Source organism: Enterovibrio paralichthyis (assembly GCF_019209835.1).
Lineage (GTDB): Bacteria > Pseudomonadota > Gammaproteobacteria > Enterobacterales > Vibrionaceae > Enterovibrio > Enterovibrio paralichthyis.
This window is the reverse complement of sequence record NZ_JAHUTS010000015.1, coordinates 57,672-114,553: the sequence shown is the minus strand read 5'-3', so window position 1 is coordinate 114,553 and position 56,882 is coordinate 57,672. Positions and strand designations below refer to the sequence as shown.

General features: G+C 51.7%; 55 protein-coding genes, 1 riboswitch and 1 other annotated feature (2 of these 57 cut by a window edge). Of the genes, 26 read left to right on the top strand and 29 right to left on the bottom strand.

What is annotated here, in order from left to right; all coding sequences use genetic code 11:
• Together KU854_RS16885 and KU854_RS16880 are read left to right on the top strand one after the other, a co-directional pair.
• A protein-coding gene (locus tag KU854_RS16885; protein ID WP_054778785.1) for a YcgL domain-containing protein crosses the window boundary here: on the top strand, positions 1 to 265 show its 3' portion. It extends 11 nt beyond the left edge of the window; 265 of the gene's 276 nt are visible here — the last part of the coding sequence; its start codon lies beyond the left edge, outside the window; its stop codon occupies positions 263 to 265.
• Positions 266 to 274: 9 nt separating this feature from the next.
• Positions 275 to 1,252 (top strand): lytic murein transglycosylase, encoded by a 978-nt coding sequence (locus KU854_RS16880; protein WP_218359595.1) that lies wholly within the window; start codon positions 275 to 277, stop codon positions 1,250 to 1,252.
• A gap of 127 nt (positions 1,253 to 1,379) precedes the next feature.
• On the opposite strand, the gene KU854_RS16875 is transcribed toward KU854_RS16880, so the two are convergent.
• Positions 1,380 to 1,778 (bottom strand): H-NS family histone-like protein, encoded by a 399-nt coding sequence (locus KU854_RS16875; RefSeq protein ID WP_054778786.1) that lies wholly within the window; start codon positions 1,776 to 1,778, stop codon positions 1,380 to 1,382.
• Positions 1,779 to 2,120: 342 nt separating this feature from the next.
• Positions 2,121 to 2,302: riboswitch (Lysine riboswitch) on the top strand.
• Between the two features lie 90 nt (positions 2,303 to 2,392).
• Between KU854_RS16875 and KU854_RS16870 the strand changes: the two genes are divergently transcribed.
• Together KU854_RS16870 and KU854_RS16865 are read left to right on the top strand one after the other, a co-directional pair.
• Entirely contained in the window at positions 2,393 to 3,973 is a 1,581-nt protein-coding gene (locus KU854_RS16870) for a Na+/H+ antiporter NhaC family protein (RefSeq protein ID WP_218359594.1), read from the top strand.
• Between the two features lie 130 nt (positions 3,974 to 4,103).
• Positions 4,104 to 4,682 carry a thymidine kinase gene (locus tag KU854_RS16865; protein WP_218359593.1) on the top strand — a complete coding sequence of 193 codons (579 nt, stop codon included), beginning with the start codon at positions 4,104 to 4,106 and terminating at the stop codon, positions 4,680 to 4,682.
• A gap of 69 nt (positions 4,683 to 4,751) precedes the next feature.
• On the opposite strand, the gene KU854_RS16860 is transcribed toward KU854_RS16865, so the two are convergent.
• From KU854_RS16860 to KU854_RS16840, 5 genes are read right to left on the bottom strand one after another with little or no spacing between them, the layout of a single operon-like run.
• A complete protein-coding gene (locus KU854_RS16860) occupies positions 4,752 to 6,518 on the bottom strand; it encodes a bifunctional molybdopterin-guanine dinucleotide biosynthesis adaptor protein MobB/molybdopterin molybdotransferase MoeA (protein WP_218359592.1) in 1,767 nt (588 codons plus the stop codon).
• A complete protein-coding gene (mobA, locus tag KU854_RS16855) occupies positions 6,515 to 7,099 on the bottom strand; it encodes a molybdenum cofactor guanylyltransferase MobA (protein ID WP_218359591.1) in 585 nt (194 codons plus the stop codon). Before mobA ends, KU854_RS16860 begins: the two co-directional genes overlap by 4 nt.
• Entirely contained in the window at positions 7,083 to 7,784 is a 702-nt protein-coding gene (locus tag KU854_RS16850) for an energy-coupling factor ABC transporter ATP-binding protein (protein ID WP_218359590.1), read from the bottom strand. Before KU854_RS16850 ends, mobA begins: the two co-directional genes overlap by 17 nt.
• 8 nt (positions 7,785 to 7,792) lie before the next feature.
• The gene (locus tag KU854_RS16845; protein WP_218359589.1) at positions 7,793 to 8,494 is read right to left on the bottom strand and encodes an ABC transporter permease; all 702 of its coding nucleotides are present in this window, start codon (positions 8,492 to 8,494) and stop codon (positions 7,793 to 7,795) included.
• Positions 8,494 to 9,300: an ABC transporter substrate-binding protein gene (locus KU854_RS16840; RefSeq protein ID WP_218359588.1), complete on the bottom strand. Its 807-nt coding sequence runs from the start codon at positions 9,298 to 9,300 to the stop codon at positions 8,494 to 8,496. The genes KU854_RS16845 and KU854_RS16840 overlap by 1 nt, the downstream gene beginning before the upstream one ends.
• Before the next feature lie 286 nt (positions 9,301 to 9,586).
• Between KU854_RS16840 and KU854_RS16835 the strand changes: the two genes are divergently transcribed.
• Together KU854_RS16835 and KU854_RS16830 are read left to right on the top strand one after the other, a co-directional pair.
• On the top strand, positions 9,587 to 10,966 hold the full coding sequence (locus KU854_RS16835; RefSeq protein WP_218359587.1) for a sigma-54-dependent transcriptional regulator: 1,380 nt from the start codon (positions 9,587 to 9,589) through the stop codon (positions 10,964 to 10,966).
• Positions 10,967 to 10,984: 18 nt separating this feature from the next.
• Positions 10,985 to 13,027, top strand: coding sequence for a sensor histidine kinase (locus KU854_RS16830; protein WP_218359586.1), 2,043 nt, complete (start codon positions 10,985 to 10,987; stop codon positions 13,025 to 13,027).
• Between the two features lie 15 nt (positions 13,028 to 13,042).
• On the opposite strand, the gene KU854_RS16825 is transcribed toward KU854_RS16830, so the two are convergent.
• Together KU854_RS16825 and KU854_RS16820 are read right to left on the bottom strand one after the other, a co-directional pair.
• Entirely contained in the window at positions 13,043 to 13,942 is a 900-nt protein-coding gene (locus KU854_RS16825; RefSeq protein ID WP_218359585.1) for a substrate-binding domain-containing protein, read from the bottom strand.
• Entirely contained in the window at positions 13,939 to 14,766 is an 828-nt protein-coding gene (locus KU854_RS16820) for a formate dehydrogenase accessory sulfurtransferase FdhD (protein ID WP_054778790.1), read from the bottom strand. Before KU854_RS16820 ends, KU854_RS16825 begins: the two co-directional genes overlap by 4 nt.
• 250 nt (positions 14,767 to 15,016) lie before the next feature.
• Here KU854_RS16820 and KU854_RS16815 point away from each other — a divergent pair, with 250 nt between their 5' ends.
• From KU854_RS16815 to KU854_RS16780, 8 genes are all read left to right on the top strand, one after another.
• A complete protein-coding gene (locus KU854_RS16815; protein WP_218359584.1) occupies positions 15,017 to 15,469 on the top strand; it encodes a DUF3305 domain-containing protein in 453 nt (150 codons plus the stop codon).
• Positions 15,459 to 16,013, top strand: a complete 555-nt coding sequence (locus KU854_RS16810) for a DUF3306 domain-containing protein (protein ID WP_218359583.1) — start codon at positions 15,459 to 15,461, stop codon at positions 16,011 to 16,013. Before KU854_RS16815 ends, KU854_RS16810 begins: the two co-directional genes overlap by 11 nt.
• 292 nt (positions 16,014 to 16,305) lie before the next feature.
• Entirely contained in the window at positions 16,306 to 17,994 is a 1,689-nt protein-coding gene (locus tag KU854_RS16805) for a 4Fe-4S binding protein (RefSeq protein ID WP_218359582.1), read from the top strand.
• Between the two features lie 9 nt (positions 17,995 to 18,003).
• Positions 18,004 to 18,618 (top strand): TorD/DmsD family molecular chaperone, encoded by a 615-nt coding sequence (locus tag KU854_RS16800; RefSeq protein ID WP_218359581.1) that lies wholly within the window; start codon positions 18,004 to 18,006, stop codon positions 18,616 to 18,618.
• A gap of 41 nt (positions 18,619 to 18,659) precedes the next feature.
• Positions 18,660 to 18,875: a twin-arginine translocation signal domain-containing protein gene (locus KU854_RS16795; protein WP_054778793.1), complete on the top strand. Its 216-nt coding sequence runs from the start codon at positions 18,660 to 18,662 to the stop codon at positions 18,873 to 18,875.
• 24 nt (positions 18,876 to 18,899) lie between these two features.
• The gene (locus KU854_RS16790; RefSeq protein WP_218359580.1) at positions 18,900 to 21,755 is read left to right on the top strand and encodes a formate dehydrogenase subunit alpha; all 2,856 of its coding nucleotides are present in this window, start codon (positions 18,900 to 18,902) and stop codon (positions 21,753 to 21,755) included.
• 15 nt (positions 21,756 to 21,770) lie between these two features.
• The gene (fdh3B, locus tag KU854_RS16785; RefSeq protein ID WP_218359579.1) at positions 21,771 to 22,376 is read left to right on the top strand and encodes a formate dehydrogenase FDH3 subunit beta; all 606 of its coding nucleotides are present in this window, start codon (positions 21,771 to 21,773) and stop codon (positions 22,374 to 22,376) included.
• Between the two features lie 63 nt (positions 22,377 to 22,439).
• On the top strand, positions 22,440 to 23,438 hold the full coding sequence (locus KU854_RS16780) for a formate dehydrogenase subunit gamma (protein ID WP_218359578.1): 999 nt from the start codon (positions 22,440 to 22,442) through the stop codon (positions 23,436 to 23,438).
• Positions 23,439 to 23,585: 147 nt separating this feature from the next.
• Here KU854_RS16780 and arsJ read toward each other — a convergent pair whose 3' ends face one another.
• From arsJ to KU854_RS16700, 16 genes are all read right to left on the bottom strand, one after another.
• Positions 23,586 to 24,809 (bottom strand): organoarsenical effux MFS transporter ArsJ, encoded by a 1,224-nt coding sequence (arsJ, locus tag KU854_RS16775; protein WP_218359577.1) that lies wholly within the window; start codon positions 24,807 to 24,809, stop codon positions 23,586 to 23,588.
• A 26-nt stretch (positions 24,810 to 24,835) separates the two neighbouring features.
• Entirely contained in the window at positions 24,836 to 25,348 is a 513-nt protein-coding gene (locus KU854_RS16770) for a cyclin-dependent kinase inhibitor 3 family protein (RefSeq protein ID WP_218359576.1), read from the bottom strand.
• Positions 25,349 to 25,359: 11 nt separating this feature from the next.
• On the bottom strand, positions 25,360 to 26,361 hold the full coding sequence (locus KU854_RS16765) for an ArsJ-associated glyceraldehyde-3-phosphate dehydrogenase (protein WP_218359575.1): 1,002 nt from the start codon (positions 26,359 to 26,361) through the stop codon (positions 25,360 to 25,362).
• A 12-nt stretch (positions 26,362 to 26,373) separates the two neighbouring features.
• Positions 26,374 to 26,715, bottom strand: a complete 342-nt coding sequence (locus tag KU854_RS16760; RefSeq protein ID WP_218359574.1) for a metalloregulator ArsR/SmtB family transcription factor — start codon at positions 26,713 to 26,715, stop codon at positions 26,374 to 26,376.
• A gap of 185 nt (positions 26,716 to 26,900) precedes the next feature.
• Positions 26,901 to 27,602 (bottom strand): pseudaminic acid cytidylyltransferase, encoded by a 702-nt coding sequence (gene pseF / locus KU854_RS16755; protein WP_218359573.1) that lies wholly within the window; start codon positions 27,600 to 27,602, stop codon positions 26,901 to 26,903.
• A 380-nt stretch (positions 27,603 to 27,982) separates the two neighbouring features.
• On the bottom strand, positions 27,983 to 28,615 hold the full coding sequence (hisIE, locus tag KU854_RS16750) for a bifunctional phosphoribosyl-AMP cyclohydrolase/phosphoribosyl-ATP diphosphatase HisIE (RefSeq protein WP_218359572.1): 633 nt from the start codon (positions 28,613 to 28,615) through the stop codon (positions 27,983 to 27,985).
• Positions 28,612 to 29,385 carry an imidazole glycerol phosphate synthase subunit HisF gene (gene hisF / locus KU854_RS16745; RefSeq protein WP_054778799.1) on the bottom strand — a complete coding sequence of 258 codons (774 nt, stop codon included), beginning with the start codon at positions 29,383 to 29,385 and terminating at the stop codon, positions 28,612 to 28,614. Before hisF ends, hisIE begins: the two co-directional genes overlap by 4 nt.
• Positions 29,367 to 30,104 (bottom strand): 1-(5-phosphoribosyl)-5-[(5-phosphoribosylamino)methylideneamino]imidazole-4-carboxamide isomerase, encoded by a 738-nt coding sequence (gene hisA, locus KU854_RS16740; protein WP_002542149.1) that lies wholly within the window; start codon positions 30,102 to 30,104, stop codon positions 29,367 to 29,369. The genes hisF and hisA overlap by 19 nt, the downstream gene beginning before the upstream one ends.
• Before the next feature lie 6 nt (positions 30,105 to 30,110).
• Positions 30,111 to 30,713: an imidazole glycerol phosphate synthase subunit HisH gene (hisH, locus tag KU854_RS16735; protein WP_218359571.1), complete on the bottom strand. Its 603-nt coding sequence runs from the start codon at positions 30,711 to 30,713 to the stop codon at positions 30,111 to 30,113.
• The gene (gene hisB / locus KU854_RS16730) at positions 30,713 to 31,780 is read right to left on the bottom strand and encodes a bifunctional histidinol-phosphatase/imidazoleglycerol-phosphate dehydratase HisB (protein WP_218359570.1); all 1,068 of its coding nucleotides are present in this window, start codon (positions 31,778 to 31,780) and stop codon (positions 30,713 to 30,715) included. Before hisB ends, hisH begins: the two co-directional genes overlap by 1 nt.
• A gap of 25 nt (positions 31,781 to 31,805) precedes the next feature.
• Positions 31,806 to 32,846, bottom strand: a complete 1,041-nt coding sequence (hisC, locus tag KU854_RS16725) for a histidinol-phosphate transaminase (protein WP_218359609.1) — start codon at positions 32,844 to 32,846, stop codon at positions 31,806 to 31,808.
• Between the two features lie 20 nt (positions 32,847 to 32,866).
• A complete protein-coding gene (gene hisD, locus KU854_RS16720) occupies positions 32,867 to 34,162 on the bottom strand; it encodes a histidinol dehydrogenase (RefSeq protein WP_218359569.1) in 1,296 nt (431 codons plus the stop codon).
• 3 nt (positions 34,163 to 34,165) lie between these two features.
• Positions 34,166 to 35,062 (bottom strand): ATP phosphoribosyltransferase, encoded by an 897-nt coding sequence (gene hisG / locus KU854_RS16715; protein WP_218359568.1) that lies wholly within the window; start codon positions 35,060 to 35,062, stop codon positions 34,166 to 34,168.
• Between the two features lie 67 nt (positions 35,063 to 35,129).
• Positions 35,130 to 35,267: a sequence feature (His leader region), on the bottom strand.
• Positions 35,268 to 35,595: 328 nt separating this feature from the next.
• Positions 35,596 to 35,781 (bottom strand): hypothetical protein, encoded by a 186-nt coding sequence (locus KU854_RS16710; protein ID WP_054778802.1) that lies wholly within the window; start codon positions 35,779 to 35,781, stop codon positions 35,596 to 35,598.
• 86 nt (positions 35,782 to 35,867) lie between these two features.
• Complete coding sequence (locus tag KU854_RS16705; protein WP_218359567.1) at positions 35,868 to 36,344, bottom strand: YchJ family metal-binding protein; 477 nt, start codon at positions 36,342 to 36,344, stop codon at positions 35,868 to 35,870.
• Between the two features lie 120 nt (positions 36,345 to 36,464).
• Entirely contained in the window at positions 36,465 to 37,877 is a 1,413-nt protein-coding gene (locus tag KU854_RS16700) for a glutamine synthetase family protein (RefSeq protein WP_218359566.1), read from the bottom strand.
• Positions 37,878 to 38,190: 313 nt separating this feature from the next.
• Between KU854_RS16700 and KU854_RS16695 the strand changes: the two genes are divergently transcribed.
• The 8 genes from KU854_RS16695 to KU854_RS16660 all read left to right on the top strand — a co-directional run bounded on the left by KU854_RS16695 (position 38,191) and on the right by KU854_RS16660 (position 47,322).
• A complete protein-coding gene (locus KU854_RS16695) occupies positions 38,191 to 38,964 on the top strand; it encodes a gamma-glutamyl-gamma-aminobutyrate hydrolase family protein (RefSeq protein ID WP_218359565.1) in 774 nt (257 codons plus the stop codon).
• Positions 38,957 to 40,303 carry a glutamine synthetase family protein gene (locus KU854_RS16690; RefSeq protein WP_218359564.1) on the top strand — a complete coding sequence of 449 codons (1,347 nt, stop codon included), beginning with the start codon at positions 38,957 to 38,959 and terminating at the stop codon, positions 40,301 to 40,303. Before KU854_RS16695 ends, KU854_RS16690 begins: the two co-directional genes overlap by 8 nt.
• A 69-nt stretch (positions 40,304 to 40,372) precedes the next feature.
• A complete protein-coding gene (locus KU854_RS16685) occupies positions 40,373 to 41,761 on the top strand; it encodes an aspartate aminotransferase family protein (RefSeq protein WP_218359563.1) in 1,389 nt (462 codons plus the stop codon).
• Positions 41,762 to 41,889: 128 nt separating this feature from the next.
• The gene (locus KU854_RS16680; protein ID WP_054778804.1) at positions 41,890 to 42,990 is read left to right on the top strand and encodes a polyamine ABC transporter substrate-binding protein; all 1,101 of its coding nucleotides are present in this window, start codon (positions 41,890 to 41,892) and stop codon (positions 42,988 to 42,990) included.
• Between the two features lie 73 nt (positions 42,991 to 43,063).
• A complete protein-coding gene (gene potA, locus KU854_RS16675; RefSeq protein ID WP_218359562.1) occupies positions 43,064 to 44,197 on the top strand; it encodes a polyamine ABC transporter ATP-binding protein in 1,134 nt (377 codons plus the stop codon).
• Positions 44,194 to 45,147, top strand: a complete 954-nt coding sequence (locus KU854_RS16670) for an ABC transporter permease subunit (RefSeq protein ID WP_255555612.1) — start codon at positions 44,194 to 44,196, stop codon at positions 45,145 to 45,147. The genes potA and KU854_RS16670 overlap by 4 nt, the downstream gene beginning before the upstream one ends.
• Positions 45,144 to 45,986 (top strand): ABC transporter permease subunit, encoded by an 843-nt coding sequence (locus tag KU854_RS16665; RefSeq protein ID WP_218359561.1) that lies wholly within the window; start codon positions 45,144 to 45,146, stop codon positions 45,984 to 45,986. Before KU854_RS16670 ends, KU854_RS16665 begins: the two co-directional genes overlap by 4 nt.
• A gap of 10 nt (positions 45,987 to 45,996) precedes the next feature.
• Positions 45,997 to 47,322: an NAD(P)/FAD-dependent oxidoreductase gene (locus KU854_RS16660; protein WP_218359560.1), complete on the top strand. Its 1,326-nt coding sequence runs from the start codon at positions 45,997 to 45,999 to the stop codon at positions 47,320 to 47,322.
• Between the two features lie 36 nt (positions 47,323 to 47,358).
• On the opposite strand, the gene KU854_RS16655 is transcribed toward KU854_RS16660, so the two are convergent.
• Entirely contained in the window at positions 47,359 to 47,907 is a 549-nt protein-coding gene (locus KU854_RS16655; protein ID WP_218359607.1) for a cupin domain-containing protein, read from the bottom strand.
• A gap of 326 nt (positions 47,908 to 48,233) precedes the next feature.
• Here KU854_RS16655 and KU854_RS16650 point away from each other — a divergent pair, with 326 nt between their 5' ends.
• Entirely contained in the window at positions 48,234 to 49,538 is a 1,305-nt protein-coding gene (locus tag KU854_RS16650) for an NAD(P)/FAD-dependent oxidoreductase (RefSeq protein ID WP_218359559.1), read from the top strand.
• Positions 49,539 to 49,704: 166 nt separating this feature from the next.
• A complete protein-coding gene (locus tag KU854_RS16645; RefSeq protein ID WP_218359558.1) occupies positions 49,705 to 50,925 on the top strand; it encodes a bifunctional alpha/beta hydrolase/OsmC family protein in 1,221 nt (406 codons plus the stop codon).
• Between the two features lie 69 nt (positions 50,926 to 50,994).
• Here KU854_RS16645 and KU854_RS16640 read toward each other — a convergent pair whose 3' ends face one another.
• The gene (locus KU854_RS16640) at positions 50,995 to 52,491 is read right to left on the bottom strand and encodes an aldehyde dehydrogenase (protein WP_218359557.1); all 1,497 of its coding nucleotides are present in this window, start codon (positions 52,489 to 52,491) and stop codon (positions 50,995 to 50,997) included.
• Between the two features lie 201 nt (positions 52,492 to 52,692).
• Here KU854_RS16640 and aptA point away from each other — a divergent pair, with 201 nt between their 5' ends.
• Positions 52,693 to 54,030 (top strand): omega-aminotransferase AptA, encoded by a 1,338-nt coding sequence (aptA, locus tag KU854_RS16635; protein WP_218359556.1) that lies wholly within the window; start codon positions 52,693 to 52,695, stop codon positions 54,028 to 54,030.
• Between the two features lie 73 nt (positions 54,031 to 54,103).
• Here the strand turns inward: aptA and KU854_RS16630 are convergent, their stop codons facing one another.
• From KU854_RS16630 to KU854_RS16620, 3 genes are all read right to left on the bottom strand, one after another.
• Positions 54,104 to 54,712, bottom strand: coding sequence for an EAL and HDOD domain-containing protein (locus tag KU854_RS16630; protein WP_218359555.1), 609 nt, complete (start codon positions 54,710 to 54,712; stop codon positions 54,104 to 54,106).
• Between the two features lie 165 nt (positions 54,713 to 54,877).
• Positions 54,878 to 55,600, bottom strand: a complete 723-nt coding sequence (lpxH, locus tag KU854_RS16625; protein ID WP_218359554.1) for a UDP-2,3-diacylglucosamine diphosphatase — start codon at positions 55,598 to 55,600, stop codon at positions 54,878 to 54,880.
• Between the two features lie 41 nt (positions 55,601 to 55,641).
• The gene (locus tag KU854_RS16620; RefSeq protein ID WP_054778809.1) at positions 55,642 to 56,139 is read right to left on the bottom strand and encodes a peptidylprolyl isomerase; all 498 of its coding nucleotides are present in this window, start codon (positions 56,137 to 56,139) and stop codon (positions 55,642 to 55,644) included.
• A gap of 194 nt (positions 56,140 to 56,333) precedes the next feature.
• Here KU854_RS16620 and cysS point away from each other — a divergent pair, with 194 nt between their 5' ends.
• A protein-coding gene (gene cysS / locus KU854_RS16615) for a cysteine--tRNA ligase (RefSeq protein WP_218359553.1) crosses the window boundary here: on the top strand, positions 56,334 to 56,882 show its 5' end (the start). 837 nt of this gene lie beyond the right edge of the window; the window shows 549 of its 1,386 coding nt (coding positions 1-549); its start codon is at positions 56,334 to 56,336; its stop codon lies beyond the right edge, outside the window.

Below are 56,882 nucleotides of genomic sequence, written 5' to 3'. Positions count from 1 at the left end.
AATTTATAAAAGCAGCAAAAAGGAATCGACCTATCTTTACATTAATCGTAAAGATGACTTCAGCGAGGTGCCTGAGAAATTGTTACAAACTTTCGGGAACCCTCAGTTTGTCATGATGGTCAATCTAGACAAACGTGAAAAATTGGCGATTGCAGATATCAAGAAAGTGCGTGAAAACCTCACTAATGATGGTTTTTATCTGCAACTGCCTCCGCCGCCGGATGCGGTGTTGCAACATATTCGTCAAAAAAATACCAAGTTATAAAGGAGCGCTATGCGTAAAGGATTAATTGGGAGCCTGATAGGGGTTGCATTGTCTCTGGCGGCGCCCGCCATGGCTGAGAAGCCTAGCTTTGAGTCCTATATAGAAGGGCTAAAAAAGGAAGGCAGTGAGAAGGGCTATTCGCCAGAGCTGCTGGATGTGGCCTTTTCCGACATTACTTACCGTGAGCGCGCAGTGAAAGCTGACAGAAACCAACCGGAAAAACGCCTGACACTGGATGAATATATTCCCCGTGCGGTACCGGATTGGAAAGTGGCTAAAGCGCGTCGTTTATATGAAGAAAACTACGCGGATTTAAAACGTATTGGTGAAGCCTATGGTGTTCAGCCTCGTTTTCTGGTCGCCCTTTGGGGGGTTGAAAGTAATTTCGGCGCGCTTATGGGGAACTTTAATGTTGTTGAGGCTTTGACCACTCTGGCTTATGACGGCCGTAGGGAAGCCTTTTTCCGCAATGAAGTCTTTTCAGCATTAACTATTTTGCAGCAAGGCCATATCTCACCAAAAGATATGAAGGGGTCATGGGCAGGCGCCATGGGCCAGTGTCAGTTTATGCCAAGCTCTTTTATCTCGTTTGCTGCCGATGGCGATCTTGATGGTAAAAAAGATATTTGGAATACCAAGGCTGATGTTTTTGCCTCTTCTGCCAATTATTTAAAAAATGCCGGCTGGGATGATGAATACACTTGGGGCAGACAGGTTTCTGTTCCAAAAGGATTCAATAAAGATTTGTCAGGGCTTGGTCAGGAAAAGGCAAAATCATTAGCAGAGTGGCAGGCATTAGGTGTGCGTCGATTGAATAATACACCGCTACCGGATGTGGATATTCAAGCTTGGCTTATTCAACCTGATGATGAATTTGGTCGAAGCTACCTGGTGTATGGTAATTATCAAAGCCTGATGAAATGGAACCGTTCGCATTACTTTGCGTTAGCCGTAAGCCATTTGGCCGATCGCATTAAGTTTGGTTAGAAAAGGTGAAGCCCTGAAGGCTGAATCAAAAACGGTATCCGCTCTCAATGCTGAGAAGTTTGGGGCGATTTTAAATAAATAAAAAAGGAGCGAAAGCTCCTTTTTTGTTTTTATCATTTAGACAGGATTAGATAAGGAAATCTTCGATTTTCTTGCCTGAGTCCAGTGCATCTTTGATAACTTTTGGTGTGCGGCCCTGACCAGTCCAAGTTTTTTCTGAACCGTCTACATCGATGTATTTGTATTTAGCAGGGCGAGCTGCACGCTTAGATTTAGGCTTAGTGCCACCCAGCGTTGCCAGTAATTCTTCTGGATCGATACCGTCATTGATTAGCATTTCACGGTATTTCTCAAGCTTTTCTTCGCGCTCTTTTTCTGCTGCACGAGCTTCTGCTTCAGATTCTTCACGCTCTGTAACTACAGCTTGTAGTTTTTCCAGCGCTTCTTGTAGTTGTTCCAGAGTAAGTTCACGCGCAACGGCACGCAGGCTGCGCAGGTTTAACAGTACTTTCAGTGCATCAGACATTATGCCAGTCCTATTCTCTTGTTTGTAATAATTAATAGCCGTATAAAGAATAGCAAGAACAATTAATTCTTTGCAATATTTTATCCGTTTTAATCTTGAGTATTAGATATCGAAATTAAATAAAGTGCAAATATAAAATAATCAGACCCATTTTAGTTGGATTCAATTACCTATTTCTGTGTGATCTGTACAATAAATCCGTCATCGATGTTTGAGTTACTATGCTGGGAATTGGTTAACAATGCGTCATGTAATGATTGTGTGACGGGTTCTTGAGTGGTTTGTAAAAGTTTGTTGTTTTGTATTGCAAACCAACAAATGTCACATAAAATACGCTGGCATTATGCACGTAGAGGTGCGCGGTTTATGAGTATTTCGTCTTAGGGTGATACCAATGAGGACGAAGGAAAGGAAATAGCGCCGAAGCAGAAGTTCGCTTATCAGGCTATTCTGCTGGGGTTGTGTCCGAATAGGTACAACACTGCCATAGTATTGGGATTTAACTATGGAGCGCTACTGTAGGATTAAATTAATGTGTTTACCATTGCCTTAGCTCAAATCTGGTTTTCCATTTCTGCAGTAGATCTCCAACCGTATAGGTTGATATAGAGATCATGAACTTAGTCGATTTTTCCACATCTTCTTTATCTGTGCTGCCCGCCGTTTTGGCGCTGGGTTTGGCCATTATCACACGCCGCGTTCTGCTCTCGCTGGGTCTGGGTATTCTCTCAGGCGCACTCTTGCTTAACGACTTCTCGCTGACATCGACAACCTCTTATTTAAGCAATCTGGTGTTCGGCCTTTTTGTTGATGATGGCAGCATTAACACCTGGAATATGAGCATTGTGGCATTCCTGATGCTACTCGGTGCGATCACTGCGCTACTGACCCTTTCTGGTGGTACGCGTGCGTTTGCTGAATGGGCGCAAAGCCGCGTGAAAAGCAAACGTGGTGCAAAATTGCTGGCGGCATTCCTGGGCGTATTCATTTTTGTTGATGACTATTTCAATAGCCTGGCTGTGGGTGCAATTAGCCGCCCTGTGACCGACCGTTTCCATGTTTCCCGTGCAAAGCTTGCGTATATCCTGGACTCAACCGCAGCGCCTATGTGTGTGATCATGCCGGCTTCGAGCTGGGGCGCGTACATCATTACTGTTATTGGTGGCATTCTTGTCAGTCACGGTGTGACGGAATACAGCCCGCTGAGTGCATTTGCACACATGATCCCAATGAACTTCTACGCGGTTTTCGCACTGGCGATGGTATTTGCTGTTGCGTGGTTCCAGATGGATGTGGGTCCAATGCGCCGCTTTGAATATGAAGCATCAACCGGCAGCCGTCTGGGCGATGATGAGAACCATGTTCAGGCGATTGATGATGAACTGGGTATCGTAGAAAGCGAAAAAGGCCGTGTGTCTGATCTGATCATTCCTATCGTGGTGCTGGTTGTTGCGACCATGTCCTGGATGGTGTTTTCCGGTGCGCAAGTGCTCGAAGCCGACGGTAAAGCCTTCTCTGTTCTTGGTGCATTTGAAAATACCGATGTAGGCATGTCATTGCTGTATGGTGGTGCAATGGGTCTGCTGTCTGCATTGATCACTGTATTCAAACAAGGCTTGCCGGTTGCCGATGTTGCGCGTACCACCTGGGTGGGTGCGAAATCGATGTTCGGTGCCATCTTGATCCTGTTTTTTGCATGGACGATTGGCAACGTGATAGGTGATATGGCGACCGGTAAATTCCTGTCGACCCTGATCCAGGGCAACCTGTCGCCTCAGCTGCTGCCGGTTCTGTTGTTCCTGATCTCTGCTGCGATGGCGTTCTCTACCGGTACTTCCTGGGGCACGTTTGGCATTATGCTGCCAATCGCAGGCGATCTGGCTGGCGCAACAGACATCGCTATGATGTTGCCAATGTTGTCTGCAGTGCTGGCTGGTGCGGTATTCGGTGACCACTGTTCACCTATTTCTGACACCACTATCTTGTCATCTACCGGTGCCCGTTGTGGCCACATTGACCACGTTTCAACCCAGTTGCCGTACGCGCTGGCGACTGCTGCCGTTGCTGCTGTAGGTTACCTGGTTCTGGGCTTTACCGATTCGCTGAGCATTTCACTGCTGGCGGGTGGCAGTGCCTTTGTGGTGGTGTGTGCTTTGTTTGGTTGGCTTTCACGCCGCCCGGGTAAACTTGCGTAATCTGCCAGCTCTTTGATTTTCAGAGCCTCCCCTAGTGGGAGGCTTTTTTCTTCTTATTCGCAGCGCATGTCGCTTTTACCGTCGCCTGTTTTTCGGTAGCATGCTGCGGTCTTATTTTCGGGAGAACCTAATGGCTCAGCTGTATTTCTATTACTCTGCAATGAATGCAGGTAAGTCGACCACGCTTTTGCAGTCATCGTTTAACTATCAGGAACGCGGCATGAATCCGCTGATTTTCACGGCTGCAATTGATGACCGTTACGGTACCGGCAAAGTCAGCTCCCGAATCGGCTTGCAGGCAGATGCGCAATTGTACGGGCCAGAAGATAATATCTATGCGGCAGTGTGTGATATCACCACCAACACCAAAGTGGATTGTCTGCTGATTGATGAATGCCAGTTCCTGACCAAAGAGCAGGTTTACCAAATTACCGAAGTCGTCGATAAGCTGCACATCCCGGTACTCTGTTACGGATTACGTACAGATTTTCGTGGTGAACTGTTTGAAGGCGCACAATATTTGTTAGCCTGGGCTGACAAATTGGTTGAGCTGAAAACCATTTGTCACTGTGGCCGTAAAGCGAATATGGTTATCCGGACTGATGCCGATGGCAATGCGATTGCAGATGGTGCTCAGGTAGTGATTGGCGGTAATGACCGCTATGAATCTGTTTGCCGTATGCATTACAAAGAGGCGTTGGGTAAGTAACCCCACTCGCAAGAAATAAAAAATGCCGCTGAATTTTTCAGCGGCATTTTTGTTTCTGTTGTTGAGATTTTAAAGTCTCGAAGCCAGAGGGATAATGGTTACCCGGTCGCCGGTTTCAGCGTTTTCCACTTCCGGTGACACTTCAATCAGGCAATTGGCTTCATACATGGAGCGTAAAATGCCTGAACCCTGAGAGCCTGTGGAGCGCACTTCCAGTTGACCATTTGCCCCGATGGAATAAATCCCACGGGTATATTCGGTTCGGCCCAGGCGGGAGCGTATTTTTTCCTGTGTGATGGCTGAAATACGCTGCGGTTGCCAGAACTTATCACCCTGCATTTTCCGGATAGCCGGTTCCACAAATTGCAGAAATGTCACCATTACCGCTACCGGATTTCCCGGCAACCCAAAGAAGGGGGTGTCGCCTAATTTACCAAATGCCAAAGGCCTGCCTGGGCGCATATTCACGCGCCAGAAGTTAATGTCACCAAGGTTAGCCAAAACCGTTTTAATGTAATCAGCATCGCCCACGGAAACACCACCGGAAGACATCACCATATCGGCATTTTCCATGGCGTTGGTCAGGGTGTCCGTCAGCGACTGCTCGCTGTCCTCGATAATACCGAGATCCAAAACTTCACAGCCAAGTTGTTCCAATAAGCTGCGAAGCGTAAAGCGGTTGGCATCGTAGATGCAGTTTTCTTTTGCTTCAGTCCCCGGTGCCTGCACTTCGTCACCGGTTGAAAATAGCGCCACTTTGATGGGTTTGAAGCAACACGCTTTGTCCATGCCAAGGGATGCCATCATGCCGACAGAGGCAGCGTTCATGCGGCTGCCTGCAGAAAAGACAGTCGCGCCGTATTTCAGATCTTCACCTGCCTGACGCACATTCTGACCCGCGCGCACTGCCCCTTTGCTGGTATCGAAGCGGACGAGATCACCGTCCACGGTCGCCTGTTCACGCATAATGACGGTATCAGCGTCCTGCGGCACTGGCGCACCGGTCATGATGCGGACGCATTCACCTTGGTTCAGTGTTTCTCTGTAATGGTGTCCCGCGAAAACTTCACCGACAATCCGGTAACGGTCGCGGCCAATGTCGTCGCTGCGGATAGCGTACCCGTCCATGGCCGAATTGGTACTTGAAGGCACATTGACAGGCGCGACCACATCTTCTGCCAATACCTGTCCGTGCAATGCCTCCAGTGGCAACCACGCTTTCGCGGTGGGTTCATTCAGGGCTGTCAGGATTTTTTCCCGGCCAGCATCCACGGAAAGCATCGTCGGAGAAAGGGAATCGCAGGTGGCTGTCTGAGCTTTGTGGCCTTCCATCCAGCGCAGGATGAAATCACGGATAGCGGTAATGTTGTTGATATCGAGTCGTGGCAGGGCAGTAGCAGGCTGTGAGTCACAGGCGACGGCAACGATGTTGCTGTCGTCCGGGAACAACCAAGGCTTACCCAGCGTTTCACGGTGCAGTTCAATTTTCGGGAAGCGCTCGTGTTTAAAGCCTTCCACCAATACCAAGTCCGCACGGGTCTGGTCGAGACGGTTAAGTAATTGGTTCAGGCTGTATTCACCATCAGCTGTTTCGGTCATCAGGGCATGGCGGCGTCGCGAGCTGATAAGCATCTGCTCCGCACCGGCTTTTCGCAGCCTGAAGCTGTCTTTGCCCGGTTTGTCGACATCAAAGTCGTGGTGGGCATGCTTGACCATGGCAATGCGGATGCCTGATTCCACAAGCAGGGGGATCAGCTGTTCAAGCAAGGTTGTTTTTCCAGTGCCACTGAATGCGGCAAAACCTAAAACCGGCAGTGAGCAGTTGGAAAAACTCATGAAAGCGCTCCGTACTTTTGCAATTCATCAGGCGTATTGAGGTTCACGAATGCATCGTGCTCTTCACTGAAATCGACAAACACGGTATTGCAGATGTCGTATAGCAGCACGATTTTGCGATCGCCGTTATTGAGGAAATTCTCCAGGCGTTCAAACACGTCGCGTTTATACATAGTGACAACCGGTTGGACAGATTCCCCGTCGTGAGCGACCACAATTTCTGTCCCGGCATCGATTGCGGCGTACATTTTTTCCAGCAGGTTATGTGGGAGGTTAGGGCAGTCGCAAGGAACGAAGCCATACCATTCGGCGTTCAGTTGTGCCATGGCGGCGTGAATGCCACCCAGCGGGCCTGGGAAGTTTTCGATGACGTCACCAAAAACCTGTCCGTATTTCCCATAAATATCCTGGTTGCGGTTGGCATTTACTGCCACCGTTGCGCCTTGCTCATGCAGGCGGTGATAGACGTAATCAATCAGCGGCTTGTCATTGAGGCTGACCAGCCCCTTGTCCTGGCCACCCATGCGCCTGGCCTGGCCGCCGGCAAGAATGACCCACAAAGTATCAGGAAGCGAATGCATGGTTGTCCTTGTCGATAATATTGAGTTTAGGTTTGTGGATGAGCCGCTGGTTTTCAATCAGCCACTCTTGATTGCAACAGGCTGTCAGCTTGTTGGGGTGGTGGCTGGTGATCACCAGGCTTGCGCCTCGCTCCAACAGATCTTCCACCATGACTTTTTGTGCGTCGATGGCATCGGGATCAAGGTTAGCGCAGGACTCATCCATCAGCAGGATAGAGGGATTCAGCGCCCATGCCCTTGCCATGGCTACCTTCTGTTTTTCACCGCCCGAAAGCAGTGAAACATGTTCCCGGCTTAAGCTTTCCAGCCCAATTTTGCGCAGCGCCTGCATTGTAATCTGGCGACAGGTTTTTTGACAAAAATGCTTTCGCTTCAGCCCATACGCTACGTTTTCCGCCACGGTACCGTCAAACAGGTAGGGAGCCTGATGCATGTAAATAACACCGCTTTGGCCAGAAAAGCCAGCAAGGCGCTGAAGTAGCGAGGGGTGTTTAAGGTTTAATGTGCCATGGGTCGGCTTTTGGATGCCTGCCAGCACTTTCAGCAGTGTGGTTTTCCCGATGCCGTTTTGCCCAGTCAGGTAAATGGCGTCACCCGGATTGATCTTCAGCGAGGGAATGTGGAACAGCAGCCGCTGCTTGTACTTCACGGAGAGATCGATAGCTTCCAACGTAACCTGACTCATAGCTGTCCCTAGCTCGTTCGTAAATGGCCGTTGCCACGGGCAAAACTGATAAAGAAATTCATGGTCAGTGCCAGAACCAGCAATACCATGCCAAGCGCAACGCCTTGGGCGAATGCACCTTTGGATGTTTCGAGTGCGATAGCGGTGGGGATATTCCGGGTGTAATTCAGGATGTTGCCACCCACCATCATAGAGCAGCCCACCTCGGTGATAATCCGGCTGAATGCAGTGATCACCGCGGCTAGCAAGGGGAAACGGATTTCCCACATTAAGGTCAGCATCGCACGGGGCATTGACGCCCCCAATGTATAGGCGGTTTCCCATGCGCGGCGGTCACTGTTTTGAAACGCGGCGTGCATCATGGAAACCAGAATAGGCATGGCAATCAGCACTTGCCCCAAAATCATCGCTTTTTGGGTAAACAGCATTTTCCAGTCCCCGAGAGGGCCTGCACGTGACAGCATCATGTAAAGCAGCAAGCCGATCACCACGGTCGGTACGGATTGCAGGGTATTGATGATGGAGAGCACGAACCACTTTCCCGGCACCTGCCAGTAAGCCAGTGCAAAGCTGAGCAACAGGGCTGGCAGGATCACCAGCCCAATGGCAAAAAGAGACACTGAAAACGACACACCGACGATCCCCCAGAGCGTGACATCAGCGCTCAACAGAAGGGATACGGCTTGTCGGGTTGTTTCCAGTATTTCCATTAGCCTGCATCCGCCACGAACAGTTGCTGACCATTCACTTTAAAGTCGTTGATCATCGCTTGTGCTTTCGGGCTGACCAGCCAGTCGCTGAACAGTTTCGCACCTTGGTAGTTGGCATCCGGGTAGCGGGTTGGGTTTACCAAAATTACTTGGTAAGGGTTAAACAGACGCTTGTCACCTTCAACCAGAACATCCAGATCCAGCTTGCTTGCATACGCCAGCCAGGTGCCGCGGTCAGTCAGGGTGTAGCCTTGCAGCTCGTTTGCCATGGTCAGAGTTGGTCCCATGCCTTGGCCTACTGCTTTATAAGCTGCAAATTCCGGTGACATGCCAGCCGCTTTCCACAGCAGCAGCTCTTTCTTGTGAGTGCCGGAATCGTCACCACGAGAAACAAAATCCGCATTGGCTTTGGCAATGTTTGCCAGTGCTGATGCCACATCTTTGCCGCCTTTAACGTTGGCAGGATCAGCAACCGGGCCAACCAGCACGAAATCGTTGTACATCAGGCCACGGGGTAATACGCCGAAGCCTTTCTGGACAAACGCTGCTTCCGCGTTTGGCGCGTGGGTCATGACCAAATCCACATCGCCGTTTTCACCCATCTTGAGGGCTTTACCGGTACCTGCAGCCAGGATCTGGATGTCGTATCCGGATTCTTTTTTAAATTCGGGAACCAGATAATCCAGTAACCCGGAGTGATAGGTGCTGGTGGTGGTCGCGAGGCGAACAATGTCTGCGGCGGTGACGGAGAAGGACGCGAATAAAGAGAGAAGTGCAAAGGTAGTGATGTTTTTTATAATACGCATGTTGTCTTCCTGACGTTGAAATAACTGACTAAGTCGCACACCACAAACCGCAGGGTGGGCTGAATTGTGGACAAAGCAACAAAAATGCCAAAATTTCAATCAGATATAGGCTTAAATTAAGAGGTTGAATATTAACGCTTTTCTGTATCAAATATTGTGCGTTTGACCAATTTTTTATGCATGCTCACAGTTCATGAGGGTTGGACTGAGTCAAAATGTCCCATGTATGATGGAACAAAGAGTCCTCTGGGATTTAACTGCTCAAAATTAATAGGCTTTTGACTGTATGAAGGATGCATTGCAGCAATTTGGTTTTTCCGCGCTGGTGGTTGATGACGAACCTGGCATGCGGGCGATCCTCAATAAAGCGTTATCGAAAAAACTAACCCAAGTGGAAACCGCCTCGTCGCTGGAAGAAGCGGAAGCGCTGCGCCAGCGGAACCATTTCGATTTACTGATAGTGGACATTAACCTTCCGGGCCGGTCGGGCATTGATTGGCACGAAGCCTTTACGGATGATGAGCGCCGCAGCGACATTATTTTTATGACGGGTTACGCCGAGCTGGAAACGGCCATTAAAGCGCTGCGTGCGGGTGCATCAGACTTCATTCTCAAGCCTTTTAACCTCGAACAAATGCTGCAGTCGGTTCAGCGCTGTCTGGATAAACGTATGATGGAACGACGAAATGTCGCCCTGCAACGTGATGTCGCGCGCTCTTTTCCGGTTGATATTATCGGTGAAGCACCCAAAACCCAGGCGATGCGTGAGATGGTATCCCGCCTGGCACCGTCACCTGCAGCAGTGTTGATTGAAGGGGAGTCCGGCACCGGCAAAGAGCTGGTTGCCCGTGCCCTTCATTCGCTAAGTGGCCGCACCGGGCCTTTTGTCCCGCTTAACTGTGGCGCGATTGCACCTGAGCTTCTGGAAAGCGAGCTGTTTGGCCACGTTTCCGGCGCTTTTACCGGCGCGCGTAAAAACAAAGACGGCCTGTTCCGTGTCGCCGACAAAGGCACCCTGTTTTTGGACGAAATTGGCGAGATGCCGTTGTCGATGCAGGCATCACTCCTTCGCACCCTGGAGCAAAAAACCATCCGTCCGGTAGGGGCAGAGCGGGAAGTCAGTGTGGATGTGCGCATTGTGGCGGCCACTAACCGTAACTTGCATCAGGAAGTGGAGCTGGGTCGATTTCGTAAAGATCTCTTCTATCGCCTCAATGTTCTTTCGCTGGAACTGCCGCCGCTGCGCGAGCGCACCCAGGATATTGCCCTGCTCCTCAACCATTTCTCAGATTCACTGGCGCGGGAAATGGGTCTCAAACCGGTTGTCTGGTCATCTGAAGAAGTGGCCGCAATGCAGGGATATGACTGGCCGGGGAATATCCGCGAGCTGAAAAATACCGTTGAACGTGCCGTGTTGTTAGGTAAACCGGAATTGCGCCACTGGACAGGCGGCGAGGTGCAACAGGAAGACAGTTTTGCCCCGGTGACTCTGGCTGTGTCGGGAGGGGACGGTTACCCGCTGGAGTGGCCGCTGAAAGATGTGGAGCGTTCACATATCGAAAAAGTGGTCGCCTCACACGAAGGGAATAAATCGGCAGCGGCACGTCAACTTGGCGTGGCAAGAAAAACGCTGGAGCGTAAATTTAAAGAGTGGCAGGACGAGTAACGGCATGGAGGCGCAGGGATGAGCTGGCTGAACAAATGGCGACAGCGCTTTCGTACCATGGTGCGTTATCGCCTGTTAGCGCTGACTTCAGTGCCGATCATCATCACCCTGATGGCGTTGATGGCCCTCACTTTGTACTGGACGCTTGCCTATTCCTGGAAAAGTGCGCTCTCGGGTGTCAAAGCGGATCTGGCCGTCGCCAGCAACAGTATGGAAGTTCTGCAACGTGAGCAGCGCGGGCAATTGCATGCGATTGCCGATTCCTATGACTTTCATAACCAAATAAAGCAAAGCCCCGGTGATATGCTGCGTTGGGCGCAATCGCGCGCTGACAAATACGATGTGGATTTTCTGGCTGTCTATCCTGCAAGCGACATCGATCGTCTCCCCCAATCCCTTCGCCAACCGCTGCTACTGGGCGAAGAGCGTACCTTTTTCCAGGTAATGTCCGCGATTGAGCTGGATGCGATCTCCCCGGATCTTTCCGCCCGTGCCGAGATCCCCTTGCTTTCTGAGCAGACAGTGGAATCCCGCGGGCTTATCAGCCGCAGCCTGTTGCCGATCGCCAATGAAAACGGTGAACTTGAATGGATCATTGATGGTGGGATCCTGCTGAACAATAGTACTGAGTTGGTGGATAAAATACGCGATCTGGTATTCCCTGAGGGCACGTTACCGGCGAACAGTGTCGGTACGGTGACCCTTTTTCTGGACGATATCCGTGTCAGTACCAACGTACCGCTCGACAGCGAAAACAAGTTTGGCCGCGCAATCGGTACCCGGGTTTCAGATGAAGTGCGGGAAACCGTATTGAAAGATGGCGAGGAGTGGGTTAACCGCGCCTTTGTTTACGATGCCTGGTACATCTCCGCTTACAAACCTATCCGCGATTTCAACAATAACGTCATCGGCATGCTTTACACCGGTTTTCTGGAATGGCCGCTGATCAGCCGCTATCTCACCAATCTGGTGGAGCTGGGTATCGGCGTTATCCTCACGCTGCTGGTTTCTGGCTTTTTGGTATACCGGGGCGCAAAAGATCTGTTCCGTCCTATAGAGCGAATCCACCGCGTCGTGCGTCTGGTGCGTCTGGTGCGGTTCGAGCAGGATGCACGGATTGGAAAACTGGGTTTAGATCCCCAACATGAACTCGCCATTTTGGCGCGTCAGTTTGACACCATGCTTGACCAGCTTAAGCAGCAAAATGAAGCGATTCGCCAAAGCGCCACTGAACTTGAAAATAAAGTGGAGGAGCGCACCGCCAGCCTGCACAAAACCACCGAAGAATTGCGTCAGAACATCACTTTGCTGGAACAGACCCGAAGCAAACTGCTGATAAATGAAAAGCTGGCGGCGCTAGGGGAACTGACGGCGGGCATTGCCCATGAGATCAATAACCCGACAGCTGTGATACTCGGCAATATCGAGTTGATGGAATACGAGCTGGGGCAGAATGCAGAGTTGGTATCGGAGGAAATGAGTGCGGTTTTGGCACAGATTGACCGAATCCGGAATATTACCCGAAGCCTGCTGCAATACAGCCGTCACGGCGGGGTGCAGGATGAAATCACCTGGCAACACGTCAATCCGGTGATCAAAGAAAGTGTCACCCTGGTGCGCTCTGGCACCCAGAAGCAGGATGTCGAAATTGTTACAGATTTGCATGCAACCTGCAGCGTAGAAATCAACCGCCACCAATTGCTACAGGTGCTGGTAAACCTGCAGATGAACGGCATTCACGCCATGGAAAATAAAGGCCGTCTTATCATTCGTTCAGAAGATTGGCTGGATGACGCGGGCAAAGCGCAAGGGGCGAAAATCTCGGTGCAGGATTTTGGTTGCGGAATTGCCAACGAAAACCTGACCAAAATCTTCGATCCATTCTTCACCACCCGTCGCTCAGGAACCGGGCTTGGGCTGGCGGTAACCCAAGGTATCGTCAGTGGATTGGGCGGAGAGATCAAAGTGGATTCTACCCTTGGGGAAGGGACGACGTTTACCCTGTATCTTCGTGAGAAAATCCAGTCGGATGAAGATGTCTCTGCACTGAATGTGGTGTGATGGTAAGGCTGGCTCTTAGCTGGCCGCCCACATCTGTTTACCTGCCTGTTGCAGGTTATACCCTCCAAATTGCTCACTTTGGCGTACGATGTCGTCGTCATCCAAATGTTGGATAAGCTGCTGCACCAAAGCGCGGAAGTAGATGTTTTTCGGGATCACCAGCTCGAAAGCTTCATTGGCAATCGGGTGGAAAGCAAGGCCAAACTCCCCGGCTGCACTCTGGCTGCCAAAGCCGATATCCGCCGCACCGCGCGCTATTGCGGAGCCCAGTTCACGTTCATTCAAACAGACAATCACGGTATTGAGCATTTCCCGCGTCAGACCGTTCCGAAACAGCCATTCTTCCATCGCACGCAAACTGCCAGCGCCGTCCTGGCGTCCTGCCCATCGCCACTGTTTTTGGGTGAAATGGTGCGGGTCATTTAATTGCTCGGAAAGCTCCGGGCGTACAATCAGTCCCTGCTGGCGCTCAAAAGCGTGGAGGAGTACCCAGTTTTTATGCCCAGCGTATTGCTGGATAAGGGCGGGGTGGCGAAGGCGTGCTTCCTCCGCATTCCCCCAGTGTATGGCACAGATATCGACATGGCCTTTTTCCAGCATCGACAGTCCCTGCTTGGTGCCGGTGGCGGTATATCCCACCAGGGCTGAGCTTCCCAATACGTTAGCCATTTTACTCACAATGTGCTGCAGCAAAGGGTCATCAGAGCCTGCAATCAAAAGCCTGTCGTTAAACACGCCATTGTGACTGGATTCAATCAGCCAGCGGTCGAGCAGGCTTTTGGGGAACAGCCATTTGCCCGTCACCTTGGTGGCAGGCAAAACGCCGTCATTGGCGAGGCTGTATACCTTCTTTTCGTTCAGGTCGAGGTATTCCGCGACCTGACGGGCATTCATAAAGTCAGGGAAGTCGCTCATTCCACGCTGCCTTTGACGTCAAATTCGATGTTATCCGCACCGTTGAAAACCTGAAAACGGTGCCCTTTGGCACGGGCAATCATGGTGATACCGAGTTGCTGAGCCAGATCGTAGCCCATCTGGGTAACACCGGAACGGGACAGCAATACTGGGATCCCCATCTGCGCCACTTTGATCACCATCTCCGAAGTCAGGCGGCCGGTGGTGTAGAAAATCTTGTCATCACCGGTTTCACCCTTCAGCCACATTTCGCCGGTCAGCGTATCCACGGCATTGTGGCGGCCGATATCTTCCACAAAGGAAAGGATTTCGGTGCCACGGCACACCGCGCAGCCATGCACGGCACCGGCTGCTTTGTAAGTGTCGTTGTGGTGTGTCAGTGCTTCCAGCAATCCGTATAAAGATGATTGGGTAATGCGAGGTTGGGGCAGGGTGATGTTTTCCAGCTTTTTCATCACGTTGCCGAACATAGTGCCCTGGCCGCAACCGGAGGTGACCGTCTTCTTGGCAAGGGTGGCATCGATGTCGTCGTTTTGCTCTGCGGTCACGACGGCAGCAGACTGGGTTTCCCAGTCGATAATGATTGAATCAAGTAACTCAACATCGTTGATCAGCCCCTGATTTTTCAGATAGCCCAGTACCAGTTTGTCCGGCCGGGCGCCGAGCGTCATCAAGGTGACAATCTCTTTCCAGTTCAGGTAGACCGTCAGGGCGCGCTCACAGGCGATTTGTTTGGTCTGTGCTTCACCATATTCATCGTAAACGGTGACGTCGATAGTTTGCGGAATGTCGGATTGTGTCTGAATAATTTTAGGTTGGGTCATCTACCCGTCATCCTTCTGGGTGGTGGTGTGCGTCTTTTAAAAAGGAGCCGTTCTCCAACCCAAACAATCTCAGCTCAGTGGCTTCAGTTTGATTGGGTATACATTCTTAAAAACCGGTGTGCAAATCCTGTTCCAAGTTACTGCTAATGGTATGTGTTTTGCTTTGTACAGATGAAGAGCTTCAGATAACGAATTCAAAATAAACCGACGCCAGATCTCTCGACGCCGGGCACAACAAGGAGTGAAGTGTGTGAGTGATGAAGTAAAAAATCCCCAGTTCTGGTTAACCCAATTTGATCTTAAAGCCTCAGACGTTGATGTCGGGCGCTGGAAAACCCGCCGCTGGTCGCTGGATAATCTCCACCTGCCACGCGAAGAAGAGGAATGTCAGGCGTCGCAATACTCCCTCCCGCTTGAACTGTTCAAGGATGAACGCACCGACTACCGATTCAACCTCAGTTCCCGTGACCCCCACCTATTTTTCGTGTTCGAAGTCGAGGAAGACGAAAGCCTCAAACCTCTTAAAGTTACTGCCTCGCAGACCTGTGCTGCCAGCTACATGGATGGTGATTATCTGGTGATTTCCGAACCTATGCCTTTGCCGGTACAAGCCTGGATGGAAGCGTTTATCGGCCGGCATGGCGAGCTTTTGGAAGTGAGGAAGAAAAAGCGTAAAGGCGCGGGGAGGGCGAGTGGCAACTGATTCTTTTCTCCACCGTTGGTCGAAGCGTAAACAGGAGCAAACCCGCGAAGGGACGGATGAAACGGCTGAGTTTTTGGAGCCTGCTACGGAAGTTGTGGCCGAAAACGCCGATCGGCCATCTGCAGAAACGGTATCACCTGAAACCGATGATGAGCAGCAACCCCAACCATCCATGGAGGACGTGGAACGTCTGAAAGAGGGTGACTCAGCGTCAGCGTTTTTGGCAAAAGGGGTTTCTTCCCAAGTGAAGAAGGCTGCGCTTCGTAAGCTTTTTCACAGCGAAGCTTACAACATCCGCGATGGCATGAACGATTACGACTTTGACTACACCAACCGTGAAACCCTGAGTGCGGAAGTCGCACAAAGCTTGCGCCAGTGGACCAAAGAGAAACTCGAACCGGCAGAAGAGCCCGAACCGGATCAAGAGGCGATGGCAAAGGTGACTGCTGATGAGCCGCTAGAAGAAAACGGTGGCGGTGATGAGGCAACGCCAGATAGTGAGACAAAAAGTACCCATGAAGAAAAAGGGGACAAATTGTCTTAGTGATTGGGACAAATTGTCCCAATTTATTTTGTGGTTACTAATTCAGACGGATCTTGACTCCGTTTAGGTCATTTTTCTTCCTTCAAAGCTGGTTCGCTACTTGCTCTAAAGAGAGTGACGACGTCAACCGTGTAGCTAACTGATTGTCTGTAAAAGCCAAACAGTGTGCGGGTCACTTTTTCAACACAATGCCTTGCGCCCCAAACCGATGTTAAGGGCTGTGGTGAACCCGCTTTTGAAGGAACTCGCTAGGACAGCAGGATATATGGCTACAGAAACGAATACTGGAACTATGTCGACAACTACAACAACGATGACGCTAACCCAACGCCTTGAAACGCAAATCGATACCGACGGTTTGGCGCGGCTACGTGCTTTGCAAAACACGGTGTCCCTCGCCAACCTGATCCCACCGACAGTCAGTTTTGAGAGTAGCGGATTGACGCTGGTGGTGGGAAACGCCGCCCAGATCGCTTCCTTTGTTGCAGCTGCTCCGGATGCCATCAAAGATCGGATGGTGCTTTTGTGCAATGACGGCAGTGAAGCGCAGGGTGCTCTTCCGCTCTATTACGCCAGTGATATGAACATCGAAGGTTTCCTGGGGGCCTTTCAGGTGTCTGTCCCGGCGAAGCTTTCGGTCAGTGACGCTTCTCGTGAGAATTTAGCGCAGATAGCTTCGGGCAGACAGCATTTTGATTTAGTGGTGGATTTGACCGAGGGCGGCATTCACACAGCAGAGCTACCACCGCTTGGGTATTACGCCGTAGGCCGCGGCTTGGCAAGCGAAGAAGAAGCGCTGGAAGCGGCAGCAGAAACCATTGGCACGTTCGACAAACCTAAATTTTTCAAACTGGATAACAACCGCTGCGCCCATACCCGGAGTGGTCTTGATGGTTGTACGCGGTGCATCGACGCCTGTCCGGCAGATGCGCTGAGTGTGGTGAACAAAGCTATTACCATCAATCCGTATCTTTGTCAGGGCATGGGGTCGTGTGCGACGGCCTGTCCGACGGAAGCCATCAGCTATGCGCTGCCTGAGCCGGACACCACTCAGCATTTTGTGTTTGATTTACTCATGCATTACCGCGAGCAAGGCGGCAAAGCCCCGGTGGTATTGTTCTACGCTGACAGCGACGAAACCGCACTGTCTGATGCGCTGGCACAGTTGCCAAGCCGCGTGATCCCTGTCCGTCTTGAAGAGCTTGCATCTGTAGGCGCCGAAATCTGGCTGTGCGCTCTGGCATACGGAGCAACGCAAGTGGTACTGGCGAAAACCCCGCAATTGCACAGCAAAACCCTGGCGGTTTTGGAACAGGAACTGGTCGTCGTCTCTGCGCTGCTTGGCGATATTGGCATTGACGCTTCCCGCGTCACATTGGTGGACATGGCGGCTCTGCCCTCTTTGCCGCTCGCGTCTGAACCCTTGTTGACCCTTGAAGAAAAGCTCACTGGCAGCAAGCGTGACAAGCTTTGTGCAGCGCTCGATGCATTGGCAGCGGCAGCTCAAGCAGCACCGTCCATTTCCGCTGTCCCTCAAGGTGCACCTTATGGCCTTGTCAGTATTAAAACTGACGATTGCACCTTATGTATGAGCTGTGTGGCGGTATGTCCAACCACGGCAATGCAGGCTGTCGGCAACAGTCCCGGTGTGACATTCCGCGAACAGGATTGCGTGCAGTGTGGTTTGTGTGAATCGGCGTGTCCTGAGTCCGTGATTTCGCTTGAACCACGTTTTAACTGGGATACTACAGCGCGCCAAACCCGAACAGTGCTTCACCAGGAAGCTGCCGCTGAGTGCATCAGTTGCGGCAAACCGTTCGCACCGGCTTCTATGGTCAACATGCTGATAGAGAAGCTGCGTGGTCACAGCCATTTTCAGGAGGATGCCATCAAACGCCTTTCCATGTGTGAGGACTGCCGTGTCCGCGACATTGTCGCCGAGACCATGATCAATGACCCACACAAGCAGTTAAAGGTTTAGGAGGCGGATATGGCAATGCAAGAGAGTATCAATATCGACGACATCACTCATGAAGAAAACCAGATCCGCCAGAACATCTACAACCTGCTGGCGGCGCTGTTTCGACGCGCTCCGGATGCTGATGCCCTAAATTGGCTGGCAACACTGGAAATTGAAGGTGACGAGCAAACAGCCGGTATGGCTGCTGCCTGGTCAGTGCTGAAACTGTCTGCCAGTAAAACGACTGACATTCAGGCATCGGATGAATACCAGATGCTGTTTATCGGTGTCGGTCGCGGAGAAGTCGTGCCTTTTGGTTCCTGGTATCTCACAGGCTCGCTGATGGAAATGCCGCTGGTGTTGCTCCGTCAGGATTTGCGCCGCTATGGCTTTGAGCGCCAGGAAGCAACCAAGGAGCCGGAAGACCATATTGCTGCGTTGTTGGAAGTGATGGCAATGCTGGTGGAAGAAGATGATGTCGCCAGTCAGAAAGCGTTTTTTAACCGTCATATTGCGCCTTGGTTTGAGCGCCTGTGTGACGACATTCAGCAAGCGAATTCCGCGGTGTTTTACAGCGCGGTTGCGGCGCTTGCCAAGCAGTTTTTGACGATAGAGAAAACAGGCTTTACCCAGCGTCCGTGGTAGCCGCAATGCGGCAGGCGCTGACAAATACAAGGAGCAATGTAATGTCAGAAAATAAAAAAGAGAAAGGTCAGCCTGACACTGCACGCCGCCAGTTCCTGAAAGGAATGAGTGTGGCAGCGGCAGCAGGTGCAGCCGCCAGTGTGGTGGGTGGTACAGCGCACGCAGACATGGTTATTGACGATGCTGCACAGGAAAAAACCAAGGCTTCAGGTTATCGCGAGACGCAACATATCCGCGATTACTACGACACCCTGTAACCCTGCTGAACCCGGAGTGTGAAGATGAAACTAACCAAACGTTCTGATACTGTCAGCAAGGATGAAAAACAGCTGGGTGTTTCCCGCCGTACCTTTATGCGCAATACCACACTGGCAACCGCCGGTAGTGTTGCTGCAGCGGGTATGTTTGCGCCAGGCATGATGAAAAAAGCCTCGGCCAAAGCGGTGGACTCCTCAAAGCCTGTGGAACAAAAACGCACTATCTGTTCGCATTGCTCTGTGGGCTGTGGTGTGTATGCCGAAGTGCAAGATGGTGTCTGGGTCGACCAGGAACCCGCTTTTGATCACCCATTCAATGCCGGTGGCCACTGTGCCAAGGGTGCAGCACTGCGCGAACACGGTCACGGTGAGCGTCGCCTGAAATACCCGATGAAACTGGTCGATGGCAAGTGGCAGAAGATCAGCTGGGAAACGGCCATCAACGAGATTGGTGACAAGTGTCTGGAAATCCGCGAGCAGGATGGTCCGGACTCGGTCTACTTCCTTGGCTCGGCCAAACACAGTAATGAACAAGCGTATCTGTTCCGCAAAATGGCGTCGCTGTGGGGCACCAACAATGTGGACCACCAGGCGCGTATCTGTCACTCCACCACGGTTGCCGGTGTGGCTAACACCTGGGGCTATGGTGCGATGACCAACTCTTTTAACGACATGCATAACTGTAAGTCGATCCTGTTTGTAGGCTCTAACCCGGCCGAAGCGCACCCGGTCGCGATGCAGCATATCCTGATCGCCAAGGAGAAGAACGGCTGTAAGATTGTGGTTGCTGACCCTCGCCGCACCCGCACGGCAGCGAAAGGGGATCATTTTGTTTCCCTGCGCCCAGGTACTGATATCGCCTTTATCTGGGGTTTGTTGTGGCACATCTTCGATAACAACTGGGAAGACAAAGAGTTCATTCACCAGCGCGTGTTCGGTATGGATGAAATCCGTGCTGAAGTTGCGAAATGGCCACCGGAAGAAGTAGAACGCGTCTCCGGTGTTGGCCGCGATGACATGTTCAAAGCCGCGAAAATCCTGTCGGAAAACCGCCCGGGTTGTGTGGTCTGGTGTATGGGCGGTACCCAGCACACCACGGGTAACAACAATACCCGCGCTTACTGTGTGCTGGAACTGGCACTGGGTAACATTGGTAAATCCGGTGGCGGTGCGAACATCTTCCGTGGCCACGATAACGTGCAGGGCGCGACTGACCTTGGCGTGCTGTCTCACACCCTGCCGGGCTATTACGGCCTTTCAGACGGAGCGTGGAAGCACTGGGCTAAAGTGTGGGATGTGGATCACGACTGGATCCAGGGCCGTTTTGACCCCTCTGAATACAACGGTTCCAAGCCAATCAACAGCAACGGTATTCCTGTTTCGCGCTGGATTGATGGCGTATTGGAAGACAAAGCTAAGCTGCAACAGAAAGCCAATATCCGAGCCATGTTCTACTGGGGCCATGCGGTGAACTCGCAAACCCGTGGACCAGAGATGCAAAAGGCGATGGAAAAGTTGGATATGATGGTCATCGTCGACCCATACCCAACGGTTGCTGCCGTCATGAACAACCGCAAAGACGGTGTGTACCTGCTGCCATCAACCACTCAGTTTGAAACCTATGGTTCGGTGACGGCGTCCAACCGTTCACTGCAATGGCGTGACAAAGTCATTGAGCCACTGTTCGACTCCAAACCTGATCATGAAATCATGTATCTGGTATCGCAAAAGCTGGGTTTCTCAGATCAGCTGTTCAAGCACATTAAAGTTGAGAACAACGAGCCATTGATCGAAGACATCACCCGTGAGTTCAACCGCGGTATGTGGACGATTGGCTACACCGGTCAAAGCCCTGAGCGTATTAAAGCGCACCAGCAAAACTGGCACACATTCAACTTCACGACGTTGGAAGCCGAAGGTGGCCCAGTGAGTGGCGAAACATACGGTTTGCCATGGCCGTGCTGGGGCACACCGGAGATGAAACACCCCGGTACCCACATCCTGTATGACACCTCCAAAGAAGTGGCGCGTGGTGGCGGTAACTTCCGTGCGCGTTTCGGTGTGGAATACGAAGGCCAGAGCCTGTTGGCGGTCGACAGTTATTCCAAAGGCTGTGAGCTGGAAGATGGCTATCCGGAATTCACCGACAAGATGCTGAAGCAACTCGGCTGGTGGGACGATCTCACGGCTGAAGAGAAAGCCGCAGCAGAAGGCAAAAACTGGAAGACCGACCTTTCCGGCGGCATCCAGCGTGTTGCGATTGCTCACGGCTGTATTCCATTCGGTAACGCCAAAGCGCGTGCGATTGTCTGGACCTTCCCGGATAAAGTGCCGCTCCACCGCGAGCCGCTTTATACGCCGCGCCGCGATCTTCTGCCTGAATACGCGACTTGGGACGACCAGAAAGACATTTACCGACTGCCGACCCTGTATAAGTCAATTCAGGATATTGATGCGGCGAAAGAATACCCGATCATCCTGACTTCCGGCCGCTTGGTGGAATACGAAGGCGGCGGTGAAGAAACCCGCTCTAACCCTTGGCTGGCAGTGCTTCAGCAAGAGATGTTTGTTGAAATCAACATCGTCGATGCCAACAACCTCGGTATCAAAGATGGCCAGGACGTATGGGTAGAAGGGCCGGATAAAGGCCGCGTGAAGGTGAAAGCCATGGTCACGCCGCGCGTTTATGAAGGTCTTGCCTTTATGCCGTTCCACTTCGGTGGTGTTTTCCAGGGGGACAGCCTGTTGGATAAGTACCCTGAAGGTGCGGAACCTTATGTGATCGGTGAGTCCTGTAACACGGCAACTACCTACGGTTATGACCCGGTGACTGTGATGCAGGAAACCAAAGTGACACTCTGTAAGATCCTACCGGCGTAAGGGGAGCGCATAGTTATGGCAGATATGAAATTCTTGTGTGACACCAAACGCTGCATTGAATGTAACGGCTGTGTCACGGCGTGTAGCAACGCCAACTCAGAAGTGGTGACGTGGGGAACCCAGCGCCGCCGCGTGGTAACGCTTAACGATGGTGAGCCGGGTGAAAACTCGGTATCCGTGGCTTGTATGCACTGTGCGGACGCACCGTGTATGGCGGTGTGTCCTGCAGACTGCTTCTACCGCACGGAAGAAGGTATCGTCCTGCACAACAAGGACACTTGCATCGGGTGTGGTTACTGTCTGTTCGCCTGTCCGTTTGGCGCGCCGCAGTTCCCAACCAAAGCCGCCTTCGGTGAGCGTGGCAAGATGGACAAATGCACCTTCTGTGCTGGTGGTCCACTCCCTGACAACTCACCTGAAGAGAAAGCGTTGTACGGTGCCAACCGTATTGCTGAAGGTAAGTTGCCGTTGTGTGCGGAAATGTGTTCTACCAAGGCGCTGCTGGCCGGTGATGCGGAGAAAATCTCCGCTATCTTCCGTCAGCGCGTGGTAGAGCGTGGTGCCAAAGGCGCGGGTTGGACCAATGGTGACAACCTTGCCTACGACGCAACTAAAAGCTGATTAGCGTGGAGTGTCGCTGAAGCTGGGGCAAAGCCCCCGGCTCCAGCGGCGATAGGAGGAGATATGTTAAGAACATTGCTCGCCATGCTAGTGGTATTGTTCATGTCGGCGTTTCCGGTTGCGCATGCGCAGACAGATCAGAGTGCCAACCAGCAGCAGGAGAAGTTGATGCTGGGAGGTCCTGAGTTCTGGACGGAAGTGCGTGATGGCGATTCAGGCTTTACTGTTGCAAGCGGTAATGAGGCTGGTCAGCTTATCAATGTGAACGGCCAACGTTGGCGGGAAATCCGCAACCAGTGGGTTAGTCCGCTGGGGTTAACTTTCCTCGGTGTGTCAGCTGCTAGCCTGTTGTTGTTCTACCTGTGGGCTGGGCGCATTGAATTGGTGAACAAACGGACAGGAAAGAAGGTCAAGCGCTGGACGCCTTTTGAGCGCGCCATGCATTGGTTTACGGCCATCACTTTCCTGATCCTGGGTTTCACCGGCATCGTGCTTTTGTATGGCCGCCACTTTATCAAGCCTGTGGCACCGGATGCGCTTTGGGGCAGCATTATTTATGCGTCCAAAGTGTCCCACAATTATCTGGGGCCGCTGTTTGTGCTGGGTCTGCTGTGTATGTTGGTGAAGTGGATGAAAAACAATTTCATCAACAAAGTCGACATCGAATGGTTTAAGCAAGGTGGTGGAATTCTGCCTAATGGCAAACACCCGGATGCGGGCTTTTGCAATGGCGGTGAGAAAATCTGGTTTTGGCTGCTGGCGACAGTTGGCGTCGTAGTGTGTATTACGGGTCTGGTCATGGACTTCCCGATCTTCGACCAAACCCGTCAGGACATGCAGATCGCCAACGTCATCCATGGCATCGCATCATTGGGTCTTTTGGCTGCCGCATTTGGTCATATCTATATTGGTACGGCAGGCACGGAAGGCGCTTTCGAAGGCATGGCGACAGGCTATGTTGACGAAGCTTGGGCTAAGCAGCACCACAAACTGTGGCTGGATGAAGTGCAGAATGGGCAACAAGATGCGACCGAGGCAACCAAAAAGCAGCAGCACACTTGAGCGTAAGCTAATGTACAAACCCGCCTGATGGCGGGTTTTTTTGTCGTTGCGCAGCATTTACGCAAACGTTTTCTTTTTGCTCTTTGCTCTTTGCTCTTTGCTCTTTTCTTTTTGCTGTTTCATTATTTTGGGGGCTTAAAAGCACCGTTATCCGCGAAGCGGTTCAGCCTGGTTGTTCGGAAGGCCAAACGAGATCAGCGTGGTCACAGCCAGGAACAGGAAGGAAACCCACAAACAAGCGGCGAATCCCCACACCTGGAAAACCCAGCCTGACAACATGGTGCCGATCAGGCGTCCCATGGCATTGGCCATGTAGTAGAAACCCACATCCAAAGAAACCCCATCCCCTTTGGCATAGCTGACAATAAGGTATGAGTGCAGCGAGGAGTTCACCGCAAACACGGCACCAAACAGCATCAAACCGGCAATAATGACAATCTCAGGGTGCCACTGCTGTTGCACACTGAACGCTATCAAACCGGTGACCACAGCCAAAATCAGAGCCCAAATAATGGCAGATTTCCCCTGCGGCGGCTGACCTGACGCTTTGCCAGTGATTCGTGGCGCAATGCCCTGAATGATGCCATAACCAATCACCCAGATAGCGAGAAATGCACCCACTGCAGAGTGATCCCAGCCAAAGGTGGCGCCGAGATAAATCGGCAGAGCCACCACAAACCAGACGTCGCGCGCGCCAAAAAGGAACATGCGGGCGGCAGAAAGGATGTTAACGCTGCGGGATTTAGAGAAAATCTCTGAAAACTTAGGCTTGGTTTTCGCTTTCCCCATATCGGATTTGAGGAACAGCAAGCTGCCGATAAAGACGAACAGCAATACGCCCGCCATGGCCGCCACTGCGTATTGGAACCCAATCAGTGACAGGAGTGCGCCGCCAAGGAAAAAGCCCGCCCCTTTCAGTGCATTCTTTGACCCGGTCAGGATGGCAATCCATTTGTAGAGCGCCCCTTGGGCATTTTCTGGCACCAGGGTTTTGATTGCACTTTTGGCGCTCATCTTATTCAAGTCTTTCGCGATACCTGAGAGTGCTTGCGCGCCCATAACCCAGGGAATACTGAGCCAGGAAGCCGGAACGGCGAGCATCAAAAGGGCAATGATCTGCATGCCAAGGCCAATATTCATGGTGCGATTGAGCCCGAGCCTTGCGCCTAACCAGCCACCAATGAGGTTGGTGCCAACGCCAAAAAATTCATAGAAAAGAAAAAGGGAGGCGATTTCCAGGCCGGTGTAGCCAAGGTCATAGAAATAGAGCACCACCAACATGCGCAGTGCGCCATCGGTGACGGTGAAGTTCCAGTAGTTAAACGTCACCAGCATGTACTGGCGCACGTTGGCGTTTAGTTGAGACAGCATAAAAACCTGCTTAAAAAGCGCTGCAATTACAGCGCTTTGAGATAGTACTGATTCGCAAACTGGTTGATGTAATCGATTTGGGGTGCTTTGGTGAACGCGCCCGGTCTGAGTGCTTGTACGCTTGGAACGATGTCCGACAGCGACCAGCCTTTTTCCAGCAAAATGTGGGCGGCCAGCAAACCAGTGCGGCCAGAACCTCCCATGCAGTGCAGTGCGACTTTTCCACCGTTATCCAAAGCTTGATGGATAGAAGGGGAGATATCTTTCCACTGGGAATGAAAGGCTTCATCCGGTGCGCAATCATCCTCAATCGGTGTGTTAAACCAAGTCAGGCCAGCATTTTCAGCTTCTTCTGGAAGCGAGCTTACTCCCGCCTCGTCCAACTCATGTTGACTTAACGCTGTAACGAGAACGGCAACGCCCTGCGCTTTAAGTTGCTCGATGCTATCAGTGAGAGGTGTACCTTTTGTTCCCGGGCAAGGTGTTAAAACCAGACCTGAAGTGCCCTCCAGCTCCAGCTCCCATGTTGGATGTGTCATTGCGTATATCCTTATGCCATACCGACTTTGCGTACCAGCTCAGCCGTGCGTGTCGCGTAACCCATTTCGTTGTCATACCAGGCGTAGACTTTCACCATGCGCTTTCCGACAACCATGGTAGAGAGGGCGTCGACGATGGTTGAACGTTGGTCGCCTTTGTAATCGATAGACACCAGTGGGCGCTCTTCAAAGCCAAGAATGCCTTTCAGTTCGCCTTCCGAGGCTTCTTTCAGCAAGGCATTGACCTCTTCCGCGGTGGTATCGCGTTTCACATCGAAAATGATGTCAGTCAGCGAGGCGTTCGCCAGTGGTACGCGCACGGCATGGCCGTTTATCTTGCCTTCCAGCTCAGGGAAGATCTCAACGATCGCTTGCGCTGAACCAGTCGTTGTAGGGATCAAACTCATGCCACAGGCACGGGCACGGCGAAGATCTTTATGTGGGGCATCCAGAATGGTCTGGGTGTTGGTCAGATCGTGGATGGTGGTAAATGCAGATTGTTCGATCCCCAGTTTCTCGTGGATCACTTTTACCACTGGCGCAATGCAGTTGGTGGTACAGGAAGCGGCGGTAACAATGCGGTGTGTGTCTGCATCGAAGATATGGTCATTCACGCCGACAACGATGTTTGCGATGCCATCCTCCTTAACCGGGGCTGAAACAACAACGCGCTTTACACCTTGCTCAATGTACTGGTTAAGGAATTCGCCTTTGCGGTGAACACCGGTGGCCTCGATCACCACGTCACAGCCTGACCAATCCACATGAGCAATGGCTTTTTGCTGTGTAGTCTGGATAGTTTTGCCATTGATGATCATGGTGTCGCCATCTGTTGTGACTTCGTGGTGCCAGCGACCTTGTACCGAATCAAACTCCAGAAGGTGAGCCAGTGTGGCTGTATCACCGGCTACATCATTGATTTGAACAAACTCCAGTTCTGGCCAGTCAAACGCTGCGCGCAGTGCCAGACGGCCGATACGGCCAAAGCCGTTAATTCCAACTTTAATCGTCATATTCTGTAATCCTTAAACACAACAGGTCGGGCGAGATTTCATGTCAGACAGACGCTGAATATCTTGCTGGTATTCTTCTTTGAGGCAGTTTGAATCCACCAGCCCCTGAATTTGCTTTCGCATCCAGCCGGGAAGCTTGTCAGACAGGCGGTAAAACACCCATTGCCCTTGGCGGGTATCGACTATCACACCGCTGGCGCGTAGCAAGGCCAGATGGCGTGAAACTTTAGGCTGACTTTCATTAAGCGCTTCGGTCAACTCAGCCACGCACACTTTTTGCTCACGGGCGATAACCAGTAAACAACGCACACGGGTTTCATCAGCAAGCAGCTTGAAAAACTGGTGAGGCAACATATTTAAATCCTCATATATGGATATGCATATGTTATGGGTTATTGGTTTTTCGTCAACAGCAAATGGGTGATGTCATGAAAGCTTCATGTTAGTTGGGCGGCGATGGCCTCAGGTGAATAGCAGATGCTTGGAGACGCAAACCTGAACGGGTGAAAGCTATTCAAACGCTGAAAAGTTTATCGTAGTTATAACTCTCCGCGTTGAGAAAGAATTTGATAGAGCATTTCAGCGCGGATCCAGTCGTCAGGTTCGTCGATATCTTGAACACGAAAATGGGGGATCTGAACCACTTTTGAATGAGGTGCAAAAATGGGTAGTCCGGCAATGAAAGCGTCAGGGCGTCCCCAATAGAACATGCCTGCATCGTGGTATGCCAACTCTAAGTCTTGAGAGCGGCTAGAAAAATGCTCTGGCCAGAACATCTCAACGCTATCTTCACTATTAATACGAATGCAACGTTGGATTGGGTAGGAAAAACGAGTGGCTGCAAATGTGTATTTTGTATTGTCGCCATCAAGCAAAGATAGACCGTCTTCTAGATCTTTAGCTCGTGTAAAAGGAACGGTAGCATATAAGCAGCACACGGCATCTATTGGATTGTCATCATTGTCAACCAGCCACTCGATGGCATGTTTCAATACATCGAGGGTCGTAGCGTAATCATCAGATATCGCATCGGGTCGCATGAAAGGAACTTCAGCACCAAGCTCTCTCGATACGGTGGCAATTTCTTGGCAATCAGTAGAAACGATAATGCGATCAAAAAGTGACGATTGTTTGGCCACTTCAATAGCGTAAGCAATGATGGGGCGTCCAATAAACATTTTCAGGTTTTTTCCCGGAATTCGTTTACTGCCGCCTCGTGCAGGAATAATACAAACTTTCATCTTTGCCCCTTGAGCAATATTCGGCGTGTTCCAACCCAAAGTGATATATCAATGTTCACGAATCAATGCTCCTAGTTAGCCTGTGGAGGCAGAGTGTTGCCTCTTCTCTATCAATATCGAACTCATTGCTTTGGCGTGGCGCTGATAAACTCCAATCGTGAAACGCAGCCGCTAGGCGTTGCGAGCACTTTTCCGAGTATTCACCGCTTCAAAATAGAGTCAGAATATTGTCGGGGGCGGAATTTTGTCTTTAGGTTCAAGGTACAGCAAAAATAATGCCGATTTTGCAAGGTAGTGATATTTAATGGGTTAGAAGTGAGCGAGCATCTATGAAAAAGGCAACCGGTGAGGTTGCCTAGGGTGTGTTCTGACTAGTTATGCTACTTGTGACGTTCCTTCAGCTTATTCGCTACATCTTCGAGCGAAAAGCCTTGGTCTTGCAACAACACCAGCAAGTGGTACATCAGATCGGCGGACTCATTGATCAGCTCCTCCTTATCGCCCGACGTCGCTGCAAGCGCGACTTCGACGCCTTCTTCGCCCACTTTCTGCGAAATGCGCTTGGTGCCCTTGGCATACAAGGACGCCGTATAAGACGTTGAAGGATCGGATCCTCGACGGGAAGCCAACACCTGCTCCAATTGATGAAGAAACACCAGTGAAGGCTTGTTTGCGTCGTCATCGCCCCAGCAGGTTTCGGTGCCGAGGTGGCAGGTTGGGCCGATCGGGTCGGCTTGCACCAGCAGGGTGTCTTTGTCGCAATCCACCGCGATGTGCTTGAGACGCAGCACGTTACCGGAGGTTTCGCCTTTGGTCCAAAGACGCTCCTTGGTGCGAGAGAAGAAAGTCACTTGCTCGGTATCGAGCGTTTTTGCCAGCGCGTCCTGGTTCATGTAACCCATCATCAGAACCTGTCCACTCTGTGAGTTTTGGACAATGGCAGGTACCAAGCCGTCGACTTTTTCCCAGTCGATGCTTTCAGCGAGCGCCGCGTTTGATAGTGTCTGGCTCATAAGCGGATCTCCACGTCTTGTTGTTTTAAGTATTGTTTCAGTTCACCAATGTTGATGATCTGCTTGTGGAATACAGACGCTGCCAGTGCACCGTCAACATTCGCTTTATTGAACGCATCAGCAAAGTGGAACATTTCACCTGCGCCGCCTGAGGCAATCAAAGGAACATGGCATACTTCGCGAACCATGTTGAGCTGCTCAAGGTCGTAGCCGTTGCGCACGCCATCCTGGTTCATCATGTTCAGCACGATTTCACCAGCACCACGTTTTTGGACTTCCTGCACCCAGTCGCGGGTTTCCCATTGGGTCGCTTTGGTGCGGGCTTCGTCACCCGTGAACTGATAAACCTGATACTTGCCTGTGTCTTTGTCGTAGTAGGAGTCGATACCGACCACGATACACTGCACACCAAATTTCTCGGCAAGCTCAGTGATGAGTTCTGGGTTAGCCAGCGCCGGGGAGTTGATGGAGATTTTGTCCGCGCCGAATTCCAGAATGCGTTTAGCGTCCTCTGCGGTTTTAATGCCGCCAGCCACGCAGAATGGAATGTCGATGACTTCCGCCACACGCGCGACCCAGCTTTTATCCACCACACGGCCATCACTGGATGCAGTGATATCGTAAAACACCAGTTCGTCTGCGCCTTCAGCTGCGTAACGTGCCGCCAGCGGGACGATATCGCCGATGATTTCGTGGTTACGGAACTGAACACCTTTCACCACCTGACCATCGCGAACATCAAGACATGGGATTATCCTTCTTGCCAGCATGCGAATGCCTCCTCTGCAGTGAACTTGCCGTCCAGCAAGGCTCGGCCGACGATAACGCCTGCGACGCCTGTGCCTTTCAGTGCTTCGATGTCAGCCAGTGAGCCGATACCGCCGGAAGACTGGAACTGAACCTGTGGGTAGGCGGCACACAGATCTTTGTAAAGATCGACATTAGAGCCTGCCAAGGTGCCATCGCGAGAGATATCAGTGCACAGCACGTGCTTGAGGCCAACCGTCAGAAAGTCGTCCAGCAGCGCTTCGATGGTAACGCCTGAATCTTCCTGCCAGCCGGAAACCGCAACCATGCGGTTGCCGTTGTCATCAATGTTGATGTCGAGCGCCAGCACGATTTGCTCGGCGCCGTATTTTTCCATCCAGCCTTTAACCAGTTCAGGTTGCTTCACAGCAGTAGAGCCGATGACAACACGTTTTGCGCCGGCACGTAGCAGCTCTACCACGTCGCTTTCTTTGCGCACACCACCGCCAATCTGGATGTTGGCTGGGGTGCTGGCAATCAGTTTTTCAATCAATGGCAGCTGGCGGGCAGAGGTGTCTTTAGCTCCAGTTAGGTCTACCAAGTGCAGCCAGTTCGCGCCTGCGTTGTGGTAAATCGCGAACTGCTCACTTGGGTCGACTTTATATTCGGTAACTTGTCCGTAGTCACCCTGATAGAGACGGACGACCTGCCCGTCGATTAAATCCAATGCGGGAATGATCATCCTTAATTACATCTCCAAAAAGTTCTTAATCAGTTGTGCGCCAGCTTTGCTTGAGCGCTCAGGGTGGAATTGCACACCGTAATAGTTGCCACTTTGTAAGGCGGCAGTAAACGGCTTGCCGTAGTCGCACTCACCAATGGTGTAATCGCCGACTGGCATGGCGTAGCTGTGAACAAAGTAGAAATAGCTGTTTTCCGGAATGTCTTTAAACAGCGGGTGATTGTTCACTGGGGTGACAGTGTTCCAGCCCATGTGAGGAAGCGGCAACTCGCCGGTTTCCATCAAGCTAGTGTCGGCATCAACATGGCCTAGGCAGCTCACCTGCTCTTTGCCTTCCTGTGAGGATTTACCCAGAAGCTGCATGCCAAGGCATATGCCAAGAAGCGGCTGCTTCACTTCGCGTACCAGCGAAATCAGGTCGCGCTCTTGTAGGTTTTTCATTGCCTCGGACGCCGTACCTACACCAGGCAGAAAGAGTTTGTCTGCTGCCAACACCACATCTGGGTCGCGGCTGATCGTGACATCGTAACCGAGGCGCTCAATCGCAAAACGCACAGAGCTGACGTTTGCACAACCCGTGTCGATGATGACAATCTTTGCATCGCTCATTACAGCACCCCTTTGCTGCTTGGCAGCTCGTTACCCTCGACGCGGATCGCCTGACGCAGTGTGCGGCCGTAGGCTTTGAACAGGCTTTCCACGATGTGGTGTGTGTTGTCGCCGTCTGATGACAGGTGCAGGGTACACGCCATGGTGTCAGTCAGTGAGCGGAAGAAGTGCTCAACCATTTCGGTTGAAAGGTCGCCGACTTTGTCCTGCGAGAAGGTCGCTTCAAATTTCAGGTAAGGGCGGCCAGACAAATCCAGAGCACATTGCGCTAAACACTCATCCATTGGCAGACTGAAACCGAAACGGCCAATACCGCGTTTGTCACCCAGCGCTTCTTTCAACGCCTGACCCAGCGCTAGCGCCGTGTCTTCGACGGTGTGGTGATCGTCGATATGCAGATCGCCTTCTACCGCCACTTCCATACGGAAGCCGCCATGGGTCGCGATTTGATCCAGCATGTGGTCAAAGAAACCAAGGCCCGTATTGATCTTGTTGCCGCCAGTTTCGTCAAGGTTCACCGTGATACGGATGTCCGTTTCTTTGGTGGTCCGTACGACGGATGCTATACGTGGATTGGTGGTCAAATCCTTCAGGATTTGCTGCCAGCCCATGGTTTCCGGATTGTATTGAATACCGCGGATTGCCATGTTCTCTGCCAGTTGCAGGTCAGTCTGGCGATCGCCAATCACTGCCGATGTTTTGAAGTCCACACGGCCCTGCTGGAGGTAATCTTTTACCAAACCGAGTTTTGGCTTGCGGCAGCTGCAGCCTTCGTGGTCGAAGTGCGGGCAAATCAATACATCAGCAAACTTCACGCCCTGAGATTCGAAAATCTCCATCATCATGTTGTGTGGGGCGTCGAAATCTTCCTGTGGATAGCTGTCTGTGCCCAGACCATCCTGGTTGGTGACCATCACCAGCTTGTAGCCAGCGTCTTGGAGTGCCAGCAGGGCAGGGATGACGAAAGGCTCTAACTTGAGTTTGTCGAGGCGGTCGACCTGAAAATCCACAGGCGGCTCGACAATCAAGGTGCCGTCACGGTCGATAAAGAGGATTTTTTCTTTCACTACAAATTCCTTTTTGTGGCGCGCTTTATGCCAGCTGCTGGCGGATAAAGGTCAGGGTCTTTTCACATTCTTCACGGTTGCCTACGCTGATGCGGATGCACCCTTCAATCGGTGAGCGGCGCAAGATGATGCCGTGATCCCACAGCGCGTTAAATAGCAAATCGGCATCAGGGAATTTCACCAGAAGGTAGTTGCCGTAGCCGTCGAACACTTCCACATCTGGCAGCATTGACAGACCGGCCTGCAGATAGGCACGGTTGGCATTGAGATCCAGTACCTGATATTTCATGCGGGCAAGACCGGCCTCGTTCAGCGCCTGCAGGGCAATTTCGGTGACCGGTACCGGTACTGGGTATGGTGCAATCACTTTGGTCATCAACTGGATGATTTGTGGGTTTGCCAGCGTGAAACCGCAGCGCAAACCGGCCAGCGCGAAAGCTTTGGACAGGGTGCGCAGGATCGCAAGGTTTGGATAGCGCACCAGCAGATCGACCGTTGACGCTTCTGGGCAGAAGTCGATGTAGGCTTCGTCCATCACCACCAGCGCGCGGCCGGCAGTCATTTCCAACAGGGCTTCGATATCATTGCGGTTCACCAGATTACCGGTCGGGTTGTTAGGGCTGCAAACAAACACCAGCTTGACGGTATCAAGGCTCTTTTCAATTTCCGGTAGATTCAGTTGCCACTCGTCGGTCAATGGGACGACTTTACGTTCCACACCCGCTGTTTCCGCACTGATGGCGTACATGCCGTAGGTCGGTGGGCAATACAGAATGCTGTCTTCACCCGCTTCACAGAAGGTGCGAACCAGCAGTTCGATGCTTTCGTCTGCACCGCGGGAGGTGAGTACCTGCTCTGGGCGAACGCCTGCGTAGTCAGCATAAGCGCGGATCAACGCTTCCGGTTGGCAGGTGCTGTAGCGGTTAAGTCCCGCACCATTGATGGTGTATTCGTTGTTAAACGGGGATTCATTGGCATTCAGCCAGACATCACCGCTGCCACCTAAGCGGCGGGCTGACATATACGGTGTCAGCGCTTGAACATCCTTACGGGCTAATTTTTCAATATCCATTTGGGCACCTGCAATTATGAATTCTTATTAAGTTTTTCTACGCGAATGGTGACTGCATTGCGGTGCGCGTCTAATCCTTCTGCGTTAGCCATGGCAACGACGGTTGGTGCCAGCGCTTGCAGACCAGATGCAGACAGTTCTTGTACTGTCATGCGTTTGCTGAAATCAGCAAGGCCGAGGCTCGAATAGGTTCGCGTATAGCCGTAAGTTGGCAGTACGTGGTTGGTGCCAGAGGCATAGTCGCCCACTGACTCCGGTGACCAAGCGCCAAGGAAAATCGAGCCAGCATTGTCTAAAAGCGGCAGCAGCTCACGTGGATTCTTGGTTTGGACAATCAGGTGCTCTGGGCCGTAGCAATTTGAAATCGACACACACTGAGTCAGGCTGTCCGCAATGATGATGATGCTTGAGCCCAATGCTTTACTGGCGATATCAGCGCGGGTCAGCACTTTCAGTTGCTTTTGTACCGCATCAGCCACTTTTTCTGCCAGCTCGGGCGATGGGGTAACCAGAACCACCTGTGAATCTGGACCGTGTTCTGCCTGGCTCAGCAAGTCGGCGGCAACGAAATCTGCATCGGCGTGTTCATCAGCAATCACCAGTACTTCAGACGGACCCGCAGGCATATCAATCGCCGCGCCGTTGTGGTCATTGCTCACCTGACGTTTGGCTTCGGTCACGAATGCGTTGCCTGGGCCAAAGATCTTGTCCACCTTACTTACGGTTTCGGTGCCGTAAGCCATAGCTGCTACCGCCTGAGCGCCGCCTAGGTTATACACTTCATCGATGCCGCAAAGCTTGGCGACATAGAGAATTTCATCGGCGATGGGTGGCGGTGAGCAAAGCACGACTTTACGGCAACCTGCGATTTGCGATGGCACACCCAGCATCAACACAGTTGATGGCAATGGCGCACTGCCGCCGGGAATGTAAAGACCGACGCGGTTGATAGGGCGGGTGACCAGTTCACAAACCACACCTGGCATCGTTTCAACGGTCAAGGGCTGAGCCTTCTGCGCTTTGTGGAAGCAGGCAATGTTGTCGTAGGCCTGTTTGAGTGCCGTTTTGATTTCGTCGCCCAAACGGCTGTCTGCAGCGTCAATCTCATCTTGTGACACGCGGATATTTTCCGGTACCACTTTATCGAACTTTTCAGTGAGCGCTTTAAGAGCGGCATCACCACCAGTGCGGACTTCGCGGATAACACCTTCTACCGCTTCTGTGATAGACGCACTTTCAGAGATTGCGGGGCGCTCCAGCGCGTTTTCACGCTGGGTATCGCTGAGAGATTTCCAAACCACGGTTTTCATGGCTTACTCCATCATCTTTTCAATTGGCAGCACCAGAATGGAACTGGCACCCAGTGCTTTCAGTTTTTCCATGGTTTCCCAGAACAGGTTCTCTGTACTCACAAGGTGAACAGCCACGCGCTGTTTGTCGTGTGCCAGCGGCAGGATGGTTGGGTCTTCTGCACCCGGCAGCAGTTCCACCACTTGCTCCAGCGTTTCGCTTGGCGCGTGCAACATGATGTACTTGGATTCTTTCGCCTGAATCACGCCATTCATGCGGGTCAGCAGGCGGTCGATCAGCTCAGCTTTGTCAGGCGCAAACTCACCGGTGCGCTGAATCAGCACTGCTTTAGAGCGGAAAATCACCTCGGCTTCTTTCAGGCCATTGGCTTCGAGGGTCGCGCCGGTAGACACCAAATCACAGATTGCATCTGCAAGGCCCGCGCGTGGTGCCACTTCAACGGAGCCGTTGAGCATACAGGTGCTGAATTTCACGTCTTGTTTGTCGAGGTAAGCCTTGAGGATGTTCGGGTAAGTCGTCGCGATGCGCTTGCCCGCCAGATCTTGTGGGCCGTTGTAAGTTTTGTCTTTGTCGATAGCGACAGAAAGGCGGCAACCACCGAAGTCAAGGCGGCGCAGTTTTACATACTCATTAGGCTCGCCCAGCGCAACACGCTCCAGACGGACTTCTTCCAGTTCGTTTTCGCCAATCACACCCAGATCGACGACACCGTCCATGATAAGACCCGGGATGTCATCATCGCGCACCAACAGCAGGTCAATCGGCATGTTTTCGGCGTGGACGACCAGACGGTCACCGGAGAAGTTGATTTTGACGCCACAGCGCTTGAGCAGTTCCTGACACTCTTTCGCCAGGCGGCCTTTTTTCTGGATGGCAAGTCGTAGACGTTCTGTTTGCATGATCTTTTTCCTGTATCGTTAGCGCTGGAGATTTTCCTGTCCCTCAGTGCAATTTTTGAATCCTAAAAGTAAAAAACCCCCGGAAGGTGCTCTTCCGGGGGTCTGAATTTTGTGTTCGCTATGATGACCGTTGGAAGAACTTATCCTCGTCTTCCAGTCGAAACCACATCTCCCGAAAGACTACTCAGGATGGTGATGATGGTGAATGGTCATTAGCGATTTTTGCATATTTCTTTCTCTATTTATTGCAACGGGTAATCGTTTGCTTGGATTCCACACTAACAAACTCTTTAAATTTTGCAACAAGTAATTTGCCTGTTTAGCGAATTCGTTCGCAATGCCTGAATGAAGATAAATGGACAAAAACCAGTCACAGAGCAAGAGATTGAACATTAACCATGTATAAGTGTGGGATGAAGGCAGGGGTGACATGCTCAGGATGAAACTTAAGCAACAGTTTTGTTTCGTCTGCGTGGCAATGGCTTGGGGGTTGGACGCTCTTTGGGGTGGAAATTGTGGGCAGTAGTGGGTGGTTAGACGTAAATATCCAGCAAACCGTCATTTTTCTTTTTGTTCTCTGTGGGTGGTGCTTCCTGCTCTTCTTCGTTGCGCTCTTCTTCCTCAGCACGTTTTTGTTGCTGCTGTTTCGCCTTATCCTGTTTCAGGACATTACCCACCTTTTGGGGCGAGTAGTCAGAAATTTTGGGGAACCAATCCATCGTGTTGTCCTCATGGTTGCTTCCCCTATTTATCGGCATCCCACTAAAAAGCTTGATGCTTTTTTAATCGCAGGATTGAGTGCCGTTTAGCCACAGCACTTTTTGTGCTTTTTGCCGCTGCCGCATGGGCAAGGATCGTTACGACCTACTTTCGCTGCCTTTGGGTATTCACCGTCAACGTAATACCACAGGGTCTGGCCGTCTTTTTCTTCAGTCAGAAAACGTGATTTTTCATGCAGGCAGTATTGTTTTCCGTCTTCATTGTAGTGGGCTTTAAATTCGACAAAACCTTGCTTCCCGCCGTCGTCCACAGAGCTGGAAAGGACTTCCAGCATCAGCCAATCGCTGTTAACGGATTGGGCAATCGCGTCGCGGTGTTGCTCCGCGCCACAAGAGACGTGATAGGTATCCACCACAAAGTCTACCAGCCCTTTTACGTGCGCAGCGTAGCGGGCGCGCATCAGTTTTTCTGGATGGTCTGCATTGGCGTGGTTTTGGTGCACAGGCTCACAGCATTCGTTATAGGGTTTTTGGCTGCCGCAAGGGCAAAGCGTCGAAGTCATGGGAATAAACCGCAGTAGTCAATATCGGCGGTATTTTCTCGGCGGGCAGGAGGGGAGTCAAGGTGAAGAAAAAACAAAGGCTGCATGAACCGCAGCCTTTATTCCTGAAACGGCATTCAATCAGAAAGCGTGGAGATACCAGTCGTATTCCAGATCGGTAATGTGGCGTTCAAATTGCTCCAGCTCTTTTTGTTTGCAGGTGACGAAGACATCGACAAAATCTGTCCCTAGATAATGACGCATCACCTCCGAGCTATCCAGCTCCCGCAGGGCATCACGTAGGTTAGTGGGGAGCGTTAGCTCGTCTTCTTTGTCGTAAGCGCTGCCGACCGTCGGGGCTGGTGGCTCAATCTTGTTTTCAATCCCGTACAGGATAGAGGCGAGCAGTGCGCTCATCATTAGGTACGGGTTGGCATCTGTGCCTGCAATACGGTGCTCAATGCGGGTAGCTTCCGGGGTATCGATAGGAATACGCAGTGCTGTCGTGCGGTTCTCAATCCCCCAGCTTGGCGAGCAAGGCACATAAAAGTCCGGGCCGAAGCGACGGTACGAATTGATGTTCGGACAAAGGATCGCCATGTATTCGGGCAACAGCTTCAACATACCGCCGAGTGCATAGCGAATGGTGTTGGTAAGTTCACCTTCCACTTCAGGTTGGAAAATGTTCCTTCCGTCTTCATCAATCAGACTGATATGCAAGTGCATGCCATTGCCCGCCTGATCTGCGTAAGGCTTGGCCATAAAGGTGGAGTCCAACTGGTGGACATGCGCCGTTTGTTTGATAACCCGTTTAAGCAACATGGCGTGATCACAGGAAGCTTGTGGATCGCCGACATGGTTGAGGTTAATTTCAAACTGTCCGGGGGCGGATTCCGCCACAATGGCGTCTGCCGGAAGCCCCTGTGCTCGGGCACCATCAATGATGTCGGTAAGAAGGTCGGCATAGTGGTCTAAATCATCCAGCGAATAGACCTGGGTTGTCGCAGGGCGCTTGCCCGTGACGGGCGATACCGGTGGCATAGGTACTTTGCCGGGGGCTCTGCCGTCAACGAGGTAAAACTCAATCTCGAATGCAGATACGGCTGTCAGCCCCTTTTCCTTGAGCTTACGCACAATGCGGTTGAGCACCATACGTGGATCGGCAAAGAAGGGAGTGGTTTCGTCTTCGTACATCTGCAGCAGAACCTGAGCGATAGGGCGCTGTTGCCAAGGCTGCATAGACAGTGTGCCGCCTACCGGATAACAAAATGCGTCAGACTCACCAATTTCAATGCCGAGGCCGGTTTCTTCTACAGAGGTACCGGTGATATCCATGCCGAAGATAGACAGCGGCATACCGATACCATGGTCGTACGCAGCGGCCAGTTTGTTTTTCTCAATGCGTTTTCCACGAACGATACCGTTCATATCAATGATCAAAAGATCGACGTACTCAATGCCAGGATGTTTTGACAGAAATTCAAGCGCTTCCGACGCGCTCGGCAACTGCGAGTCCTCCTGGGTAAACATTTCCCTGTCTGTTTGATATCGCATGCAACACCTTCCTGAGTGTAAATTATATCAATCACCTTCCGGTATACTGCTGAGTGAATAGTAAAGCCTTGATAAAGTCAACTGCGTCGCAGGTCACAATCCCCGTCTTTTGGCCTCAAATCAATACGATAAGCGTGGAGAAATCAGGGGATTAGCAATGTTAAGAAAATGATAAATAAATCTATCTATTTTGTTGTGCGTGTCACTTGCGTAATTTATTTTTAACGTGTAGCGTTTTAAAAAATGAACGCAAAGTAGTGCGATCCGTCGAAAAAAGGGTGGAACGCAAAAGCGGATAAAAACCGAGGGTGATATGACAGAAGCAACAATCCCACTGATAGGTGTGACCGGCTGTACGTCGCAGCTTGGGCTTCATCCTTTCCACATCTGCGGCGACAAATACGTGCGCAGCATTGTGGACGGGGTCGGAGGCTGTCCGGTGATTGTTCCTGCATTAGGTGATGCTCTGCCTTTGAAGCGTTTACTTTCATCGTTGGATGGCATTCTATTCACCGGTTCCCCATCCAATATCGAACCCCATCATTATCAGGGCGCACCAAGCGACCCGGATACCCACCACGACCCTGCCCGTGATGCCACCACGTTGCCATTGATGACACTGGCGCTTGAACTTGGCATTCCTGTGCTGGCAATTTGCCGCGGTTTTCAGGAAATGAATGTGGTGATGGGGGGAACGCTACACCAGAAACTGCACGAAGTCGGTGGCTATATCGAACACCGGGAAGACAAAACGGCCACCGTTGGTATCCAATACGGTATTTCCCACACCATCAATATCGAACCCGGGGGGCTGCTCTGCGAGGCTTGGGGCCGCACCTCTGCTGACGTTAACTCTGTCCATACCCAGGGCATCGACAGATTAGGCAAAGGATTGCGGCCGGAAGCGTACGCGCCCGACGGACTGATAGAGGCCTTCTCTGTTATTGATGCGAAAAATTTCGCGATGGGAGTTCAGTGGCATCCTGAGTGGGAAGTCACAAAAAATCCCTTTTATTCCGCTATCTTCGAAGTATTTGGGGAAGCATGCCGGATAAAGGCGAAACTGCGTGGGAATAGTTATGGATAAGCTAAAGAAGTGGTTAAAGGAAAACGAAATTACAGAAGTGGAATGTGTGGTGAGCGATCTCTCCGGCATTGCACGGGGGAAAATTGCACCGGTCGATAAGTTCCTGAATGAAGGGGAGATGCGGTTGCCGGAAAGCGTTCTGTTGCAAACCGTGACGGGCGATTATGTCGATGACGATATCTACTACGCCCTGTTGGATGAAGCGGATATTGACTTCATCTGTAAACCGGATGAAGACGCTGTCTACCTGCTGCCATGGACAATTGAAAAAACCGCCCAGATTATTCACGACACCTTCGACAAAATGGGCAATCCGATTGAGCTGACACCGCGAAATGTGCTGAAGCGCGTGCTCAAACTCTATGATGATCGCGGCTGGAAACCAGTGGTGGCGCCGGAAATGGAGTTTTATCTGACCGCCCGCTGTGAAGATCCGGACTTGCCGCTTGAGCCGCCGGTTGGACGCTCTGGTCGTGTGGAAACCGGCCGTCAGTCATTTTCGATCGATGCCGCAAACGAATTCGACCCTTTGTTCGAAGACATGTATGAGTGGTGTGAAACCCAAGGACTGGCGATTGATACTCTGATCCACGAAGAGGGCGTTGCCCAGATGGAAATCAACTTCCGTCATGGTGACCCGCTGATCCTCGCCGATCAGGTGTTTCTGTTTAAACGCACCTTACGTGAAGCAGCCCTGAAGCATCAGGTTGTCGCCACTTTTATGTCAAAGCCCATCACTGATGAGCCAGGCAGTGCCATGCACCTGCACCAGAGCATCGTCGACACCAAAACTGGCAAGAACGTCTTTACCAATGAAGACGGGACAAGCTCTTCACTTTTCTATGGACACATTGCTGGTCTGCAGCAGTTTATTCCTGAAATGCTGCCGCTGTTTGCGCCGAACGTGAACTCATTCCGCCGCTTCCTGCCGGATACCTCCGCGCCGGTCAATGTGGAATGGGGTGAGGAAAACCGCACCTGTGGCCTTCGGGTACCCAGTTGTTCACCACAGGCTCGCCGGGTCGAAAACCGTCTGCCAGGCGCCGATGCCAACTGCTACCTCGCCATTGCCGCCAGCCTGCTGTGTGGCTACATCGGCATGATCCGCGAGTTGAAACCAACGCCACCTGCCCAGGGGCGTGGCTATGAAATTCGCAGCCCAACCCTGCCTTACACCCTGGAATACGCCCTTGAACGTATGGAGAACTGCGACGAAGTGGCGGAGTACCTTGGAGAGTCCTTTGCGCGCGGATTTATTGCCGTTAAACGCAAAGAGCAGGAAAACTTCAAGCGCGTGATCAGCTCTTGGGAACGCGAGTTCCTGTTGCTGACGGTGTAACGAATCCTTTCTTTTTCCTTGCCCGCGTAAGGCGGGCAACAACCCGAATACATGGATGTGGAGGCAGACATGACCCACGTTGATCAGTACACGGATACACAAACACTTCAGGCGCTTGATAACGCGCATTACCTTCACCCTTTCAGTGACCACAAAGCCTTGCGGGAAAAAGGCGCGCGCATGATTGTGCGTGCACAGGGGGTATATATCTGGGACAGCGACGGTAACCGTATCTTGGATGGCATGGCGGGCCTGTGGTGTACCAACATTGGCTATGGTGAAAAGCGCCTAGCGGACGCTGCCCACCGCCAGATGATAGAACTGCCTTACTACAATAGCTTCTTCCAGTGTGCCCACCCACCTGTGGTGGAACTGGCAAAAGAAATCGCAGATCTTGCGCCTGAGCATATGAACCAGGTGTTCTTTACCGGTTCGGGCTCTGAGTCCAACGATACGGTGCTGCGCATGGTTCGCCATTACTGGACGCTCAAAGGCCAGCCTGAAAAATTCACCATCATTGGCCGTCATAACGGGTATCACGGTTCCACAGTCGCAGGTGCCAGCCTTGGCGGCATGAAAGCCATGCACAAACAGGGTGGCTTGCCGATCCCCGGCATTCACCACATAGCGCAGCCTTACTGGTTTGGTGAAGGTGGTGACCTGACGCCGGAAGAATTTGGTATTCAGGCAGCACAAGAGCTGGAAAAAGCGATTCTGGAAATCGGTGAAGACAAGGTCGCGGCATTTATCGCTGAGCCTATTCAGGGCGCGGGTGGGGTGGTAATCCCACCGTCAACCTACTGGCCGGAAATCAACCGCATCCTGGCGAAATACGACATCCTGATGGTGGCCGATGAAGTAATTTGCGGGTTTGGACGCACTGGCGAGTGGTTTGGCTCGCAGACGTTCGGCATCAAGCCGGATTTTATGCCCATCGCCAAAGGCATGACGTCGGGTTATATCCCGATGGGCGGGGTGATCGTCAGTGACCGTGTCGCCGATCTCTTTGAAGAGAAAGGCGGTGATTTCAACCACGGTTACACTTATTCCGGACACCCGGTATCCGCGGCAGTGGCGCTGGAAAACCTGCGGGTAATGAAAGAAAAGAACCTGGTTGAATATGTCAAAAATGACATTGGCCCTTACCTTCAGGCCCAGTGGCAAACGCTGGCAGATCATCCGTTGGTAGGCGAAGCGAGAGGCGTAGGCTTGGTGGCCGCTATCGAGCTGGCAAAAGATAAAGAAACCCGTAGCCGTTTTGATGAATCAGTCGGTGTCGGCACGGTTTGCCGTGACATCAGCGTCGAGAATGGTCTGGTAATGCGTGCGTGTGGCGACACCATGATCATCAGCCCGCCATTGGTGATCACTCACGCTGAAGTGGACGAACTTATCCATAAAGCGAGGCTGACACTGGATTTAACCTTGCAGCACCTGAAAGACCAAGGTGTGGTTTAGTACTGAACAAGATTTCGTAATCTGCTGGCACTGTGTGCGAGCAAACCATCAAGGCCAGATGACGGTCATCTGGCCTGGACATTGGAATGTAGTACCGCTCAGAAGGGACTGAGCCAAAAGGAGAAAACATGAAGATGGTTATCCGTAAAAAAGTGACCGCCATTGTGATGGCGGGGCTGATGGTTTCCACCGGGCTACACGCTGAAGAAATTCTGCGCATCTACAACTGGAGTGATTACATCGCGGAAGACACGATTGAAAACTTCGAGAAAGAAACCGGTATCAAAGTGACGTACGACGTTTACGACAGTAACGATGTGCTGGAAGCGAAACTCCTCTCAGGAAACTCAGGTTACGATCTGGTTGTTCCTTCAAACAATTTCCTCGCCAAGCAGATCAAAGCCGGTGCGTTCCAGCCGCTGGATAAAAGTTTGCTGACCAACATGGGCAACCTTGATCCGAAACTGATGAAGCGACTGGAAATGGCAGATCCGGGTAACCAGTATGCTATCCCGTATATGTGGGGTACCAACGGCATTGGCTATAACGTGGAAAAAGTGAACGCCATCCTTGGGGATGACATGCCAGAGAACAAGCTCGATTTGCTGATGGATCCCAAGTATGTCTCCAGACTGCAGGAGTGCGGAGTCGCCATGCTGGATTCTGCGGATGAAGTGCTGCCACAGGTGCTGCAATACCTGGGTCTTAACCCCAATTCCACCGACAAAAAAGACTACGAAAAAGCGGCAGAAGCATTGGCGAAAATCCGCCCTTATATTACCTACTTCCATTCATCGCGCTATATCACTGACTTAGCCAACGGCGATATTTGTCTGGCCTTTGGCTTCTCAGGTGATGTGTTCCAGGCGGCTTATCGTGCAGAAGAAGCCGACAATGGGCAGGTGATTGACTACGCGATCCCTAGCGAAGGTGCCAACATCTGGTTCGATATGATGGCGATTCCGGCTGATGCGAAAAATGCCAAAAACGCACACATCTTTATGAACTATATCCTGCGTCCTGAAGTGGTTGCGCCAATCACAGACTACGTGGCCTACGCAAACCCCAATCCTGCTTCCAATGCACTGATTGATCAGGAAGTGCTGAACAATCCTGCCATTTATCCGACACCGGAAGTGATGGACAAACTGTTTGTGTCCGAAGTGATGCCGCTGAAAATCAGCCGGGTGAAAAACCGTCTTTGGACACGGATGAAAACCGGCCAGTAACACCAGAATCGGGAGCTGATTAATCAGCTCCCATTTTGAATGTTCTATGTCTGGGAGTCACAGGGAGGATCAGATGGTTACCAGCAAACCCAATGGAAATGGCAACAGTGGGGTGAAAAAGCCCGACCTGTTGAAAATCGACCGCATCAGCAAACTGTTTGGTGATGTTCGCGCTGTCGATGATGTGTCCCTGACCATTGAAAAGGGCGAGATATTCTCCCTGCTTGGCGGTTCGGGCTCAGGTAAATCGACGCTTTTGCGCATTCTGGCAGGGTTTGAAAAACCTTCCAGCGGCAGGATTTACCTCGATGGTGAAGACATCACCGACATGGCGCCCTATGACAGGCCCATCAATATGATGTTCCAGTCCTACGCGCTATTCCCGCACATGACCGTTGAGCAGAATATAGCGTTTGGTTTGAAGCAGGACAGACTGAAAAAAGCCGAGATTCAGGATCGCGTCAAAGAGATGCTCAAGCTGGTACACATGGAGCAATACGCCAAGCGAAAGCCGCATCAGCTCTCCGGTGGTCAGCGTCAGCGTGTCGCCCTTGCACGTTCATTGGCAAAACGCCCCAAACTCCTGCTTCTTGATGAACCTATGGGCGCGCTGGACAAGAAACTGCGTAACCAGATGCAGCTGGAAGTGGTCGATATCCTTGAGCGCGTCGGCGTGACCTGTGTAATGGTCACCCACGATCAGGAAGAAGCCATGACCATGGCTGGGCGCATCGCCATTATGCATGAAGGCTGGATTGCCCAGATAGGCACCCCAACCGACATTTATGAAAGCCCGAACAGCCGGATGATTGCCGAATTTATCGGCTCGGTGAACCTGTTCGAAGGCGAAATTGTGGTGGATGAAACCGACCACTGTGTCATTGAATCGCGTGATACTGCGCAACAGATTTATGTCGGCCACGGTGTGGCGACCAATGTGGAAGACAGGAAAGTCTGGCTCGCATTGCGCCCGGAAAAAGCGATTATCAGCCGGGAAAAGCCGGAAGGGGAGTACAACTGGTCAAAAGGCTCGGTGTATGACATTGCCTACCTAGGCGGTACGTCCGTTTACTACGTGAAGCTGCCCAGCAATAAAGTCGTGATGTGCAGCATGGCAAATATTTCCCGCCGTCAGGATCGTCCAACCTGGGATGATGAAGTGTATATCAGCTGGGAGGCCACCGGTGGCGTGGTATTGCGCGTATGACAGCCGTATCCAACTCGCCGGTAAAAAGTGAACCGGCCAAAAAAACACCCCATAAAACGCGGATGTTATTTCCCAAAGGGCGGCACATTACTATGGGGATCCCGTATCTCTGGCTGCTGCTCTTTTTTGCTATCCCGTTTCTGATCGTTTTTAAAATCAGCTTCTCTATGGCTGCGCTGGCTATCCCACCTTATGAGGCCGTGGTGGCCTACGTGGATGAAGTCATAGAAATCACCCTGAATCTGGAAAACTACCTGCGGATTCTGGATGACAACCTGTATTACATGGCCTACCTCAGCTCGCTGAAGATAGCCTTCATTTCCACATTGGGTTGCCTGTTTCTGGGCTATCCCATGGCCTATGCCATTGCCCGTGCGCCTGCAAAAAACCAGACCGTGTTGCTGCTGCTGATCATGTTGCCGTCCTGGACGTCGTTCCTGATCCGTGTTTACGCCTGGATGGGGTTGCTCAGTAATACCGGGATTATTAACAACGCTTTGATGTGGCTTGGCGTGATCTCGGAGCCGATTCAAATCCTCAATACCAACATCGCGGTGTATATCGGCATTGTCTACACCTACCTGCCGTTTATGGTGCTGCCCCTTTACGCCAATCTGGTGAAACTCGACGGCAGCTTGCTGGAAGCAGCCGCGGATCTGGGCTCACGTAACTTCAACACCTTCTGGAAAGTCACACTGCCGCTGTCCAAAGGCGGGATTATTGCTGGTTCCATGTTGGTGTTTATCCCTGTGGTGGGCGAAGTGGTGATTCCTGAGCTGCTCGGCGGCCCGGAAACCCTGATGATAGGTAAGGTGCTGTGGCAAGAATTCTTCAACAACCGTGATTGGCCGGTAGCGTCAGCACTGGCGATTGTGATGCTGCTGTTGCTCATCATTCCAATCACCTTGTTCCACCATTATCAATCCAAGGATATGGAGGCTGACCGATGAAACGCTGGCAATTTTCGACGGTCATGCTTTGGGTAGGCTTGTTGTTCCTCTACCTGCCCATGCTGATCCTGATCATCTACTCGTTCAATGCGTCCAAACTGGTCACGGTGTGGGGTGGATTCTCACCCAAATGGTATGGCGAGCTGTTTAAGGATGAGCAAATCCTGGAAGCGGTCTGGACCAGTTTGCGTATCGCTTTTTTCAGTTCCACCATGGCCGTCATCATCGGCACACTCGCCGCATTTGTGATGACCCGTTTCCGCCGATCGTGGGGACGCCTGACACTGTCAAATATGATCACCGCGCCGCTGGTTATGCCAGACGTGATCATCGGTCTGTCCCTGTTGCTGCTGTTTGTGCAGATGGGAGAACTGTTCGGCTGGCCGGCAGAGCGGGGGATGACCACAGTGTGGATCGCCCACTCAACCTTCTGTGCCGCATACGTCGCTGTCGTGGTGTCATCGCGCCTGCGCGAACTGGATTTTTCCATTGAAGAAGCCGGAATGGATTTAGGCGCGACACCGTTTAAAGTGTTCTTTGTGATCACCGTGCCCATGATTGCGCCGGCGCTGGTGGCTGGCTGGTTACTCAGCTTCAGCCTGTCGCTGGATGATTTGGTGATTGCCAGCTTTGTCTCTGGCCCCGGCTCAACCACCTTACCGATGGTGGTCTTTTCATCGGTGCGTTTGGGGGTATCGCCAAAAATCAACGCGCTGGCGACCATTATCATCGTGGTTGTCTCTCTGTTTGCGTTCCTGTCGTGGTACATCGCACGACGCGCTGAGCAGAAATCACTGGATGAAATAAAACGCCTCAATCAAGAAATTGAACAACAGTAGGAATGCCATCATGCAGGAAGCAGGTACTATCCCAATGCAACAACGCACCCAAACGGCAAGTCAGGCTCATGCGCCTTCCTATTATGCCGCTTCGGCCAATCCGTCGCCGATGCGCGAGGTGTTGAAGGAAGACATCACGGCGGATGTTTGTATCGTGGGCGCCGGGTATACCGGCCTTTCGTCAGCGCTGCATTTGCTGGAAGCCGGATTCAACGTCGTCGTGTTGGAAGCGGCGAAGGTGGGTTGGGGCGCGTCAGGCCGCAATGGCGGCCAAATCGTCAACAGTTTCAGCCGCGATATTGATGTCATTGAGAAAACGGTCGGCAAGCAGAAAGTTGCCCTGTTTGGCGAGATGGCATTTGAAGGCGGCAAAATCATCCGTGAACGGGTGAAAAAATACGGCATTGAATGCGATCTAAAAGATGGCGGGATTTTCGCAGCCCTTAACAAAAAACAGATGCAGGAGCTTGAGCACCAAAAGGCACTGTGGGAGAAGTATGGCAACGAGCATCTCGAACTGCTGGATGCCAAGGACATCCAGAAGGCGGTGGCGACGGAGCGCTATGTCGGCGGGCTGTTGGATATGTCCGGTGGGCATATCCACCCACTGAACCTGGCATTGGGTGAAGCGGCGGTGGTCGAAAGCCTGGGTGGCAAAATCTATGAACAGTCTGCGGTGGTGAACATTGCGCGGGGAGAACCCGCCAAAGTGATCACTGAACAGGGATCTGTCACGGCAAACTTTGTGATTGTGGCGGGAAATGCTTATCTTGGTGGACTGGTACCGGAACTTCGCGCCAAGTCCATGCCCTGCGGCACACAGGTGATCACGACGGAGCCGTTGAGCGAAGAGTTAGCGGCCAGTTTGCTGCCACAGGACTACTGCGTTGAGGACTGTAACTACCTGCTGGATTATTACCGCCTCTCCGGTGACAAGCGGCTTATCTATGGCGGCGGTGTTGTCTATGGCGCCCGCGATCCGGCAGATATCGACGCGATAATTCGCCCGAAAATGCTGAAAACCTTCCCACAGCTGGCAAACGTGAAGATTGATTACCGCTGGACGGGCAATTTCCTGCTTACCCTGTCACGTCTGCCACAGGTTGGCCGTATCGGCAGCAATATCTATTACTCCCAGGGCTGCAGTGGTCACGGCGTGACTTATACGCATCTGGCGGGCAAGTTGATGTCGGAAGTGTTGAAGGGGCAAGCGGAGCGTTTTGATGCCTTTGCCAGCCTGCCGCATCTGCCATTTCCTGGTGGACACCTGATGAGTATTCCGTTTTCAGCGCTAGGCGCTTGGTATTACTCAGTGCGGGATAAATTCGGTATCTAGAAAGAAAAAACGCCCGGCGGTCATCCGGGCGTTTTTTTAGAAGTTGGCTGGCGTGGTTGCGCTGAACAGGCGGCAGGTGGTTTCAAACGGGTTGTTGAAACGGTGAGGCCGGTTGCTGTCGAAGTAGTAACTGTCACCGGTTTCCAGAACGAAGATGTCCTCACCGACAGTCAGTTCCAGTTTGCCTTCAATCACCAGTCCGGCTTCTTCGCCTTCATGCTGCAGCATTTCTTCACCGGAATGGGCACCTGGCGGGTAGGTTTCCGAAAGCACTGAAATTGCTCGGCTTGGAAACTCTTTACCAATCAGTTTCATTGAGACCTTGTCGTCGCCGATTTCCAGCAAATCCTGTTGGCGATAGACCACGGGAATAGTGTCATTCTGGCCAACATCAGCGGCAAAGAATTCAACCAGTGACATGGGAATACCGGAAAGGACTTTTTTCAGAGAGCTGACGGATGGGCTAACGCTGTTTTTCTCAATCATCGAGATCGTACTGTTTGTCACACCCGCACGTTTGGCGAGTTCTCGTTGTGATAAGCCACGATTTTTTCTGACCGCCTTGAGGTTTGCACCAATATCCAATGTCACGCTCTCCTTTTTTGAATGGCGTAAAACCACACTGTAATAGATTTTGAACAAGCAATCCTACTTTTACATGGCAAGTTATCAATGTTTTTGTGATGTCACCTTCACAATGTCAAAAATATTCATCACATGTCGATAGAATGATGCGACCTGTTCCCGCATGAGTAGTATGAAGTGAAGTGCGGCAGGATAGGGAGTCTGGCGGATTGTTCTGCGGCAGTAAAAACCACCGTGCATAGCTCTCGTTGTGTGTAATTTTCACTTCACTCAATTGTGAGGTTTGAAGTAATCTTTGTTAATTATATTTTACAAGGAAAGTAAAAATGGCTCACACCGCTTCGAACCTTCCCCATGCCAATTCTTACTACGCCGCAACGGCAAAATACCCGCATCGGTATCCGGCTCTGACGGAATCGATCACGGCGGATGTCTGCATTGTAGGGGGTGGATTCAGCGGCGTTAACAGTGCCATTGAGCTGGTGCTTCGGGGCTATTCGGTGGTGGTGCTGGAGGCAAACAAGATTGGCTGGGGTGCATCAGGCCGCAATGGCGGAGAGCTTATCCGTGGCATCGGTCATGGCATTGAGCAGTTTACCAACCAGATCGGTAAAGAAGGGGTAGCGGCTATCAGCCAAATGGGGGTTGAAGCGGTGCAGATCGTCAGGGATCGAGTTGCAACTTTTAAAATTGATTGCGATCTGGCAATGGGATATTGCGATCTTGCGTTAAAGCCAGCCCATATAAAAGAGATGCAGGAAGATTATGACGATCTGAAAGCGCAGGGGTATCCCCATGAACTTCGAATGATGAATAAAGACGAGCTGAGCGAGGTCATTGGCTCTGAGCGTTATCTCGGCGGTATGCTGGATATGGGCAGTGGGCATTTGCATCCACTGAATCTGGTAACCGGTGAAGCCTCGGCGGCGGCAAGCCTTGGGGTGAAGTTTTTCGAAGATAGCGCAGCGGTTGAAATCATCAAAGGTAAACAACCTGTGGTCAAAACAGCCACCGGACAGGTTAAGTGCGACTTTCTGCTGTTGGCGGGCAATGCCTATATCGGCCATAAACTGGAGCCTTACATCGGTGGCAAGGTTCTCCCAGCTGGAAGCTATGTGATAGCTACCGAGCCGCTTTCTGATGAGCAGGTCGCCAGCACAATCCCTAAAAATATGGCGTTTGCCGATCTCAGTATTGCGCTGGATTACTATCACCTTTCCGGCGATAACCGGCTCTTGTTCGGTGGGCTTTGTACCTACTCGGGGAAAGATCCGAAAGATATCACTGGCGCTTTGCTGCCAAACCTGGAGCGTGTATTCCCGCAACTGAAAGGCGTCGGCATTGATTTCGAATGGGGCGGTATGATTGGTATCGGCGCCAACCGTTTGCCACAAATCGGCCGGTTGCCGGATGCCCCCAATATCTTCTATGCGCAGGCTTACTCGGGTCATGGCGTAAACGCCACCCACATGGCAGGCAAGGTTATCGCCGAAGCCATTTCCGGCACCGCAGAGCGCTTCGATGTGTTTGCAAAGGTTAAGCACATGACCTTCCCCGGCGGACCAATGTTCCGCTCGCCTTTGTTAGCCGTCGGGATGGCATATCACCGCCTTAAGGAAGTGCTGCAATAACCGATCAGATTCACATCTGCAGTGATTAGGGCGCCTCACGCATCCGCGTGGGGCGTTTTGTTATTTTTTGTCCGTGAATACGGTCTATACCTGTCTGTGCCAGATATCGAAGGATGATTTGGCGATTAAGACCTATTCTGGTTGAAGAAAAGATAAGGAGTCAGGCATGGCGGCGAAAAGAAGCAAAGTCACCTTTGTAAGCAATGGGCATGAATTGGCAGGTATGCTGGAAACGCCTGAAAACAGCGCCCGGGGGTATGCCCTGTTTGCACACTGCTTTACCTGTGGCAAGGACGTGGCTGCTGCCTCGCGGATTTCCCGTGCCTTGGTGAACATCGGCTTCGCGGTTTTTCGCTTTGATTTTACCGGACTTGGCAACAGCGACGGTGATTTTGCCAATACCAATTTCTCTTCCAATGTTCAGGATCTGGTGGCTGCGGCGGATTTTTTGCGTGACAACTATGAAGCGCCATTGCTTTTGATTGGGCACAGTCTTGGCGGTAGGGCGGTGATTTCTGCAGCGCGCCAAATCCCGGAGGTTGCTGCGGTCGCGACTATTGGTGCGCCGGCTGATGCTGAACACGTATCGAAACAGTTTTCTGCCCATATTGAAACTATTGAAGCAGAGGGCGAGGCTGAACTGACGCTGGCAGGGCGTCCGTTTACCATCAAAAAGCAATTCCTGGACGATATCCGTGAAGAGAATGACGATATCGAAAACCTGCGCGTGCCGCTGTTGGTGATGCATTCGCCAATCGACAACATTGTGCTTATCAAAGAAGCAGAGAAAATCTATACACGCGCCAAGCACCCGAAAAGCTTTGTCACCCTGGATACGGCTGACCACCTTCTTACCAATAAAGACGATGCCCAGTATGTGGCAGAGATGATTGCGGCATGGTCACACCGCTACATTGACCGGGCTGCGCCAATCCGTGATGCGGAAGAGGGGGTTAAGCGTGGTGAAGTGCTGGTGCACGAGCATAACAAACAGTTCACCCGCACCATCCAGACTGACCATCACCAGTGGTTTGCTGATGAGCCGGTAGATTACAATGGTGACAATTTGGGGCCGGATCCCTATGAGCATGTTTTGGCCGGGTTGGGTGCCTGTACCTCCATGACTCTGCGGATGTATGCCAACCGGAAAAAGCTGCCGCTGGATGATGTGAAAGTGACGCTGCGTCACAGCCGCCATCACGGTGAGGATTGTGAGCATTGCGATGAAGACAATGCCAAGGTGGAGGTGATGTCTCGTGAAATCGAGCTATTTGGTGATTTAACCGACGATGAGCGTCAACGCCTGCTGGAAATCGCCGATAAGTGTCCGGTACACAAAACGCTGGAAGGGAAAATCGTGATCACCACAGCGCTGAAAGAAAAGTAATCGCATACCCAAACGAGAAGACCGGCAAATCTGCCGGTCTTGTCGTTTTCATCGAAGGGTTAGCTCAAGTTAGAGCGCAATCCAGGTGGCTTTGACTTCGGTATATTTCTCGAAAGCGTGGAGGGATTTGTCGCGGCCATTGCCGGATTGTTTGTAGCCGCCAAACGGTGCGGTCATGTCACCGCCGTCATAGTGGTTAATCCATACCATACCGGTGCGCAGTGCTTTCGCCGTTTTGTGCGCTTTACTGATGTTTGATGTCCACACGGCGGCTGCCAGGCCGTAGTCGGTGTCATTGGCAATAGCCACCGCTTCTTCAGCGCTGTTGAACGTGATCACTGACAATACCGGGCCGAATATCTCCTCTCGGGCAATCGGCATCTGGTTGTTCACATTATCGAACACCGTAGGCTCCACAAATAAACCGCCAGTTTCTGTCATCACACGCTTGCCACCACACACCATGGTTGCGCCGCCTTGTGCGCCTTTTTCAATATATGTCAGTACGGTGTCCAACTGTTGTTGGTCAACAACGGCACCGACCTGCGTGTCAGGATCCAGCGGGTGGCCGGGTTGCCAGTTTTGAAGCTGCAGGGCGACCTTCTCAACAAAGGCATCTTTGATAGAGGCTTCGACCAATAAGCGGGAGCCTGCGGTACACACTTCACCCTGGTTGAAGGCGATGGCTGAAGTGGCAGCTTCTGCGGCTGCGTCCAAATCCGGTGCATCGGCAAATACGATGTTCGGGCTCTTGCCACCGGCCTCTAGCCATACCCGCTTCATGTTGGACTCACCGGCGTAAATCATCAGTTGTTTGGCTATTTTGGTCGAACCGGTAAACACCAGCGTATCGACATCCATGTGCAGTGCCAGCGCTTTGCCGACGGTGTGTCCAAAGCCCGGCAGAACATTCAGTACACCTGCAGGCATACCCGCTTCCATCGCCAGTTGGCCTAGGCGGATTGCGGTAAGCGGTGATTTTTCTGAGGGTTTCAGGATCACTGAGTTACCGGCGGCGAGGGCAGGGCCCAGCTTCCAGCAAGCCATCAGCATCGGGAAGTTCCACGGCACGATAGCCGCCACAACGCCGACGGGTTCACGGGTGACCATACCAATCTCATTGTGCGGCGTGGGGGCGAGTTCATCGTAAATTTTATCGACCGCTTCGCCTGACCAGCGAATGGCGCGGGCGGCACCTGCTACATCGACGGCTTTGGAATAACGGATAGGCTTACCCATATCCAGCGTTTCCAGCAGCGCAAGCTCATCGCCGTTTTCTTCAATCAGTTCAGCAAAACGGATAACGACTTTCTTGCGCTCAGCCGGTGGCAGTTGCGCCCATGCGCCGGATTCAAACATCGCGCGGGCATTACTTACGGCTAGGTTGGCGTCGGCAAGATCGCAGCTGGCAACATTCGCCAAAACTCGCCCGTCAACCGGGCTGATACAGGCAAAGGTGTCGCCAGATTCGGCATCACGAAGCTCCCCTCCAATCAATGCCTGTCCTTTAATTTCGATCGATTGAGCGAGTGTTTCCCAGTCCTGACGTGACTTTTTCGCAGACATAGCAGCCCCTTTTTCCCTAATGTGTGCCGATATTGTGCTCACTGTGCACCATTTCAAAATATTTTACAAACAGTGCCATTTACTATTTAGATATTGAACAAATGGCGTTTACTGTTCGTTATATTTGACATAGTATTGCAAATATTGGCCGCTAGGCAACAAGTCATTAACAACAACGACAGCGCGTAAGGACACCCGACAATGGCAGTGAATAAACCACACAGTGAGGGAGCACGTCTGGACAATTTCTGGATGCCTTTCACCGCAAACCGGCAGTACAAATCCACACCCCGGCTGCTCACCAAGGCAGAAGGAATGTATTACACCGATGTTGAAGGAAATGCGGTACTGGATGCCACCGCCGGACTTTGGTGTTGTAACGCCGGACACAGCCGTACCCAGATTTCTGAAGCAGTCAGCCGACAAATCAAAGAGCTGGACTATGCGCCAACGTTCCAGATGGGGCACCCGCTACCGTTTGAGCTGGCTGAGCGCTTGGCAGAGTTGACGCCAGCGGATCTGAACCGCGTTTTCTTTACCAACTCAGGCTCGGAATCTGCCGATACTGCGCTGAAGATTGCGCTGGCTTACCAACGTGCACGCGGCCACGCTAACCGTACAATGCTGATTGGCCGTGAACAGGGATATCATGGCACCGGCTTTGGCGGCATTTCTGTCGGTGGCATGGTGAACAACCGCAAAGCTTACAGCAGCCAGTTGCTGCCGGGGGTCGACCATCTTCCCCACACGCTGGACATTGAGCGCAATGCATTCTCCCGCGGGCTGCCTGAGTACGGCATTGAACGCGCCGAAGTGCTGGAGCAATTGATCGCTCTGCATGGCGCGGAAAATATAGCCGCAGTGATTGTTGAGCCGATGTCGGGCTCCGGTGGTGTGATCCTGCCACCTGTGGGCTATTTAAAACGCCTGCGTGAAATCACGGCCAAACACGATATTTTGCTGATCTTCGATGAGGTGATCACCGGATTCGGCCGTGTAGGAGATGCATTTGCCGCACAGCGCTGGGAGGTCACGCCTGACATTATCACTACCGCTAAAGCGCTCACCAACGGCGCAATCCCTATGGGGGCGGTGATGGTAAGCGAGAAAATCTACGACGCCTGTATGAATGCGGCGCCGGAAGAAACCATTGAATTGTTCCATGGTTACACCTATTCCGGTCACCCGGTGGCCGCCGCCGCTGCCCTGGCTACCTTGGATATTTACCGCGATGAAAAGCTGTTTGAACATGCACGTGAAATAGAAACGGAGTGGGAAGATGCGGTGCATTCGTTGGCCAGCCTGCCTAACGTGATTGACGTGCGCAATACAGGTTTAATTGCCGGCATCCAGCTAGCACCCGCCAGTCAGGGAGCGGGCAAACGCGGTTATGATATCTTCACCCGCAGTTTCTATGACGGTGTTCTGGTGCGGGCATCTGGCGATATCATTGCCATGTCGCCGCCACTGATCCTGGAATCCAAGCACATCGACCAGGCAATCAGCACGCTGGAGAAAGCAATAAAGAACGCCATCTAAGTGGCGCAACATCAAGCCAACAAAAAGCGCGGGTAGTAAACTGCCCGCGCTTGTTGTTCTCAGCATTCAGCGGTTAAGCAACGTTAGGAACAAAAACCCGCTCGGGTTTGCTTAGTTGATAGCCTTGGAAGAAATCAAACCCCAAGGCTTTCGCAATGCGGTATTCCTCTTCCGTTTCGATTTTTTCCGCCAAAAGTTCAAAGTGGAATTTAGGGCGGAACTTGCCGACAAAGCGTGCAATTTGCTCGAGTGTCTGAGCACGGAAATCAATTTTGACAATGTCGACCAAATCAAGGAAAGGAAGCCATTCGCTGGTTGGGATAAAGTCATCCAGTGCAATTTTATAGCCCCGGGACTTGTGCAGTAACAGTGCTTGATAAAGTGCGGTATCTGCGCTGCAGTCTTCCAACACTTCAATAATCAGATCTTGTGCCGGGTATTGAAACGCAATACCGTCAATCAGGCTTTGGTGCGAAAAATTCACAAAACAGGGGAGCCCGCCGGAGATTTGCTCTGCGGAGTCCTGACGGTTGGTGTAAACATCATTCAGGACGCTTTGTGTCGCCCACTCAGAAGGGACACAGGGAAACACATCGCATTGCCCATCGCGAAACAGCAACTCATAAGCAATGATTTGCTGCTCTGCGTTGTAGATTGCTTGTCTTGCGATGTTGGAGCGCATGATGTCAACAGAGCCTTTTCAGAAGTGACGATATTAAGTGTATATTTTGTCTCAATAATGAGAGTGCCATTAAAGACTGATATTTCGCGCTATAAAATAACATCATTCTTCATACTTTTCTCATCTTACTGAGCTTTAGATGAATGAAGGCAGAGAGAAAGGTATTTAAAATTGTCGCGTTTGCAGTTGGCAGCCTTGTTCAGTGCAGACCAAGACAGAGCCCTGAGTGTACCAGTCACCCAAAACGATTCGTTGCGCGAGATCAGTGCCAAGCGAAATGTCGTGGATCGCAGGTCTGTGTGTATGCCCATGAACAAGTTGCGTAACATTGCATTCCTGCATCACACGTTTCACTTCATCCTGATCGACGTCCATGATTTCATACGACTTTTGCTGGTTGCTTTTGGCACTTCCAGCTCGCAGCTTTTCGCCAATACGGCGACGGACAGATAAAGGTAAGCGAAAAAATAACCACTGAATAAGCGGGTTGTGCACTTTTTTGCGGTAACGCTGGTAAGCCTGATCCTGAATGCAAAGCGTGTCGCCATGCATAATAAGGGTCGGTTTGCCGAACAGATCGATGACAGAGTGCTGCGGCAAAATAGTCATGCCGGATGCATCGGCAAACTTTTTACCCACCAAAAAATCCCGGTTGCCGTGAATAAAGTAAAGGGCAACACCAGTATCGCTCAGGGTTTTAAAGGCGTTTGAAACGGTAGTGTGCAGCGGGGTGGTGTCATCATCGCCGATCCAGGATTCAAAAAGATCCCCCAAAACATACAGTGCGCTTGCTTTGGTCGCATCCTCTTTAAGGAAACGAAGAAAACAGGCAGTAATTTCAGGATGGGAAGGGCTGAGGTGGAGATCTGAAATAAATAATACTGTCATAGAAAAGAGGGCAACCGCTGATGCAGTTGCCCCTCAGTGTCTTACTCTTCGATAGTTACGCTGTTGATGATCACTTCTTCAACAGGAACGTCTTGGTGAACGTAACCCCAGTTACCGGTCGCTACGTCTTTGATCTTGTTAACCACGTCCATGCCTTCAACGACTTCGCCGAACACACAGTAGCCCCAACCGCTTGGTGTTTCTGATTTGAAGTCCAGGAAAGTGTTGTTGTTCACGTTGATGAAGAATTGTGAACTTGCTGAGTGAGGCTCATTGGTACGTGCCATCGCAATGGTACCTATTTTGTTGCTCAGGCCATTGTTTGCTTCGTTTTTGATTGGCGCACGGGTGTCTTTTTCCTGCATGCCAGAAGCCATGCCGCCGCCTTGGATCATGAAACCGTCGATGACACGGTGGAACAGGGTGCCGTTGTAGAAACCGTCGCGGCAGTATTGCAGGAAGTTTTCTGCAGTTACCGGCGCTTTTTCAGTGTTAAGTTGGATTTTGATGTCACCAAAATTGGTATGAAGCGTAACCATGATGTGTTCCTAATAAGGCTGTTTGTCTTTAAACGAAAGATTCTATACCCAAACTACCAGAAAATTAAAGCAATGCCGAAAAGCTGTGCGAATCGTGCAAGCTGCTTTGTATAACCTTGCCTTACTTCGGCGGAAAAGGTGTAATATAGCGTCCTTATATTTAGTTAATAATAGTAATGGGTAACCCGACTACCATGTTGAAGATTTATAACTCCCTCACCAAGCAAAAAGAAGAATTCAAACCTATTCATCCTGGCAAGGTTGGCATGTATGTGTGTGGGGTTACCATTTACGATTTGTGTCACATCGGCCACGGCCGTACCTTCGTTTCATTCGATGTGGTTTCGCGCTACCTGCGTTTTCTAGGTTACGACCTAACGTTCGTACGTAACATCACCGACATCGATGACAAGATCATCAAACGTGCAGCAGAAAACGGCGAAAGCTGTGATTCACTGACTGAGCGCCTGATCGGCGAGATGTATGCAGACTTCGACGCGCTGAACATGAAGCGTCCGGACGTTGAGCCACGTGCGACGCAGTTTATTGCAGAAATCATCGCGCTGGTGGAACGCCTGATTGAACGCGGTTTCGCTTACGTAGCTTCTAACGGCGACGTTCTGTTTGAAGTGGCGAGGTTCAGCGAATACGGCAAACTGTCGCGTCAAGATCTGGATCAACTGCAGGCCGGTGCCCGTGTTGATATCGAAGAAGCGAAGAAAAGCCCACTGGACTTCGTGCTG

Bases quoted from the DNA above. Each gene is read 5' to 3' on its own strand.
- KU854_RS16825 (WP_218359585.1), bottom strand. From the start codon at position 13,942: ATGAGCGACTTCCCTGACTTTATGAATGCCCGTCAGGTCGCGGAATAC.
- KU854_RS16800 (WP_218359581.1), top strand. From the start codon at position 18,004: ATGGCAATGCAAGAGAGTATCAATATCGACGACATCACTCATGAAGAA.
- KU854_RS16875 (WP_054778786.1), bottom strand. From the start codon at position 1,778: ATGTCTGATGCACTGAAAGTACTGTTAAACCTGCGCAGCCTGCGTGCC.
- KU854_RS16860 (WP_218359592.1), bottom strand. From the start codon at position 6,518: ATGAGTTTTTCCAACTGCTCACTGCCGGTTTTAGGTTTTGCCGCATTC.
- KU854_RS16660 (WP_218359560.1), top strand. From the start codon at position 45,997: ATGCAGGAAGCAGGTACTATCCCAATGCAACAACGCACCCAAACGGCA.
- lpxH (WP_218359554.1), bottom strand. From the start codon at position 55,600: ATGACAGTATTATTTATTTCAGATCTCCACCTCAGCCCTTCCCATCCT.
- KU854_RS16695 (WP_218359565.1), top strand. From the start codon at position 38,191: ATGACAGAAGCAACAATCCCACTGATAGGTGTGACCGGCTGTACGTCG.
- mobA (WP_218359591.1), bottom strand. From the start codon at position 7,099: ATGCATTCGCTTCCTGATACTTTGTGGGTCATTCTTGCCGGCGGCCAG.
- KU854_RS16650 (WP_218359559.1), top strand. From the start codon at position 48,234: ATGGCTCACACCGCTTCGAACCTTCCCCATGCCAATTCTTACTACGCC.
- hisG (WP_218359568.1), bottom strand. From the start codon at position 35,062: ATGCAAACAGAACGTCTACGACTTGCCATCCAGAAAAAAGGCCGCCTG.
- KU854_RS16830 (WP_218359586.1), top strand. From the start codon at position 10,985: ATGAGCTGGCTGAACAAATGGCGACAGCGCTTTCGTACCATGGTGCGT.
- KU854_RS16790 (WP_218359580.1), top strand. From the start codon at position 18,900: ATGAAACTAACCAAACGTTCTGATACTGTCAGCAAGGATGAAAAACAG.
- KU854_RS16700 (WP_218359566.1), bottom strand. From the start codon at position 37,877: ATGCGATATCAAACAGACAGGGAAATGTTTACCCAGGAGGACTCGCAG.
- KU854_RS16770 (WP_218359576.1), bottom strand. From the start codon at position 25,348: ATGACACATCCAACATGGGAGCTGGAGCTGGAGGGCACTTCAGGTCTG.
- KU854_RS16680 (WP_054778804.1), top strand. From the start codon at position 41,890: ATGAAGATGGTTATCCGTAAAAAAGTGACCGCCATTGTGATGGCGGGG.
- KU854_RS16845 (WP_218359589.1), bottom strand. From the start codon at position 8,494: ATGGAAATACTGGAAACAACCCGACAAGCCGTATCCCTTCTGTTGAGC.
- KU854_RS16820 (WP_054778790.1), bottom strand. From the start codon at position 14,766: ATGACCCAACCTAAAATTATTCAGACACAATCCGACATTCCGCAAACT.
- hisD (WP_218359569.1), bottom strand. From the start codon at position 34,162: ATGAAAACCGTGGTTTGGAAATCTCTCAGCGATACCCAGCGTGAAAAC.
- fdh3B (WP_218359579.1), top strand. From the start codon at position 21,771: ATGGCAGATATGAAATTCTTGTGTGACACCAAACGCTGCATTGAATGT.
- KU854_RS16850 (WP_218359590.1), bottom strand. From the start codon at position 7,784: ATGAGTCAGGTTACGTTGGAAGCTATCGATCTCTCCGTGAAGTACAAG.
- hisH (WP_218359571.1), bottom strand. From the start codon at position 30,713: ATGAGCGATGCAAAGATTGTCATCATCGACACGGGTTGTGCAAACGTC.
- KU854_RS16620 (WP_054778809.1), bottom strand. From the start codon at position 56,139: ATGGTTACGCTTCATACCAATTTTGGTGACATCAAAATCCAACTTAAC.
- hisF (WP_054778799.1), bottom strand. From the start codon at position 29,385: ATGCTGGCAAGAAGGATAATCCCATGTCTTGATGTTCGCGATGGTCAG.
- pseF (WP_218359573.1), bottom strand. From the start codon at position 27,602: ATGAAAGTTTGTATTATTCCTGCACGAGGCGGCAGTAAACGAATTCCG.
- KU854_RS16710 (WP_054778802.1), bottom strand. From the start codon at position 35,781: ATGGATTGGTTCCCCAAAATTTCTGACTACTCGCCCCAAAAGGTGGGT.
- arsJ (WP_218359577.1), bottom strand. From the start codon at position 24,809: ATGCTGTCTCAACTAAACGCCAACGTGCGCCAGTACATGCTGGTGACG.
- KU854_RS16870 (WP_218359594.1), top strand. From the start codon at position 2,393: ATGAACTTAGTCGATTTTTCCACATCTTCTTTATCTGTGCTGCCCGCC.
- KU854_RS16880 (WP_218359595.1), top strand. From the start codon at position 275: ATGCGTAAAGGATTAATTGGGAGCCTGATAGGGGTTGCATTGTCTCTG.
- potA (WP_218359562.1), top strand. From the start codon at position 43,064: ATGGTTACCAGCAAACCCAATGGAAATGGCAACAGTGGGGTGAAAAAG.
- KU854_RS16640 (WP_218359557.1), bottom strand. From the start codon at position 52,491: ATGTCTGCGAAAAAGTCACGTCAGGACTGGGAAACACTCGCTCAATCG.
- KU854_RS16705 (WP_218359567.1), bottom strand. From the start codon at position 36,344: ATGACTTCGACGCTTTGCCCTTGCGGCAGCCAAAAACCCTATAACGAA.
- hisA (WP_002542149.1), bottom strand. From the start codon at position 30,104: ATGATCATTCCCGCATTGGATTTAATCGACGGGCAGGTCGTCCGTCTC.
- hisIE (WP_218359572.1), bottom strand. From the start codon at position 28,615: ATGAGCCAGACACTATCAAACGCGGCGCTCGCTGAAAGCATCGACTGG.
- KU854_RS16670 (WP_255555612.1), top strand. From the start codon at position 44,194: ATGACAGCCGTATCCAACTCGCCGGTAAAAAGTGAACCGGCCAAAAAA.
- aptA (WP_218359556.1), top strand. From the start codon at position 52,693: ATGGCAGTGAATAAACCACACAGTGAGGGAGCACGTCTGGACAATTTC.
- KU854_RS16840 (WP_218359588.1), bottom strand. From the start codon at position 9,300: ATGCGTATTATAAAAAACATCACTACCTTTGCACTTCTCTCTTTATTC.
- KU854_RS16645 (WP_218359558.1), top strand. From the start codon at position 49,705: ATGGCGGCGAAAAGAAGCAAAGTCACCTTTGTAAGCAATGGGCATGAA.
- KU854_RS16780 (WP_218359578.1), top strand. From the start codon at position 22,440: ATGTTAAGAACATTGCTCGCCATGCTAGTGGTATTGTTCATGTCGGCG.
- KU854_RS16765 (WP_218359575.1), bottom strand. From the start codon at position 26,361: ATGACGATTAAAGTTGGAATTAACGGCTTTGGCCGTATCGGCCGTCTG.
- KU854_RS16665 (WP_218359561.1), top strand. From the start codon at position 45,144: ATGAAACGCTGGCAATTTTCGACGGTCATGCTTTGGGTAGGCTTGTTG.
- KU854_RS16805 (WP_218359582.1), top strand. From the start codon at position 16,306: ATGTCGACAACTACAACAACGATGACGCTAACCCAACGCCTTGAAACG.
- KU854_RS16865 (WP_218359593.1), top strand. From the start codon at position 4,104: ATGGCTCAGCTGTATTTCTATTACTCTGCAATGAATGCAGGTAAGTCG.
- KU854_RS16795 (WP_054778793.1), top strand. From the start codon at position 18,660: ATGTCAGAAAATAAAAAAGAGAAAGGTCAGCCTGACACTGCACGCCGC.
- KU854_RS16630 (WP_218359555.1), bottom strand. From the start codon at position 54,712: ATGCGCTCCAACATCGCAAGACAAGCAATCTACAACGCAGAGCAGCAA.
- KU854_RS16760 (WP_218359574.1), bottom strand. From the start codon at position 26,715: ATGTTGCCTCACCAGTTTTTCAAGCTGCTTGCTGATGAAACCCGTGTG.
- KU854_RS16690 (WP_218359564.1), top strand. From the start codon at position 38,957: ATGGATAAGCTAAAGAAGTGGTTAAAGGAAAACGAAATTACAGAAGTG.
- KU854_RS16835 (WP_218359587.1), top strand. From the start codon at position 9,587: ATGAAGGATGCATTGCAGCAATTTGGTTTTTCCGCGCTGGTGGTTGAT.
- KU854_RS16685 (WP_218359563.1), top strand. From the start codon at position 40,373: ATGACCCACGTTGATCAGTACACGGATACACAAACACTTCAGGCGCTT.